The 56919-nt window shown below is 74.1% G+C and carries 48 protein-coding genes (2 of these 48 running past the window's edge); 28 read left to right on the forward strand and 20 right to left on the reverse strand.

Annotated features, from left to right (window positions below; all coding sequences use genetic code 11):
- Window positions 1-82, forward strand: partial view of a hypothetical protein gene (locus ACH4PY_RS04080; protein ID WP_398175624.1) — the final stretch only. It extends 1715 nt beyond the left edge of the window; only the last 82 of its 1797 coding nucleotides appear in the window; the start codon falls outside the window, past its left edge; its stop codon occupies window positions 80-82.
- Between the two features lie 7 nt (window positions 83-89).
- Here the strand turns inward: ACH4PY_RS04080 and ACH4PY_RS04085 are convergent, their stop codons facing one another.
- Window positions 90-743: a helix-turn-helix domain-containing protein gene (locus ACH4PY_RS04085; RefSeq protein WP_398175626.1), complete on the reverse strand. Its 654-nt coding sequence runs from the start codon at window positions 741-743 to the stop codon at window positions 90-92.
- A 78-nt stretch (window positions 744-821) separates the two neighbouring features.
- Between ACH4PY_RS04085 and ACH4PY_RS04090 the strand changes: the two genes are divergently transcribed.
- Entirely contained in the window at window positions 822-1772 is a 951-nt protein-coding gene (locus ACH4PY_RS04090; protein ID WP_398175628.1) for a class I SAM-dependent methyltransferase, read from the forward strand.
- Between the two features lie 82 nt (window positions 1773-1854).
- Here ACH4PY_RS04090 and ACH4PY_RS04095 read toward each other — a convergent pair whose 3' ends face one another.
- Window positions 1855-3258: an MFS transporter gene (locus ACH4PY_RS04095; RefSeq protein ID WP_398175630.1), complete on the reverse strand. Its 1404-nt coding sequence runs from the start codon at window positions 3256-3258 to the stop codon at window positions 1855-1857.
- 202 nt (window positions 3259-3460) lie between these two features.
- Complete coding sequence (locus tag ACH4PY_RS04100; protein WP_398175632.1) at window positions 3461-3931, reverse strand: helix-turn-helix domain-containing protein; 471 nt, start codon at window positions 3929-3931, stop codon at window positions 3461-3463.
- 230 nt (window positions 3932-4161) lie between these two features.
- On the opposite strand from ACH4PY_RS04100, the gene ACH4PY_RS04105 reads away from it, so the two are divergent.
- Complete coding sequence (locus ACH4PY_RS04105) at window positions 4162-4617, forward strand: DoxX family protein (protein WP_398175634.1); 456 nt, start codon at window positions 4162-4164, stop codon at window positions 4615-4617.
- 57 nt (window positions 4618-4674) lie between these two features.
- On the opposite strand, the gene ACH4PY_RS04110 is transcribed toward ACH4PY_RS04105, so the two are convergent.
- The 4 genes from ACH4PY_RS04110 to ACH4PY_RS04125 all read right to left on the reverse strand — a co-directional run bounded on the left by ACH4PY_RS04110 (window position 4675) and on the right by ACH4PY_RS04125 (window position 9444).
- Window positions 4675-6198 (reverse strand): MFS transporter, encoded by a 1524-nt coding sequence (locus ACH4PY_RS04110; protein WP_398175636.1) that lies wholly within the window; start codon window positions 6196-6198, stop codon window positions 4675-4677.
- Between the two features lie 173 nt (window positions 6199-6371).
- Window positions 6372-7016, reverse strand: coding sequence for a TetR/AcrR family transcriptional regulator (locus ACH4PY_RS04115; RefSeq protein ID WP_398175638.1), 645 nt, complete (start codon window positions 7014-7016; stop codon window positions 6372-6374).
- A gap of 154 nt (window positions 7017-7170) precedes the next feature.
- Window positions 7171-7803 (reverse strand): GNAT family N-acetyltransferase, encoded by a 633-nt coding sequence (locus ACH4PY_RS04120; protein ID WP_398175640.1) that lies wholly within the window; start codon window positions 7801-7803, stop codon window positions 7171-7173.
- A 117-nt stretch (window positions 7804-7920) separates the two neighbouring features.
- On the reverse strand, window positions 7921-9444 hold the full coding sequence (locus ACH4PY_RS04125) for an MFS transporter (protein WP_398175642.1): 1524 nt from the start codon (window positions 9442-9444) through the stop codon (window positions 7921-7923).
- A gap of 126 nt (window positions 9445-9570) precedes the next feature.
- Here ACH4PY_RS04125 and ACH4PY_RS04130 point away from each other — a divergent pair, with 126 nt between their 5' ends.
- Window positions 9571-10248 (forward strand): TetR/AcrR family transcriptional regulator, encoded by a 678-nt coding sequence (locus ACH4PY_RS04130; RefSeq protein WP_398175644.1) that lies wholly within the window; start codon window positions 9571-9573, stop codon window positions 10246-10248.
- Window positions 10249-10344: 96 nt separating this feature from the next.
- Here ACH4PY_RS04130 and ACH4PY_RS04135 read toward each other — a convergent pair whose 3' ends face one another.
- The 3 genes from ACH4PY_RS04135 to ACH4PY_RS04145 all read right to left on the reverse strand — a co-directional run bounded on the left by ACH4PY_RS04135 (window position 10345) and on the right by ACH4PY_RS04145 (window position 15855).
- Window positions 10345-13959 carry a choice-of-anchor D domain-containing protein gene (locus ACH4PY_RS04135; RefSeq protein WP_398175646.1) on the reverse strand — a complete coding sequence of 1205 codons (3615 nt, stop codon included), beginning with the start codon at window positions 13957-13959 and terminating at the stop codon, window positions 10345-10347.
- Between the two features lie 214 nt (window positions 13960-14173).
- Entirely contained in the window at window positions 14174-14920 is a 747-nt protein-coding gene (locus tag ACH4PY_RS04140) for a hypothetical protein (RefSeq protein ID WP_398175648.1), read from the reverse strand.
- A 104-nt stretch (window positions 14921-15024) separates the two neighbouring features.
- Complete coding sequence (locus ACH4PY_RS04145) at window positions 15025-15855, reverse strand: ATP-binding protein (protein WP_398175650.1); 831 nt, start codon at window positions 15853-15855, stop codon at window positions 15025-15027.
- A gap of 255 nt (window positions 15856-16110) precedes the next feature.
- Between ACH4PY_RS04145 and ACH4PY_RS04150 the strand changes: the two genes are divergently transcribed.
- Window positions 16111-16974: a helix-turn-helix domain-containing protein gene (locus tag ACH4PY_RS04150; protein ID WP_398175652.1), complete on the forward strand. Its 864-nt coding sequence runs from the start codon at window positions 16111-16113 to the stop codon at window positions 16972-16974.
- A gap of 4 nt (window positions 16975-16978) precedes the next feature.
- Entirely contained in the window at window positions 16979-17203 is a 225-nt protein-coding gene (locus ACH4PY_RS04155; protein ID WP_398175654.1) for a DUF397 domain-containing protein, read from the forward strand.
- 67 nt (window positions 17204-17270) lie between these two features.
- Here the strand turns inward: ACH4PY_RS04155 and ACH4PY_RS04160 are convergent, their stop codons facing one another.
- Window positions 17271-17735 carry a MarR family winged helix-turn-helix transcriptional regulator gene (locus ACH4PY_RS04160; protein ID WP_398175656.1) on the reverse strand — a complete coding sequence of 155 codons (465 nt, stop codon included), beginning with the start codon at window positions 17733-17735 and terminating at the stop codon, window positions 17271-17273.
- Between the two features lie 107 nt (window positions 17736-17842).
- Here ACH4PY_RS04160 and ACH4PY_RS04165 point away from each other — a divergent pair, with 107 nt between their 5' ends.
- Window positions 17843-18709: a haloalkane dehalogenase gene (locus ACH4PY_RS04165; RefSeq protein WP_398175658.1), complete on the forward strand. Its 867-nt coding sequence runs from the start codon at window positions 17843-17845 to the stop codon at window positions 18707-18709.
- Window positions 18710-18845: 136 nt separating this feature from the next.
- Window positions 18846-19196 (forward strand): hypothetical protein, encoded by a 351-nt coding sequence (locus ACH4PY_RS04170; RefSeq protein ID WP_398175660.1) that lies wholly within the window; start codon window positions 18846-18848, stop codon window positions 19194-19196.
- 40 nt (window positions 19197-19236) lie between these two features.
- Here the strand turns inward: ACH4PY_RS04170 and ACH4PY_RS04175 are convergent, their stop codons facing one another.
- Window positions 19237-19707, reverse strand: coding sequence for a hemerythrin domain-containing protein (locus tag ACH4PY_RS04175; RefSeq protein ID WP_398175662.1), 471 nt, complete (start codon window positions 19705-19707; stop codon window positions 19237-19239).
- Between the two features lie 200 nt (window positions 19708-19907).
- Between ACH4PY_RS04175 and ACH4PY_RS04180 the strand changes: the two genes are divergently transcribed.
- From ACH4PY_RS04180 to ACH4PY_RS04195, 4 genes are all read left to right on the forward strand, one after another.
- On the forward strand, window positions 19908-22043 hold the full coding sequence (locus ACH4PY_RS04180) for a hypothetical protein (RefSeq protein WP_398175664.1): 2136 nt from the start codon (window positions 19908-19910) through the stop codon (window positions 22041-22043).
- A 41-nt stretch (window positions 22044-22084) separates the two neighbouring features.
- Window positions 22085-22648 carry a TetR/AcrR family transcriptional regulator gene (locus ACH4PY_RS04185; RefSeq protein WP_398175666.1) on the forward strand — a complete coding sequence of 188 codons (564 nt, stop codon included), beginning with the start codon at window positions 22085-22087 and terminating at the stop codon, window positions 22646-22648.
- 271 nt (window positions 22649-22919) lie between these two features.
- Window positions 22920-23861 (forward strand): alpha/beta hydrolase, encoded by a 942-nt coding sequence (locus ACH4PY_RS04190; RefSeq protein ID WP_398175668.1) that lies wholly within the window; start codon window positions 22920-22922, stop codon window positions 23859-23861.
- Window positions 23862-23871: 10 nt separating this feature from the next.
- Window positions 23872-24204 carry an MmcQ/YjbR family DNA-binding protein gene (locus tag ACH4PY_RS04195; protein WP_398175670.1) on the forward strand — a complete coding sequence of 111 codons (333 nt, stop codon included), beginning with the start codon at window positions 23872-23874 and terminating at the stop codon, window positions 24202-24204.
- Here the strand turns inward: ACH4PY_RS04195 and ACH4PY_RS04200 are convergent.
- Both ACH4PY_RS04200 and ACH4PY_RS04205 read right to left on the reverse strand, forming a co-directional pair.
- The gene (locus ACH4PY_RS04200) at window positions 24201-24866 is read right to left on the reverse strand and encodes a response regulator (RefSeq protein ID WP_398175672.1); all 666 of its coding nucleotides are present in this window, start codon (window positions 24864-24866) and stop codon (window positions 24201-24203) included. The two genes, ACH4PY_RS04195 and ACH4PY_RS04200, sit on opposite strands and share 4 nt — an antisense overlap.
- Window positions 24839-26119, reverse strand: coding sequence for a sensor histidine kinase (locus tag ACH4PY_RS04205; protein ID WP_398175674.1), 1281 nt, complete (start codon window positions 26117-26119; stop codon window positions 24839-24841). Before ACH4PY_RS04205 ends, ACH4PY_RS04200 begins: the two co-directional genes overlap by 28 nt.
- A 134-nt stretch (window positions 26120-26253) precedes the next feature.
- Between ACH4PY_RS04205 and ACH4PY_RS04210 the strand changes: the two genes are divergently transcribed.
- From ACH4PY_RS04210 to ACH4PY_RS04220, 3 genes are all read left to right on the forward strand, one after another.
- Complete coding sequence (locus ACH4PY_RS04210) at window positions 26254-26940, forward strand: ABC transporter ATP-binding protein (protein WP_398175676.1); 687 nt, start codon at window positions 26254-26256, stop codon at window positions 26938-26940.
- 482 nt (window positions 26941-27422) lie between these two features.
- The gene (locus ACH4PY_RS04215) at window positions 27423-28577 is read left to right on the forward strand and encodes an FtsX-like permease family protein (protein ID WP_398175678.1); all 1155 of its coding nucleotides are present in this window, start codon (window positions 27423-27425) and stop codon (window positions 28575-28577) included.
- Window positions 28556-29815, forward strand: coding sequence for an FtsX-like permease family protein (locus tag ACH4PY_RS04220; protein WP_398175680.1), 1260 nt, complete (start codon window positions 28556-28558; stop codon window positions 29813-29815). The genes ACH4PY_RS04215 and ACH4PY_RS04220 overlap by 22 nt, the downstream gene beginning before the upstream one ends.
- 128 nt (window positions 29816-29943) lie before the next feature.
- Here ACH4PY_RS04220 and ACH4PY_RS04225 read toward each other — a convergent pair whose 3' ends face one another.
- Window positions 29944-31143 carry an Ig-like domain-containing protein gene (locus ACH4PY_RS04225; protein WP_398176082.1) on the reverse strand — a complete coding sequence of 400 codons (1200 nt, stop codon included), beginning with the start codon at window positions 31141-31143 and terminating at the stop codon, window positions 29944-29946.
- A 621-nt stretch (window positions 31144-31764) separates the two neighbouring features.
- On the opposite strand from ACH4PY_RS04225, the gene ACH4PY_RS04230 reads away from it, so the two are divergent.
- On the forward strand, window positions 31765-33606 hold the full coding sequence (locus ACH4PY_RS04230) for a discoidin domain-containing protein (protein ID WP_398175682.1): 1842 nt from the start codon (window positions 31765-31767) through the stop codon (window positions 33604-33606).
- Window positions 33607-33715: 109 nt separating this feature from the next.
- On the opposite strand, the gene ACH4PY_RS04235 is transcribed toward ACH4PY_RS04230, so the two are convergent.
- A complete protein-coding gene (locus ACH4PY_RS04235; RefSeq protein ID WP_398175684.1) occupies window positions 33716-35353 on the reverse strand; it encodes a TROVE domain-containing protein in 1638 nt (545 codons plus the stop codon).
- Between the two features lie 273 nt (window positions 35354-35626).
- Between ACH4PY_RS04235 and ACH4PY_RS04240 the strand changes: the two genes are divergently transcribed.
- The 7 genes from ACH4PY_RS04240 to ACH4PY_RS04270 all read left to right on the forward strand — a co-directional run bounded on the left by ACH4PY_RS04240 (window position 35627) and on the right by ACH4PY_RS04270 (window position 44692).
- Window positions 35627-36568, forward strand: coding sequence for a DUF5996 family protein (locus ACH4PY_RS04240; protein WP_398175686.1), 942 nt, complete (start codon window positions 35627-35629; stop codon window positions 36566-36568).
- Between the two features lie 201 nt (window positions 36569-36769).
- Window positions 36770-38707: a molecular chaperone HtpG gene (gene htpG, locus ACH4PY_RS04245; RefSeq protein ID WP_398175688.1), complete on the forward strand. Its 1938-nt coding sequence runs from the start codon at window positions 36770-36772 to the stop codon at window positions 38705-38707.
- 206 nt (window positions 38708-38913) lie between these two features.
- Window positions 38914-40320, forward strand: a complete 1407-nt coding sequence (locus ACH4PY_RS04250; RefSeq protein WP_398176084.1) for a dipeptidase — start codon at window positions 38914-38916, stop codon at window positions 40318-40320.
- Between the two features lie 30 nt (window positions 40321-40350).
- Window positions 40351-41736, forward strand: coding sequence for a threonine/serine exporter ThrE family protein (locus ACH4PY_RS04255; RefSeq protein WP_398175690.1), 1386 nt, complete (start codon window positions 40351-40353; stop codon window positions 41734-41736).
- A 98-nt stretch (window positions 41737-41834) separates the two neighbouring features.
- Window positions 41835-43061: a low temperature requirement protein A gene (locus ACH4PY_RS04260; protein WP_398176086.1), complete on the forward strand. Its 1227-nt coding sequence runs from the start codon at window positions 41835-41837 to the stop codon at window positions 43059-43061.
- 138 nt (window positions 43062-43199) lie between these two features.
- Window positions 43200-43640, forward strand: a complete 441-nt coding sequence (locus ACH4PY_RS04265; protein WP_398175692.1) for a peptidase inhibitor family I36 protein — start codon at window positions 43200-43202, stop codon at window positions 43638-43640.
- Between the two features lie 8 nt (window positions 43641-43648).
- Window positions 43649-44692, forward strand: a complete 1044-nt coding sequence (locus ACH4PY_RS04270) for a hypothetical protein (RefSeq protein WP_398175694.1) — start codon at window positions 43649-43651, stop codon at window positions 44690-44692.
- Between the two features lie 26 nt (window positions 44693-44718).
- On the opposite strand, the gene ACH4PY_RS04275 is transcribed toward ACH4PY_RS04270, so the two are convergent.
- The gene (locus ACH4PY_RS04275; RefSeq protein ID WP_398175696.1) at window positions 44719-45732 is read right to left on the reverse strand and encodes a hypothetical protein; all 1014 of its coding nucleotides are present in this window, start codon (window positions 45730-45732) and stop codon (window positions 44719-44721) included.
- Between the two features lie 197 nt (window positions 45733-45929).
- Window positions 45930-47117, reverse strand: coding sequence for a damage-control phosphatase ARMT1 family protein (locus ACH4PY_RS04280; RefSeq protein ID WP_398175698.1), 1188 nt, complete (start codon window positions 47115-47117; stop codon window positions 45930-45932).
- 243 nt (window positions 47118-47360) lie between these two features.
- Between ACH4PY_RS04280 and ACH4PY_RS04285 the strand changes: the two genes are divergently transcribed.
- On the forward strand, window positions 47361-47909 hold the full coding sequence (locus ACH4PY_RS04285) for an EF-hand domain-containing protein (protein ID WP_398175700.1): 549 nt from the start codon (window positions 47361-47363) through the stop codon (window positions 47907-47909).
- An 85-nt stretch (window positions 47910-47994) separates the two neighbouring features.
- Here the strand turns inward: ACH4PY_RS04285 and ACH4PY_RS04290 are convergent, their stop codons facing one another.
- Entirely contained in the window at window positions 47995-48357 is a 363-nt protein-coding gene (locus ACH4PY_RS04290) for a VOC family protein (RefSeq protein ID WP_398175702.1), read from the reverse strand.
- A 220-nt stretch (window positions 48358-48577) separates the two neighbouring features.
- Here ACH4PY_RS04290 and ACH4PY_RS04295 point away from each other — a divergent pair, with 220 nt between their 5' ends.
- The gene (locus ACH4PY_RS04295; RefSeq protein ID WP_398175704.1) at window positions 48578-49447 is read left to right on the forward strand and encodes a helix-turn-helix domain-containing protein; all 870 of its coding nucleotides are present in this window, start codon (window positions 48578-48580) and stop codon (window positions 49445-49447) included.
- Between the two features lie 169 nt (window positions 49448-49616).
- Entirely contained in the window at window positions 49617-51011 is a 1395-nt protein-coding gene (locus tag ACH4PY_RS04300) for a hypothetical protein (protein WP_398175706.1), read from the forward strand.
- Between the two features lie 77 nt (window positions 51012-51088).
- Here ACH4PY_RS04300 and ACH4PY_RS04305 read toward each other — a convergent pair whose 3' ends face one another.
- Window positions 51089-51940, reverse strand: a complete 852-nt coding sequence (locus tag ACH4PY_RS04305) for a TrmH family RNA methyltransferase (RefSeq protein WP_398175708.1) — start codon at window positions 51938-51940, stop codon at window positions 51089-51091.
- 36 nt (window positions 51941-51976) lie between these two features.
- Between ACH4PY_RS04305 and ACH4PY_RS04310 the strand changes: the two genes are divergently transcribed.
- Complete coding sequence (locus ACH4PY_RS04310; protein ID WP_398175710.1) at window positions 51977-52552, forward strand: GNAT family N-acetyltransferase; 576 nt, start codon at window positions 51977-51979, stop codon at window positions 52550-52552.
- Window positions 52553-52635: 83 nt separating this feature from the next.
- On the forward strand, window positions 52636-56919 hold the 5' portion of the coding sequence (locus tag ACH4PY_RS04315) for a CHAT domain-containing protein (RefSeq protein WP_398175712.1). The gene runs 1095 nt beyond the window's last position; 4284 of the gene's 5379 nt are visible here — the first part of the coding sequence; its start codon is at window positions 52636-52638; the stop codon falls past the right edge of the window.

The raw sequence follows: 56919 nt of genomic DNA on the forward strand, positions 1-56919 counted from the left end.
CTGCGGCAACGACCCGTGGACGACCTGGAAGCCCAACGACTACCCGTCGCTCGCCTACACGATGTGCTACCGCAAGCGCTGACGGCCGATCACGTGCTTTCCGGCGGTGGCTGGTTGGGGCGGGCACGGACGTGCATGCGCTCGCCCTGGCGGCCGAAGAGGCTCAGCACCTCCACCGGACGCCCGTCCGCTCCGCTGAACCAGTGCGGCACGCGGGTGTCGAACTCCGCGACCTCGCCCGGCCCGAGGACCAGGTCGTGGTCGGCCAGCACCAGCCGCAGCCGCCCGTGCAGCACGTACAGCCACTCGTAGCCCTCGTGCGTGCGCAGGTCCGGCTCGCCGGGGCGGGCCGGGACGAGCATCTTGTACGCCTGGAGCGGACCCGGCGTGCTCGACAGCGGGACGACCGTGCCACCGCCCGGCAGCGACCGCGGGGTCAGCCGCACCCGCGGGTCGCCCACCTCCGGGGCCCCCACCAGGTCGTCGAGCGGTACGCGGTAGGCGGCGGCCAGCGGCAGCAGCAGCTCCAGGCTCGGGCGGCGCAGACCGGACTCCAGCCGGGACAGGGTGCTCTTGGAGATGCCGGTCGCCTCCGACAGCGCGGCCAGCGTGAGACCGCGCCGGGCCCGCAGCCGCTTCAGCCGCGGGCCGACCTCGTCGAGCACGGCACGGTGGGAGGGCGGCTCGCCCGGCACGTGGTCGTGCGCGGGCTCAAGTGCGGGCTCGGGCTCGGGTATCGGCATACGGGCATTCCACCGCGCCGTCCCGGAAACGGCAACATTAATTGCCGCCCGGCACGCCGTGGGTGCACGCTGCCCCGCATGAGCCCTCACACCGACACCGCCCTCGGCCACGGCGCCGGTCACCCCCACGGCAGCCACGGCCACGGTCATGGACACGGACACGACACCGAGATCGACTGGGAGGCGATGTCCGACCACCTGGTCGCCGCGGGCGAGCTGCAGCTCCCGGTCCTGCGCGACGTCGCCGCCCGCCTGCACGCCCTGATCGACGGTACCGGCGACGGGCACGCGGTGCGCCGGGTGCTCGACGTCGGGAGCGGCCCCGGCGTCATGGCCTGCGTCTTCGCGGAGGAGTTCGCGGACGCGCAGGCCGTCGCCGTCGACGGTTCGCAGCCGCTGCTCGACCGAGCCCTCACCCGCGCCGCGGGCCTCGGCCTGGAGGGGCGGATCGGCGTGCGCGCCGCCGAGCTGAACGGCGGCCTGCCCGCCGACCTCGGCCCCGCCGACCTGGTGTGGAGCAGCAAGGCCGTGCACCACCTCGGCGACCAGCAGGGCGCCCTCGACGCGCTCGCGGCCGTGCTGCGCCCCGGCGGGGTGCTCGCTGTCGCGGAGGGCGGCCTGCCGCTGCGGTTCCTGCCGCGCGACATCGGCCGCGGCACCCCGGGCCTCACCGCGCGGCTGGACGCCGTGCAGGAGGAGTGGTTCGACGTGATGCGCGCCGAGCTGCCCGGCAGCAAGCCCGTCGTCGAGGACTGGCCCGGCATGCTGCGGACGGCCGGGCTCACCGACGTCACGAGCTTCACGTGCCTGCTGGACCTGCCTGCGCCGCTCACCCCCGCCGGGCGCGACTACCTGCTCGAACACCTCACCCGTATCCGGGACAAGGTCGGCGGCGAGCTGCTGCCGGAGTCCGACCGCGAGACCCTCGCCGTCCTGACCGACCCCGACTCCCCGGAGAGCATCCTGCACCGCCCGGACGCGTACCTGCTCATGGGCGTCACCGTCCACGCGGGCCGCCGCCCGAGCTGACCCGGGCCCGCGCGGTACGGGGGCCGGGGCCGCGCGGCACGGGGGCCGGCGCCGTCCGGCACCGGCCCCCGTGCGTCCTGCGTCAGTGCACGTCGGCGCCCTGCCGGGGGAGCAGCGGGACGGTCGCCGCGCAGGCCGCGGCGACCGCGAGGCTCAGTCCTAGGCAGGGCAGCACCCCGCCCGAGCCGCCCGCGCGTGTCGCGAGGTAGAGCGTCGAGACCCCGGCGGAGCCGCCCGCGGTGACGAGCTGCTGCACCGCGTTCAGCACGCCGACGGCGCTGCCCGCCTCACGCGGCTCCACGTCGCCGAGGGCCACCGCGAAGACCGCGCCGAAGCAGCAGCCCATGCCGAGCCCGGCCACCAGCAGCGGTCCGCCGAGCCACCCCGCGGGCAGCGGGTCCGGTCCGGCGGCGACGAGTACGCCCATCGCGGCGACCCCGGCGGCGAAGAGCGCGACGCCCGCCGTGACGACCGCCCGCCCCTGCGTCGCGATGCGCCCGCGGACGGTGAACGAGGCCGCGATGATGCCCACCGACATCGGCGCCGTGACCAGCGCGGCCCGCAACGGGCCCAGGCCGAGCTGCTGTTGCAGGTACAGCGCGACGACGTAGGCGGTGCCGGCGACGGTCGCGAAGAACAACGCCCCGAAGGTCAGGCCCGCGACGAAGCCGCGGTTCGAGAACAGGCCGCGCTCCAGCAGCGGTCGGTCCGTCCGCGACTGCTGCCGCACGAGCAGGGCGAGCACCGCCGTTCCCGCCCCGGCCGCCGACAGCGCGCGCGGCCCCCAGCCGCCCGCGCCCCCGTCCACCAGCCCGGCGAGCAGCAGCCCGAGCCCCGCCATGAGCGCGGCGGCCGCCCCGGCCCGGATGCGTACGGCCGGGTCGCCCGCGATCCGCGGCAGGCACGCGGCGCTCGCGGCCAGCAGCAGCACACCGAGCACGACGTTGACGAGGAAGACCGAGCGCCAGCCGAGCCCGTACGGGTCGGCGCCGATGAGCAGGCCCGCGATCACCGGTCCGCTGATCGAGGACGCGGCCAGCAGCGGCCCGAACAGCCCGAAGACGACCCGCATCGACTCCCGCGGCACCACCCGCATCAGCAGCGTGAAGCCCTGCGGGAGGAGCAGGCCGCCGCACGCGCCCTGCGCGGCCCGTGCGGCGACCAGGGCGAACGGGCTGCCGGCGAGCGCGGCACCGAGCGAGCCCAGCGTGAAGCCCGCGAGTCCGACGAGGAAGACCCGGCGGCAGCCGTAGCGGTCGCCGAGCCGCGCGCCGACGATCATCACGGAGCCGAGGACGAGGGTGTAGCCCGCTCCCAGCCACGGCGCGAGCGACGCCGACGCGCCGAGGTCGCGGACGATCGCGGGGGCGGCGAGGTTGGTGACGGTGGTACTGAGGAGGTCGAGCACATCGGCTGCGACGACGAGCAGGAAGACGGTCCAGGCGCGGGCGCCGAGGCGCCGGCTCTCCCGGGATTTTTGTGGCACGGCGAAGCACGCTCTCTGCTGAGAGTCGAGACGGACCGTGTTTTCCCTGGTCCGCCGTGCCGGCCGGAAGTCCCGGCACGCCCGCCGAGCGGGCGCCGCACCTTACCCGCCCGACGCTAGCACGCGCCCGTGACGGCCCGCCGCCGCTTTTCCCGCGCGGCCGCGCACCGCCGCCGTACGGCAGCCGTGGGGCGGCGGTGCGTCAGCCGCGGGGCGCCATGTACGAGGTCACGCGGTCGGCGAGGACCGCGTACTCGCCCTTCGTCAGGCCGGTGCGGGCCTGCCGCAGGACGGCCTCGACCAGGTTCCAGCGCTCGTCCACCCGGCTGGGCCCGGTGTCCCCGAGCGCCTCCGCCGCGGCCAGCTCGGCCGCGGCCTCCGCCGCCTCCTCCTGCTCGACCTCGCGCAGCGCCCGCGCCGCGTCGTCCCGCCCGGCGCCGGAGAGCTGTTCGGCGGTGACCCCGACCGCCCGTGCCATGCGCGCCAGCGTCTTGTCGGGGCTGCGCACGGCGACATGCGTGCGCTGCACCAACTGGTAACCGGACACGAGCTGGCGCCAGCGCGCCTCGCTCATCCGGGCCCGGCGTGCGGCCTCCCGCTGCGAGATCTTCATCTCCAACTGGGCCTGCTTGATCAGCAGACCCTCGGGCGGCGCGGCCAATGGCTCAGTCATGGGCCGAGCTTCGCACCACTACGCACACCCCGTCCACCGGATCGCCCGAAAGAGTGGCCCCCTCGCCGGGCGGGCGTGATGGCCGGAAACGGAGGGGTCCGCGGGGCGGATGGGAGCGATTTCGTTTTGTGGTGAACAAATCCGCCGTCCGGCCCGTATGTCGAGCTGCCGGGGCGGCGCCCAGCGCCGTACCGGCACCGCTTGCTCCCCCCACACCTAAGGAGCACACCTTGGATCTCGACAAGCGGATCGACACCGCACGCCCCTATGTCTTATCCCTCTACCGCATCGTCGTCGGGCTGCTCTTCGCCTGCCACGGCGCGTCCACCGTGCTCGGCATGTTCGGCGGCCCGGAGGGCGGGCAGCCGAACGCGGGCGCCTGGCCGTCCTGGTGGGCCGGCCTCATCCAGCTGGTCACCGGCATCCTCGTCTGCGCGGGTTCCGGTGACCGGACGACCCGCGCCGCGGCCGTCCTCGGCTCCGGCGCGATGGCCTACGCGTACTTCACCGTGCACCAGAAGCGCGCCCTGTGGCCGATCGAGAACGGCGGCGAGGCGGCCGCGATGTTCTGCTGGAGCCTGCTGCTCATCGCGGTGGCGGGCCCCGGCGCCTGGCAACTCGCCCGCGCCCGCCTGCCCCACCGCTCCCCCGCCCCCGACCCCGACCGAGCCCCGGAGGCCGCCTGACCCGAAACGGAACCGCCCCCGCAGCAAGGCGCTGCGGGGGCGGTTCCATGGCTGGGGTCAGTGGACGACCATCGGGAGCTGGTCGGCCTTCGCGCTGTCGTCGGACGGGGTGTCCGCGCTGGAGGCGATGCGGACGGCGGACGGGCGGGGGGCCCGGACCACGGTCAGGGCGATCAGGGCCGCGGTGGCCTCGATCGCGAAGGCCCACCAGATGGCGTGGGTGTAGCCGTGGACCAGGGCGTGGGACTGCGTGAGCTTCGCGGCCGCCGGGGTCGCCGCGTGGTGGGCGGCGAGGTAGGTGGTGGTCGCGGAGGCGGCGATCGTGTTCAGCAGCGCGGTGCCGATCGCGCCGCCGACCTGCTGCGAGGTGTTGACCATCGCCGACGCCACACCCGCGTCACGCGGCTCGACGCCCGAGGTGGCCAGCGACATCGCCGGCATGAAGGCCGTACCCATGCCCAGGCCGAGCAGCACCAGGCCCGGCAGGATCACGCCCGGGTAGGAGGAGCCGACGCCGAGCCGGGTCAGGAACAGCATCGCGACCGCGGCGGTGGCGAAACCGGGGGCCATCAGGGCGCGGGCGGGGAGCCGGTTGACGAGCCGGGCGCCGATCTGGGTGGAGCCGATCACGAAGGCGGTGACCATCGGCAGGAAGGCGAAGCCGGTACGGACGGCCGAGTAGCCCTGGACGACCTGGAGGTAGTAGGTGAGGAAGAGGAAGACGCCGAACATCCCGATGATGGCCAGCGCGAGCGAGGCGTAGACGCCGCCGCGGTTGCGGTTGCCGACGACGCGCAGCGGCAGCAGCGGGAAGCGCACCCGGGACTCGACGGCGACGAAGGACCCGAGCAGCACCACCGCGCCGACCAGCAGCGCGATCGTGGAGGCCGCCGCCCAGCCCGCGCTCTCCGCGCGGGTGAAGCCGTAGACCAGGGAGACCAGGCCGAGGGTGGACAGCAGCACGCCGGGCAGGTCGAGCGGCGAGCGGTTGCGGCCGCCGGCCGGCTCACGGATCACGAAGTAGGCGCCGAGCGCGGCGATCACCGCGAAGGGGACGTTGACGAAGAAGGTCCAGCGCCAGTCGAGGTATTCGGTCAGCACACCGCCGAGCAGCAGGCCGACAGCGCCGCCGCCGCCCGCGATGGCGCCGAAGATGCCGAAGGCCTTGGCGCGCTCCTTGACGTCGGTGAAGGTCGTCGCGAGCAGCGACAGCGCGGCGGGCGCGAGCAGCGCGCCGAAGACGCCCTGCGCGGCGCGCGAGGTGAGCAGCATCGCCTCGTTGGTCGCGGCGCCGCCGATCGCGGAGGCCAGCGCGAAGCCGGTCAGGCCGGTGACGAAGGCGCGCTTGCGTCCCCACAGGTCGGCGATGCGGCCGCCGAAGAGCAGCAGCCCGCCGAAGGCGAGCGCGTACGCGGTGATGACCCACTGCTTGTTCGCGTCGGATATGCCGAGGTCGTGCTGGGCGCTCGGCAGGGCGATGTTCACGATGGTCGAGTCGAGCACGACCATCAGCTGGGCGAGGGAGATGAAGACGAGCGCTTTCCAGCGCCGCGGATCGGCCTGGACGGCTGTTTCGGGCATGAGGGTATCCACTTCGGTACGCGTGCGGTGTGTGCCCGCGGTGTCCGCGCCGCTCGGGCGGTGGGCCGCGGGTGAAAAAGGCAAGGAAGGGCTGGGCGCTCGGCGTCGGGCGTCGCGTCAGGGGGTCGGCCGGTGGCCGGGCGCTCCGTCGCGCCCGCTGGGGGTGGTGCGGGTCACTGCTGGTTCGTGAGGCCGTCCAGGAAGAGCTGGAGGTGGCGGTGGACGTCGTCGCCCGGGCAGTCGATTCCGGGCAGGGGGCGGGTGAGGCGGGACAGGACGACCATCAGGTCGGTACGGGTGACGTCGGCGCGCAGCGCGCCGCCGCTCCTGGCCCGTGCCATGAGTTCGTCGAGGGCCGACTCCAACCGCGCCTTCTGGGCGGTCAGTTCGGGGGAGGGGGCGTCGGCGCGGCCGACCAGCAGCCCGCACAGCGCGCCGACGTTCTCGTCGACGGCGGCGTGCGCGAAGCGGCCGAGGGCCGCGTACGCGGCCTCGCCGCCGGCCGCGGAGGCCGTCTCCGCCGCCGCGCTGTCCGCGGTGCGGGTCACGACGCTCAGCAGCACGGCGTGCGCGAGCGCGTGGCGGTCGGCGAAGTGCCGGTAGAGGGTCGCGTTGCCGATCCCCGCGCGCCGGGCGATCTCGTCGAGCGGCGCCTCGGGCCCGTACTCGACGAACGCGTCCCGCGCGGCGGCGACGATCCGCTCCCGGTTGCGTACCGCGTCGGCCCGCGGCCGGTGCGGCTTGCTCCCCCCGGCGGCCTCCTCGGTGCGGGCGGGACGACCCGCGGTGTCCCCGTTCGGTTCTGCCACGGTGGTCACGCCGGTCACCTCCTTCCACGTCCGTCTCGGCGAACCGGGGAAGTGCTCCCCGGATTTTCATTCACGTGCATGTAACGGGGAGGCAGTCCCCGGATATTTCCCACCGTGAAAGTGACCTGCGTCACGCCACCGCATCGCGGCCTGCCTGCCTGCCTCAGCGGACGTGCAGGGACTCCGCCCCGACCGGGTGGAAGCCCGCGGCGCGGAAGCTGCGGACGGCGCGGGCGTTGCCGGGCGCCTGCTGGGCCCACACGGGGGCGGGGGTCAGATGGCGGGCGGCGGTCGCGAGGGCGGCGCCCAGCCCGCGCCCGCGCGCGTCCGGGTCCACCTCGACCGCGGCCTCCCAGCGCCCGGCCACCCCGCGGCCGAGGACGAGCACGCCGCCGTCCGCCGCCCAGACGCGTACGCCGTCGCGGTGCTCCAGCGCGCGGGCCACCCGCGGGTGCGCCGGGTCGTCGATCTCGGTGAGCCGGACCGGCGGCGGGCCGGGCAGCGGGGACGCGACGGTGAGCAGGTCGATCGTGTCGGTACGGCGGCCGGTGCGGTCGAGCAGCGCGGTCAGGAAGCGCGGGTGCAGCGCGGCGGCCAGCGGGTCGCACGCGGTGGCGGCGAGCCGCGCCCGCACCCACGCGGGATCCTCGTCGGTGAAGACGACCGCGTGCGCGGTGAAGGCGATGACCCCGGCGTCGCGCTCGGCGTGCTGCGGTACGACCGTCGTCCCGCCGTCGGCCGCCGGGAACGTCCCGCGGGCCGCGTCGTCCAGGATGTCGCGCAGCGTCCGTCCCATGGGGGAGGAGCGTAACGAACCGGGGGAGGCGGGTGCGGGGTGTGTGCCGCGGGCCGGGCCGCCCCCTCCTGACCGGCCCGGCCCACGGCTGCTCACCCCCCCGCTCCGGGGCCGGGCCTACTCCAGGCCCAGTTCCTCCTCGCTGCGGAAGCGGCGCGGCAGCGCGGGGATCGCCGCGGCCGCGAGGACGAGGACGGCGAGGGCGGTCGCGGCCGCCCAGGTGAAGGCGGGGACGTAGCCGTGGGCGGCCGCGCGGTGCAGGAAGACGGAGCCGACCGAGACGACGCCGAGCACACCGCCCAGCTGCTCGACGGACTCCAGCACCCCCGACGCCGAGCCCGCCTGCGCGGGGGCGACGTGCTGGAGGGTGATGGCGAAGAGCGGGCCCATGATCGTGCCGAGGCCCACGCCCGTGGCCAGCAGCGGCGGTGCGAGCTGCCAGGCGTGCGTGCCCCCGGCGTAGTGGTGCAGCACCCACGCCAGCCCGGCCGTCCCGGCGGCGAGCGGCACGCAGCCCGCCGTCACGACGTGCCGGCCGAGGCGCGGGACGAGCGGCTCGGCCAGCGCCGCGACGCCCACCACCATGCCTGCGACCAGCGGCAGCGTGGTGAGGGCGGCTTCGAGGGGGCGCAGGCCGAGGCCGTCCTGGAGGGTGAGCGTCACGCACATCATCAGCCCGCCCATCACGGCCTCCACGAGCAGGCTCAGCAGCAGCCCGGAGCGGAAGGAGCGGTGCCGGAAGAGCGCGGGGTCCATGAGCGTCGTGCCGGGTGCGCGCCGCCCGCGCCCGCGCTGGTCGGCGACGAGCAGCGCCAGGACGGGTAGGGAGGCGGCGAGCGACAGCCGGCACCACAGCGGCCAGCCCAGCTCCGGTCCCTGGACCAGGGGCAGGACGAGCAGTCCGGTCCCGGTGACGGCGAGCGCGGTGCCGCGCACGTCGTGCCGTACGGGGGCCGGGGCGCCGCCGCGCGGGAGCAGGGCGGCGCCCGCGGCGAGGGCGGCGAGCGAGACGGGGACGTTGAGCAGGAAGACGGGCCGCCAGTCCGCGCCGGGCAGGTCGAGCCGCAGCAGCGCGCCGCCGACGAGCGGGCCGAACGCGGCCGCGAGACCGGCGAGGGCTCCGAACAGGCCCATCACGCGGGCCCGTTCACCGGGTGCGTACAGGAGCTGGAGCAGCGAGGTGGCCTGCGGCACCATCAGCGCCGCGGCCGCGCCCTGGGCCGTCCGGGCGCCGATGAGCACCCCGGCGCCGGGGGCGAACGCGCAGGCCAGCGAGGCGGCGAGGAAGAGGGCGGTGCCGGCGAGGAAGGCCCGCCGGTAGCCCAGGAGGTCGCCGAGCCGTCCGCCCGCGACGAGCAGCACGGCGAGCGGCAGCGTGTAGCCGGTGACGACCCACTGCACCCCGGCGCTGCCGAGCCCGAAGCCGGACTGGAGGGAGGGCAGCGCGACGTTCACTGCGGAGGTGTCCACCAGGTCCATGGCGACGGCGAGCATGACGACGGCGACGGCGGCGGTCCGCCCGCGCCGGGCCGTGACCTGCGGGGACGCCCGTCCGCCGGGCGGATCGGACGCGGACGCGGGTACGGCTTCGGAGCCGGATACGGCCTCGGGCCCGGACCCGGATGCGGCCTGACGTGGCAAAGGAACCCCCTCCTCCTGGGTGCGCACGGGACCGAGTCGACGAGACTGAACGGTCTCGTCTCGGCGCGGCGCTCCGTTAAACTAGACGGAACAGTTCCGTCTCGCAAGGGGGGTACGATACGGACCATGCCCACACCCGCGTCCGAAGCGTCCGCACCCGAACCCGCCTCCCTGGTTCCCAGCGGCGCGCGGCCGCGGCGCCGCAGCGAGGCGAAGCGCGCGGCGATCCTGAGGGCCGCGCTCACCGTCTTCCTGCGCGAGGGCTACGCCGGGGCGAGCGTCGACGTGATCGCGGCGACCGCGGGGGTCGGCAAGCAGACCGTCTACGGGCACTTCGGCGACAAGGAGGCGCTCTTCCTCGCCGCGGCCGAGGCGGCGGGCGGCCTGCTCGGCGACACCCCGGACGCCTGGCGCAGCCCGCTGCCCGCGACGGGCGACCCGCACGCGGACCTCACGGCGGCGGGCGTGCGCGTCCTGCGGGCGGTGCTCGCGCCCGAGGCGGCGGCCCTGCACCGTATGACGATCGCCGAACTCGCCCGGCACCCGCGGCTCCAGGAGCTGTGGCGGGCCAACGCCCCCCGCCGCACGGTCGACGACCTCACCGCGTACCTCGCCGACCGGGACCGCGACGGCGATCTCGACGTGCCCGAACCGGCCGTCGCCGCACAGCAGTTCGTGCTGCTGCTGGCCACCGAGGGCCGGGTCGCCACGCTGCACGGCACCCTGCCGCTGCCGGAGGAGGAGTACGGGCGCATCGCCGCGCGGACCGCGGATCTCGTCGTGCGCGCCCACCGCCGCGGCTGAGGCGCGCCACGCGGAAGACGCGAAAAGAGGGGAGAACGCACGGTGCCGCCGGGTCCCATGCACCCGGCGGCACCGTGCGTCATGCAGGCTGGACGGTCAGGCGTTCCAGACCTGCAGCTCGGACAGCTGGGCCGCGGGCCAGCCGTCGTTGGCGGTGACCGTGACCCGCACGTAGCGCGCGGTCGCGGCCGGGAAGGTGATCGTGACGGTGTTGTTGGCGCCCGGGGTGAACGCGTAGGACGCGGACGCCTTGAGCGTGCTGAAGCTGGAACCGTCGGTGCTGCCGGTCACGGACAGCGTCTCGTTGCGCGCGCCCCACCCGGCGGGAAGCTGGAGCACGACCTTGCTGACGCTCGCCGCCGAGCCGAGATCGACCTGCGCCCACTGCGGGAAGGCGTTGTTGGCGCTCTCCCAGTAGCTGGCCTGGTTGCCGTCGGTCAGGTTGGACGACGGGTAGACGTCGGTGTGGCTGGACTCGCTGGTGGGTCGGCCGATCGCCAGGTTGGTGTTGGCCGAGCCCGTACCGGTGCCGGAAAGGGCCACGGTGGTGGGGCTGTTGGTTGCGCTGCTGGTGACGGTGAGGGTGCCGGAGCGGGCGCCGGACGCGGTCGGGGCGAACTTCACCGCGACCGTGCAGCTGGCGTTCGCCGCGAGCGACGAGCCGCAGGTGTTGGTCTGCGAGAAGTCGCCGGAGACCGCGACCGAGGAGATGGCGGCCGCCGCGGAACCGGTGTTGGTCAGCGTCACGTTCTGCGCGGCACTGGTGGTGCCGGGAGCTTGCGTGGCGAAGGTGAGGGAGGACGGGTTGGCCGCGAGCGACGCCGACGTCGGGCTGGTGCCGCCGCCGCTCGGGAAGACCTGGAGCGCCGACAACTGGGCGGCGTTCCAGCCGGAGTTGGCCGTGACGTTGATCCGGACGTAGCGCGCGGTGGCCGCCGGGAAGGTGATGTCCACCGTGTTGTTGTTCGCGCTCGGGTCGAACGTGCGCGCCGCGGAGGCCGACAGCGTGCTGAAGCTCGAACCGTCGGTGGAGCCCTGCACGGACAGCGTCTCGCTGCGGGTCGCCCACGCGGTGGACGGCGGCAGCTTCAGCGTGACCTTGCCGATGCTCGTGGCCTGGCCGAGGTCGACCTGCACCCACTGCGGGAAGGCGCCGTTGGCGCTCTCCCAGTAGGTGGAGGCGTCCGCGTCGGTGACGTTGCCCGCCGCGAAGGTGCCGTTGACGGAGCTGGCGGTGGCCGGGCGGCCGGCCGCGATGTCGGTGCTGCTGTCGATGCCCGCGCCGCTCAGCGCCACCGTGGTGGGGCTGTTGTTGGCGTTGCCGGTGAGCGTGAGCGTGCCGTTGCGGGTGCCGCCCGTGGTGGGCTTGAAGGCGACCGTCACGGTGCAGGACGCGCCCACCGCGAGCGAGGAGCAGGTGTTGGTCTGGGTGAAGTCACCGGTCGCCGCGACCGAGGAGACGGTCGCCGCGGTGGTGCCGGAGTTGGTGACCGTCACCGTCTGGGAGGCCGCGGTGGAGCCGACGACCGTGGCCGGGAAGGACAGGCTCGCCGGGTTGGTGTTCAGCACCGGGCCGGGCGCGGTGCCGGTGCCCGACAGCGCCACCGTGCTGGTGTTGCCGCCCGCGGTCACCGTGAGGGTGCCGCTGCGCGTCCCCGTCGCCGTCGGCTTGAAGGTGACGCTGACGGTGCACGAGCCGTTCGCCGGGACGGAGCTGCCGCACGTGTTGGTCTGCGCGAAGTCGCCGGAGGCGGACAGCGCGCTGACGGAGGCCGCCGAGCCGGTCGGGTTGGAGACGGTCACGGTCTGCGCGGCCGAGGTCGAACCCGTCGCCACCGAGCCGAAGTTGAGGGCGCCCGGGGACGCCGTCACACCGGTCACCGGGTAGGGCGGGAAGTTCGGCGCGGGGAAGCCGCCGCAGAAGGGGGTGCCGGAGATGCCGGAGTTGCCGCCGCCGTCGGTGACGGCGAAGTTGCCGCCCTCGCACGAGTAGACGGGGCTGGACGCGCCCACGCCGGTCGCGGTGACGTTGGTGAACTTCGCGGCGCCGCCGGTCTGCTCCTGGAGCGCGAAGGTGCCGGTGCCGGCGATGGTGACGTTGCTGAGGTTCACCCCGGAGACGGTGCCCTCGACCCACTGCACGGCCTCGTACGGGCTCTGCTGGATCAGCGCGTTGCTGACGTTGATCGGCCCGGTGATGGCGCCCTGCGAGCCGTCGAACCACAGCGCGCCGACGCCGAACTGCCAGTTCGGGTCGAGGCTGCCGGCCCGCACGATCGTGTTGTTGGTGATGTTGGTGGTGCCGACCGGTGTGGAGGTGAAGCGCTGGCCGACGTGGATGCCGCCGCCCTGCGCCAGACCGGTGTCCTGCACCAGGTTGCCGCTCACCGTGTTGTCGTGACCGCCGTAGATCGCGATGCCGTTGGCGAGGATCTGCGTCGAGACGGTGTTGTTGGAGATCGTGTCGTTGGCGTCGGCGCCGAGCGCGGAGTCCGCCCAGGTGGCGATGCCGTCGTCACCGGTGTTGCGGATGTCGCTGTTGGTGACCGTCGAATTGGTCACGCCGCCGTGGAAGTTGACGCCGTCCGCGGTGGTGTCCCGGATCCGCATGGCGCTGAAGGTCAGCTTGTCCATCGGCCCGTCCATCCAGGCGCCGACCTTCATGTGGTCGATCCACACCCGGTCGACGGTGGAGTTGCTGAGCGCGCCGCCGATGCCGTTGACCTGGTCGCCGTCGTTGCGCTCCTGGACGTCGCCGAAGATCGCGAAGTCCTTGAGGTGGACGTTGGCGCTCGGGTTGGGCTGGTAGCCGCCGTAGAAGCCGGGCGCGGCGCCCGTCACCGTCGAATACCACATGCCCGCGCCGGCCACCGTCACGTTGTTGACGATGATGTGCCCGGGGATCTTGAAGGTGCCCGGCGGGATCCACACCGTGCCGCCCGAACCGGCCGCCGCGATGGCCGCGTTGAAGGCCGCGGTGGAGTCCGCGGCGCCCGTCGCGTCCGCGCCCTTGCTCGTCACCGACACCGAGCCGGACGGCTGCGCGAGCGCGGCGCCGACCTGCTCGAAGTCCGCGAAGTCGATCGTCGTCGCGGTGCCGCCGGAGGGCACCTGGAGGGTGAAGGTGGTACCCGCCTGGTACGTCTGCGGCAGCAGCCGGTGGACCTCGTCGTAGAAGTGGTGCGGGTTGCTGCCCGGCGAGTTGGTGAACGGGTAGCTGCCGTAGTACCAGCTGTAGGCGTTGGTGAGCGTGAAGTCCGGCTGCGCGGCACCGTTGATCGCGAAGGAGAGCGGCGCGGTGTAGACGGAGCCGCCCGAGGTGTCCGGGATGCTGTAGCGGAAGTCGATCGAGTTGGTCGCGACCGGCGTGGTGAAGGTGACGTACTTGCCGCTGCCCGAGAGCGTCACGGCCTTGCGGTACGAGGCCTCGTCCGCGAGCTGGCCCGCGGCCCAACTGGGTCCGATCACCGTGCCGTTGGTGGCGGAACTCTCCGCCTGGACCTCGACGTAGGGCAGGCTCGCACCGCTGCCGCCGGTGGCGCCGGCGGCGTAGGCGGACGCGCTGCCGAGGGCGAGCAGCCCGCCGCTGGTCAGCAGTGCGGTGCTGCCGGCGACCGCGACCGCCCGGCGCAGCCGCGGGCCGCCCGCACTGCCGCCGCCCGGCGGGCCCTGCCTTCTGCGACGTGGGGGGAGGGGGGACATGCGGAACATCAGGTGCTCCTTTCGGGCACAGATCCCGATCTGCACCGGTGGGGGATGGAGCGTCGACGCAAGGGGCACCGTAATGTCGCGGATACCGCGCCGCAATATCCGTGCTCAGCATTGATAGAAAGTAACTTTCTTGCGCAAGATTCTGCGCTGACTCGGACGAGGGCGGGACGGCCCCACGGCGGGGCTCCGGAAGGGAGGATTCCGCCGCTACGGGTCAATGAGCGGACTTCTGCTGGCCTTTCATGACGTTGCGCATCGCTCCGACGAGCGCGGGCTCGAACTGCCCGACGTCCGAGGCGGCCGTCCGCGGCCCGCCGTGCAGCGCGCCGCGCGTGTCCTCCGAGACCGCCCCGCCCGCGTACCCGGTGAGCGTCAGGGTGAACACCGCGCCGCCGTGCAGGACCTGTATCTCCTCGCTGGCGTCCAGCGCCTGCGCCACCGCCTCGTCGCCGAGTCCGGGCACCCGGTGCACGTCCCTTCCGGGCGCGAGCGTCTGCGGGTCGACGCCCGCCAGATCCTCGAACTCCCCGCGCGGATCGGTGCGCTTGTGCAGATCGACGGTGACCGCGAGCTGGAAGAGATCCACACCCCCGGAGCCGTCCGGCGCGTACAGCTCCATCGTGCAGCGCGCGGTGTCCACCGCCTTGCCCAGATGCGCGTCCGTGGGCGTGACGACCGCGCTCTCCGTCGCCCCCAGCGCCGTGAGCAGCGGCTGCATCGTCCCGCCCGTGCAGGGGCTCTCCCCGAGCGCGTAACCGTGCAGATCCGGCCGCCCGTCGTGCCGCGCCTGCCACACCCGTATCCCCACCCCCCACAGCGCGGACGCCACCAGCGCCCCGCACACCCCCCACACCCACACCCGCCGCCCCGCCGCCCCCGACCGCGGCGCGTCCTCCCCACCCCCGATGACCTCGGCCGGCTCGCCCTCCACCCCGCCCGTCAGCTCCGGTTCCGATATCACGCCCGCTCCCTCCCCACCCCCTGCGGAGTCCTCGCCACGACCGTACGCCGCGATTCCGCTTCCGCCCAGGTCACATCGCGTCGTCCTCCGCGCGGCCCACCCACTCACGGCGCCCAGGGCCCCCACAGGTCATCGACGTCGAAACTGTGCGCGCCGGGATGCCCGTCGAACTCGCAGCAGGGCTCGCTGCCGCGCGCGCACCCACTGACCACCTCGCAGTCGGCCCGGACCTCGACCGCCGCCGGGATGCCGTTGCGGAACCAACTCGTCCAGACCGAACCGGTGTCGACGCCGTCGATGTGCATCACGAACGCGTGGTGCTCGTCGCCGGTGTGCGCTTGGAGGGAGCAGCGCAGGTCCGTCTCGATGCCCGCCTCCGCGACGGCGTTCGCGGTGGCGAGAAATACCGCGCGCGGGACGAGATGCCGGGGGAGCCGCGCCCGCTCCCCGCACACCGGCAGGCGGCTTCCGGACCCGGGGCGCACATCTGCGGCCATGAGCTCTGCCCACACCTCGGTGCCGTTTGCGGCCTCGCCCTGGACCGGGCCGTGTCCCCACCGGACTGACAGCAGCTCGACGAGCCCGAGCCCGCGCCCGGACTCCTCGCATCCGCCGGGAAGTTCCGCGGCGGGGAGCGGCGCGTACGGGGTCCGGTCCGCCACCGTGAGGGTGAGGACGTCCCCGCACAGGTTGACGCACAGCCGTACGGGCCCGGTCGTTCCGTGCCGGTAGGCGTTGGTCACGAGCTCGCTGGTGACCAGCTCCGCCCGCTCGGCGACCGCGGCCGGTACGGGCAGGGCGGCGAGCGTCTCGTTCACGTACCGTCGCGCCCTGCCCGGGGCGGAGGGGTGCCGGTCGAACTCGGCACTGGTGGACGCGGGGGTGTCGCCTTTGGTGGGCGTGCTGTGGAACGGGTGCGCGGCGGGCGGATGCATGGGCCCGGCCTCCTTCGCGGATCGGCGCGCAACGGCCCGATGATCACCAGGCGGCGACCGGGCGGTTACACCACGTATCGGATGCGCCTAGAGTGGGTCGTCGCGCATTCCCAGCGCAAGTGCGTCGCGATAAATATGTTTTTGCGGCGCACGCGGGACGACCTATGGACGGAGAACCCGGTGAGTGCGGCAGATGCGGACGGTGCGGCAGACTTGGGTGCGGCAGGCACGCGACCGAAAAGGGGGAGGCGCCGCATGACCCAGGCGCGTGGCGGTCCCACGGTGAACCGCCGGAACCTCGGCGCCGAACTCCGCAGACTCCGGGTCACCGCCGGGCTGAAGGGCGAGCAGGTCGCGGCCCACCTCGGTTGCTCGGCGACCCGCGTCAGCCGTATCGAGTCGGGTCATCGCGGAGCGGCCGCCAAGCCGGACGAGGTGCGCGCGATGTGCGAGCTGTACGGCCTGGGCGACGAGCGCAAGGTGGAGCTGCTGCTCGACATGCTGAGCAACAGCCAGAAGATCGGCTGGTGGGAGGCGTACGACGACGTCCTGCCGCCCGGCTACGAGGTTTTTGTCGGCCTGGAGACGGACGCCCTGGTCAAGCGGGCATGGGAACCACTGCTGGTGCACGGCCTGCTCCAGACCGCGGACTACGCCCGCGCCATCCTGCACGGCTGGGCCAGTCATCGGCCGGGCGACATCGAGGCTCTGGTGGAGGTGCGCGCCAAGCGTCAGGACGTCCTCTTCCGGGACGGCAGCCCGCTCGAACTGTGGTGCATTCTGGACGAAGGGGCTGTCCGCCGCCCCATCGGCAGCGGGCCGATCATGAAAGACCAGCTCAACCACCTGATCGAGCTGGCCGAACTGCCGAACATCAACATCCTGGTGGTTCCCCGCGACAGGGGCGCGCATCCGGGCCTCGGCGGCTCCTTCTCGATCATGGAGTTCGAGAATGACGGCGACGGTCCGATCGTCTACGTGGAGTCGCTTGCCGGAAACCTCCATCTGGAGAAGAAGCCGGAGGTGCGCCGCTTCACTGGGATGTTCCAGTTGCTGGGGGCCATGGCCCTCGCGCCTGATGAATCAACGGCGCTGCTCAAGAGCGTCGCAAAGGAGTAATGAGATGACCAGCCCGCGCCCGACAACGGACCTCACGCACGCGCAGTGGTTCAAGGCATCTGCTTCCGGCGGCAACGGCGACTGCCTGGAGGCGGCGTTCCTCCCCGGCGGGCTCGTTGCTGTCCGCGACAGCGAAGACCTCGACAATCCTCCCTTCGTCGTCCGCGCGAGCGTGTGGACCGCGTTCCTCGACGGCGCCAGGAAAGGCGAGTTCGACCTCCCCGCCTGACGGAGTAGGTGCGCGTACTACGGGCCGGCTGCCCCAGTGGGGTGGCCGGCCCGACGCGTTCGCGGGTTCACATCGCGTCGTCGTGGTGGGCGACCAGGAGGGCGAGCAGGCGGGTCAGTTCGGTGCGTTCGGCGGGGGTCAGGGGGGCGAGGACGTCGTCCTGGAGGTCGGTCAGCAGGGTGTCGATGCGGGCGAGGCGGCGGCGGCCGCGCGGGGTGATCGTGATGACGTTGCGGCGCCGGTCGGACGGGTCGGGGGCGCGGGCCACGTACTCCTCGGCGGCGAGTTCGTTGATCGCGGCGACCATGTCGGAGCGGTGGATGCCCGAGCGGTCGCTGAGCTGCGCCTGGCTCGCGGGGCCGTACTCGTGGAGGGCGGCGAGCACCGCGTAGTGCCACTTGTGCGCGCCGATCGCCGCGAGCCCGTCGGCGACCCGCCGGTCGCTCCACATCCCGGCGAGGCCGAGCAGCCGGCTGGGCAGCGCCCGCAGCCGGGTGGGGGTGCGGCGGTCGTCAGGGGTGGCCTCGGTCATGGGAGGAAGTGTACGCCGTTGCGTTAGGCGGACTAACGATGTACGTTCGTTCGTGTCATAAACGTTCGTCGCACCAACGGTTCGCTCCGACCCCGGGAAGGCGCCACATGCCCACCGTCACCGTCCTCGACTCGACCCTGCACTACGCGGAGTCCGACCCCACCGCGCCCGGCACCCCCTACGTACTGCTGCACGGCAACCCCGGCAACGCGCACTCCTGGCGCAAGGTCGTCCCCGGCCTCGCCGGGCACCGCGTCCTCACCCCCGACCTCATCGGCATGGGCGGCTCCGGCAAGCCCGACATCCCGTACTCCCTCGCCGACCACGCCCGCTACCTCGACGCCTGGTTCGACGCGCTCGGCCTGGAGAAGGTCGTACTGGTCGGCCACGACTGGGGCGGCGTCCTCGCCTTCGACTGGGCCGCCCGGCACCCCGAACGCGTCGCGGGTATCGCCTTCTTCGAGACCTTCCCGCGCCCCCTCACGAGCGCGGACCTCACCCCGCAGGCCGTCGAGCGCACCCGCACGCTGCGCACCCCGGGCGTCGGCGAGGCCATGGTCGCGGGCGACAACCAGCTCGTCCGCACCGCGCTCACCCGCGGCGTCCTGACCCCCCTCACCGAGCCCGAGCTCGACCTCTTCCTCGCCCCCTACCCGAGCGAGGCCGACCGGCGCCCCCTGCTGGCCTGGGCCCGGCAGATGCCCATCGACGGCGAGCCCGCGGACACCGTCGCCCGCATCGCCGCGTACGGCCCCTGGCTCGCCTCCTCCCACGACGTCCCCAAGCTGCTGCTGACCTTCACCGGCTCCCCGACTCTCGCGGTCACCGAGCGGACGGCGGCCTGGTGCGCGGCCAACATCGCCGCCCTGACCACGGTCCCGTGCGGCGAGGCGGGCCATCACGCGGCGGAGGACCGCCCGGCGGAGATCGCGTCGGCGGTCACGGCGTGGGCGGCGAAGGAGGGTCTGGGCTGAGGGCCGCGCGTGCGGCGGACGGGCCGGATCCCGGTACGCGTCCGCGGCGCGGCGCCCGAAGGGAACGTTTCGCCAACGGGTGCGGCTTCTATGGTGTGTGCGCTGATATCCACCGTTCCACCACAGAAGGTGTCGCATGTCGATTCGTATGCGCCAGGCGGTCGCCGCCGCTGCCGCCTCCCTCGCCCTGGCCGTCGCGCTGCCGACGTCCGCGGCGCACGCCGCCCAGGGCGAATTCCGCTACACGTACGACGACTTCGGCAACCGTGCCGCGGGCGTGCTGCTCGACCCCGACAGCCGCGTCTGCCTCACGCTGCCCGAGGTGGCCGATCCCCACACCACCGAACCGGCCTTCGCCCCGCAGAACTTCACCGGCAGCACCGTCACGATGTTCACCGGCCCGGACTGCGACGGCGACTACTACAGCCTGCGCCCGGGCGGCCGCGCGAGCGACCGGCTCAAGCTCCGCTCGGTCGTCTTCAGCTGAAACCGGCGCTGCGCCGCGGGGCGTCGGCCCCGCGGCCCCGTCACAGGGGACCCAGCACCTCGGCGGGGTCGGCCGTCAGGTCGAGTGCCTCCAGCACCGTGAGCAACTGCCGCTCCTCGTAACGGAAGTGGCTCTCCATGATCGCGGCGACGCCGTCGAGGTGGCGGGACAGCTCAGCCGGTGGGGCAGAACGGTTCGCGGCGGCACGGAGGCTGCCGAGCAGTTGGGCGATCACCGTGTGGTCCTGTTCCAACGCGCGCAGCACCGGGCGGAGTTCGGGATGCGCCGCCGCCACGGCCGGGAAGAGCGTGCGGTCCTCGCCCCGGTGGTGGCCGTCGAGGGCGGCGCAGAATCCATGGCAGTACAGCAGCAGTTCCCGGGTGGCCGCCTCGCCGGGAGTGCCGTCGGCGAGCGACGCACGGGTCACCGCCAGCGCCTCCCGCAACCGGCTGTGCACACCGCGCAGTTCGCGGCTCCAGGCGACGAGCCTGGTCGTCTCGCGCTCAGTCACGCGCGAGCGAAGGGTGCGACGAGAGCACCGTCGGGCTCCTTCGGTCCGGCGCCTCCATGCCTGGCACGGTCTGCCACCGGCACGCGACGCTCCCAGCACCGTACTGCGCCGGCCGCACCGGCTCTGCAAGGGAAGGCCGGTGCGCGGGGGCGCCGAGAAAATGGCGGGTGGCGGCGGCCGGGCCCCGGCACGATGGGGACATGCCCGCCACGCCGCCCTCCGCCGCCGAGACCTACGACGTCCGCGTGGCGTTCGACCACGCCGTCACGCGGGCCGCGCAGCGCGGGCCCGACGCGGGGACGCGGCTCGCGGACGCCGTACGGGGGCTGGAGGCGGCCGGGCTCGTCGAGCACGGGCTGCGGGCCTTCGCCGGCACACCGCGGGCCGTGCTCTTCCTCGACCGCGCACTGCGCAGCGGCCCCGCCCCGGGCGGCGGCGCGTACGGCAGGGAGCACAACCCCCTCGCGTACGACGCCGGTCCGCTCACGATCGCCCTCGCCTCCTGCGACCGGAACGGCCGCACGCGGGAAGCGGCCGTCCGCCGCATCGTGGCGCGGCTCGCCGAACCGCAGGTGCCGCCCGCACTCGCGGTCTTCCTGGCCCTGCGCACCGCCGACTGGGCCGGCCCGGTGCGGGACCGGGCACGCGGCGCGCTCGCCGTGCTGCTGCACGCCGATCCGCAGCGCTACGTGCCGCTCCTCGTGCCCCTCGCCGAACTGCTGGCCCGGCGCGAACGCGGGGACTTCGTCCGGCAGCAGGCCGTATCCGCGCTGACCGCCGCGCACGGGGCCGCGGCACTGGACGGGCTGGTGTCCGCACCGGATCCGCGGGTGCGCGCGTTCGCCGTGCGCACCGCCGTCGCCACGGGACGGCTGCCGCTCCAGCGGCTGACCGCGCTCGCGACGGAGGACCCCGAGCGGCGCTGCCGCGTGCCCGCCGCGCACGCCGCCGCCCGCGAGGCGGTCTGGTCCGAACGCCTCGACGTGCTGCGCCGGTTGACCGCCACCGTCGACCGGGACGTCCGCGCCCTCGCCCTCACCGGCATGGTCCGCGCGGGCCACCCGGAGGAGGCCGCGCACCACCTCGCCGACCCCTCGTCGCTGGTCCGCGCCACGGCCCGCGACGCCGCCCGCCGTACGGGTACGGACGCGCCGGCGTGGTACCGCGCCGCGGTCGCCGAACTGGCGGCGGAGGTGCCCGCGCAGGCCCGCCCGCCGGGGGAGGACCCGCCGGGCTCGCGCGCCAGCGGTACCGCCGCCGCGGGCGCCATCGCCGGGCTCGCCGAGTGCGGGCGCAAGGAGGACGCCGACCGGCTCGCGGCACTGCTCGCGCACCCCCAGCACCGGGTGCGGGCCGCGGCCCTGCGCGGTCTGCGGACGATGGACGCCGTGCCCGTCGTCAACGTCGTGCCCCTGCTGCACGACCGCTACGCCTCGGTGGTCCGCGAGGCCGCTGCCGCGCTCGCCACCCGTACCGGCCAACTCCCGCCCGGGCTCGGGGAGTCGCTGCTCGCCGACACCTCGCGGGTGGCCGTCCGCCGGGCCGGGCTGCGGCTGCTCGACGAACGCGACCCGGTACGGCAGTTGACCGCGCTGCTGCGGGCCGCCGCGGGCGCCGACCGCGGGGTCGCCCGCAGCGCCGCCGACGCCGCGGTGCGGGTCGTCCAGCAGGCCCAGCCGCCGGCCTGGCACCGGCGCGGCGGGCCGTACGTCCCACTGGAGCCCACACCCGAACAGACCGCCGAACTGCTGGAACTGGCGGAGTCCGCCACCCGGCTGCACCACGGGCAGCGCCAGATCCTGCACGAACTCCTCGCGCCCACGGCCCCCTTGACCGAACTCCTGCGCGTCCGGCACGGCCTGCCCGACGGCGTGCGCAGCCCGCTGCTCCTCGTCGAGGCCACCTTCCGCGCGCCGGACGCGGCGGACGTCGTCGCCCGCATCCGCGAGGTCCTGCTGGCCGTCCTCCCGCACACCGCCGGGCCGCCCACCCGGTGGCCCGCGGACGACGCCTGGCCGGAGCTGCTCCCCGGCTGGTTCACCGACCGCTGCGCTCCCCCCGCGGACAAGAGCACGGCCGAGCAGCGGCGTGCGTGGTGGCGCGTGCTCGGCCGCGAACAGCGCGCGGCGGACGCCACCGCGCCCTGGCGGCTGCTGGACTGGCTCCACTTCTTCGACCCGCGCGGCGGTGCCGAAGCCCGCGGCTGGCGTTGGTGGGACGTCCCGCGGCACGGCGGCCGCGTGCGCTTCACCATCGACGGTCACCCGTACGGCGGGGGCGACGCGCTGCGGTGGCTGATCACGGCGGCGGGCGGCCACGACATCGACCTGCCCTGACGCCCGGGGCCCCGCCCGGACCGGACGCCTACACTGCCGACGTGCCGAAACTGTGGAACGAGACGATCGAGGCGCACCGCAGCGCGGTCCGGGACGCGACGCTCGACACCACGGCCACGCTGGTCGCCGAGCGCGGCGTCACCGGCGTGACGATGTCGCTGATCGCCGAGCGCACCGGGATCGGCCGGGCCACGCTCTACAAGTACTTCCCGGACGTCGAGGCGATCCTCGCCGCCTGGCACGAACGCCAGGCCGCCGCCCACCTCGCGCAGCTCACCGCGGCGGGCGGCGTCGCGCCGGACGCCGCCACCCGGCTCGCCGCCGTCCTGGAGGCCTACGCGCACATCCAGTACGAGCACCCGCCGCACGACCCCTCCGCCGCCCTGCACCGCGCCGGGCGCACCACCGGGGCCGAGCAACAGCTCGCCGACTTCCTCACGGGCCTCGTCGCCGAGGCGGCCCTCTCGGGCGAGGTGCGCGACGACATCCCGGCGGATGAGCTGGCCCGCTACTGCCTGGCCGCCGCCACCGCGGCCCGCGCCCTCCCGACGAAGGCCGCCGTCCACCGCCTGGTACGGGCCGTGCTGGCGGGGCTGCGCGCGTGAGGGCGCGCTACGGGGCGAAAGCGCACGCCGCCGCCACGTCCGTACGGGGCCGGCGCGCCGCGACCCGGTACGACGCGAGGGCGCACGCCGACGTGCCCGGCCCCGGGCGCGCCGCACGTGACCCGGCCCGTCCCGCCGTACCCGGGTGCGACGTACGCGACCCGGGCGGTCCCGCCGTACCCGGGCGCGCTGCCCGCGACCCGGCCCGTCCCCCCGCCCCCGGGTGCGACGTACGCGACCCGGGCCGTACGACCGAGGAGCGCTGAACGCGTTGCTGCCCCCCGACTTCCACGAGCAGCTCCGCCGCAGGGCCCGCGACCGTGCCGCGACCCGTCCGCGCGGGCCCGAACTGCCCGCCGTCCGCGACCTGGTGGGGCCGGGCGGGCTGCGGCTGCGGCTCTACCGCTGCACGGAGGAGACGGCGGGGACGGCGGAGGCGCCGGGCGCGGCGGGCGCGGCCCCCGACACCACCGCCCCCGGGGCCGGTTCGGCGCCGGACGCCAACGCCCCCACCCGCGACGGCGTCCCGCTGCTCGTCTACCTCCACGGCGGCGGCTTCGTCTTCTGCGACCTCGACACCCACGACCGCACGTGCCGCCGCATCGCCCGCGCCTGCGCGGTGGACGTGCTCGCCGTCGACTACCGGCTCGCGCCCGAACACCCGCACCCCGCCGCGCTCGACGACGCGCTCGCCGTGCTGCGCTGGGCGCGGCCCACCGCCGTGGCGGGGGACAGCGCGGGCGGTTTCCTCGCGGCCGCCGCGTGCCTGGCGCTGCGGGACGAGGGCGGGCCGCTGCCCGGCCTCCAGGCGCTGGTGTGCCCGAACACCGACCTGACCCTGGCCCTGCCCTCGGTCACCGAGAAGGGCACCGGCCACGGGCTGGACACCGACGCACTCGCGTACTTCGCGTCCGCGTACGTCCCCGACCCGGCTGGCCGGGCCGCCGCGAGCCCGCTGCACGCCGTCGACGTCTCCGGGCTGCCGCCCGCCCTGATCGTGACCGCCGAGCACGACGCGCTGCGCGACGAGGGCGACGCGTACGCCCGACGCCTCACCGCCGCGGGCGTGTCCGTACGCCACCGGTGCGAACAGGGCCTGGAGCACGGCTTCATCCAGGGCATGGACCTGGTCGACCCGGCCGCCGCCGCGGCCCACGACCGCTTCTTCGCGGACCTGCGCGCGCTCGTCCCGCGCCACCGGCCCGCCGGTTAGCATGCGGAGAATGCTCGGTCCCGAAGACGTCCGCCGTATCGCGCTCTCCTTCCCGCTCGCCTCCGAGAAGGAGCTGTGGAACATCCCGACCTTCCACGTGGCGGGGCGGATGTTCGTCACCGTGCCGGACGACGGGACGTCGTTCGCGGTGCGTTGCCCGCGCGCCGAACGCGCGGAGCTGATCGCCTCCGAGCCGCGCAAGTTCTGGGTGCCGGCGCACGAGGCGCACTCCTCGTGGGTACGGGCCCGGCTCGCCGCCCTCGACGACCGCGCCGAACTGCACGACATCCTGCTCGACTCCTGGCGCCAGGCGGCCCCACCGGACGCCGAGCCGCCGGTCTAGGCCCGCAGGAAGGCGAGTACCGCGAGCACCCTGCGATGGGTGTCGTCCGTCACCGGCAGGTCCAGCTTCGTCAGGATGCTGCCGATGTGCTTGCCCACCGCTGCCTCGGAGACGACGAGTTCGCGTGCGACGGCCCGGTTGGAGTGGCCCTGCGCGACGAGAGCGAGGACTTCTCGCTCGCGCGGGGTGAGGCGTTCCAGCGGATCGCGCCGCCGTCGCAGCAACTGCCGTACGACCTCGGGGTCGACGACCGTGCCGCCCGCCGCGACGTCCTCGACGGCCGCCACGAACTCCTCGACCTGGCCGATCCGGTCCTTGAGTAGGTAGCCGACGCCGCCGCCGTCACCGGAGTCCAGCAGATCGACGGCGTAGGCGCGTTGGACGTACTGGCTGAGCACCAGCACGGGCAGGCCCGGGTGCTGGGCGCGCAGCGCGACCGCCGCGCGCAGGCCCTCGTCCTGGAAGCCGGGCGGCATCCGCACGTCCGTGAGCACGATGTCGGGGCGGTGCGCGGCGACCGCCCCGACGAGCGCGGGGGCGTCGCCGACGGCCGCCGCCACCCGGTGGCCGAACCGGGTGAGCAGGCCCGTCAGGCCGTCCCGCAGCAGAACGCTGTCCTCGGCGACGACGACGGTCAGTCCGCCGGTCGGGACGGTCGGCACGGGATCTCCACTCGCAGTCGGGTCGGACCGCCGGGCGGGCTGGTCAGAGCCAGTGTGCCGGACACCACCGCGACCCGGTCGGCGAGCCCCGCCAGCCCGCTGCCGCGCTCCGGGTCGGCGCCGCCGCGCCCGTCGTCGTCCACCCGGAGGGTGAGCTGGCCGCGCGCCCAGCCGCCGGTGAGTTCCGCGCGGCCCGCGCCACTGTGGCGGGCGACGTTCGCGAGCGCCTCGCACACCGCGTAGTACGCCGACGCCTCGACCGCGGGCGGCAGCCGTACGTCCAGATCGAGCGCCACGTCCACGGGCACGGGGGAGCGGTCGGCGGCGTCCGTGAGAGCCGCCGCCAGACCGTAGTCGGCGAGCACCCGCGGGTGGATGCCGTGGATCAGCTCCCGCAACTCCGCCAGCGCGGCGCCCGCCTGCTCGTGGGCCTGCGCCAACTGCTCGGCCAGTGGCCCCGGCGGCGCGTCCAGCCGCGCGAGGCCCAGCGTCATCGTCAGGGCGACCAGCCGCTGCTGGGCCCCGTCGTGCAGATCGCGCTCGATCCGCCGCCGTTCCGCCTCGAAGGCGTCCACCAACCGCACCCGGGAGCGGGTCAGTTCGGAGATACGGGTCCCCGCGTCCGCCGGTACGAGCAGCGCGCGGGCCGCCGCCGCCCGCACCCCCGCCGCCGCACCCAGCACGTAGCCGCCCGCCGCCAGGCCCAGCACACCGAGCAGCGCCACCCCCACGGCGGGCGGCCAGCCCTCCACCGTCCACGACTTGAGCACCTTCGTCGACGTGCCCCCGTTGACCGCCAGCATCACCGGCGCCGCCAGCAGCGCACCCGGCACGAGCACCGCGCCGGTCAGCACGAGCGCGTCCAGCGGCCACAGCACCAGCGCGAACAGCGCGGCGTACCCGAGTTCGCGCCACGTCGCGCCCTCCCGCGCCCGCGCCAGCGCCCAACTCCCCGGCCCCGAAGCGGGCGGCGCCCGGTGCGGCGACGGCGCCGGACGCGCGTCCACCAGCCGCAGTCGGCGCCGCTCCACCGCCCCCACCGGGATCCCCGCGAACGCCGCGAGCACCAGCACCGGCAGGCCCACCAGCACGAGCGACAACGCTCCGCCGACAGCCAGCAGCAGCGCCAGCGCCACCAGCGTCAGCGCCCCCGCGGGCACCCCCGCCGCCACGTACGCCGCCGCCCGCCACGGCCACGCCGACACCAGGAAACGCCCCCTGGCCAGGGCCTGCCACACAGTACGGTCACGCATGCCGCCCACCGTAGGAGCGCGCCCCCGCACCCCGCGACCGGGCAGGCCCCACCGCTGCGGTAGTGCCAGGCATACCCCCAAATCTCACCCCAGCCGTGATGTCCGCACGCCCCGCACCGAGTTGGCTTTGCGGCATGAACGACGACGTCCTCACCCTCCACGAGGTCACCCGCACCTACCCGGCCGCCGCCGGCGGTACGGTGACGGCCCTCGACAAGGTGTCCCTGCGCTTCGCCCGCGGCACCTTCACCGCCGTCACCGGCCCCTCCGGCTCCGGCAAGACCACCCTCCTGCACTGCGCCGCCGGCCTCGAACGCCCCACCACCGGACGCGTCGTGCTCGACGGCACCGATCTCACGCGGCTCCGCGACGCCCGCCTCACGCGGCTGCGCCGCGAACACATCGGCTTCGTCTTCCAGGCCTACAACCTGCTCCCCGGACTCACCGCCGCCCAGAACGTGGCCCTCCCCCTCCGCCTCGCGGGCCGCCGCCCCGCCCCCGGCGCCGTCCACGACGCCCTCACCGCCGTCGGTCTCGCCGACCGCGCCCACCACCACCCCGCCCACCTCTCCGGCGGCCAGCAACAACGCGTCGCCCTCGCCCGCGCGTTCGTCACCCGCCCCGCCGTCCTCTTCGCCGACGAACCCACGGCCGCGCTCGACGCGCCCGCCGCGGAACACGTCCTCACCCTCCTCCGCGACATCGCCCTGGCGGGCCGCACGGTAGTGATGATCACCCACTCCCCGACGACCGCGGCCCCTTACGTGACCCACACGATCGCCTTGGCGGCGGGCCGAATCTCACCCGCCACCTCGCCCTGACTACCCGCCGCCCCGGGGGTGCCTGTTGCGGTAGGCGTCGCGATCGTCCGCCGGTGGTGGGCTTGTCGCGCAGTTCCCCGCGCCCCTGAAAACGAGAACCCTCACCCTCACCCCCACCGGCTGTCAGCCGCTAGTCCGGCCTGGAGGGGGACGGTGCGGGGTGCCCCCGCAGGAATGCGCTGGGAGTAGCTCACCGACTCGGTACGAGGGCGAAGGCGCATTCCGAGGAGGTGCCCCGTGGCGGCCCCCGACCCACCCACCGGCGCGCCGCGAAAGGGGCGCGAGGAACGGCGCGACAAGCCACCCACCCACCGCAAGGTCGCACAACGCACCGCACCACGCTCCCCGAAGCGAAGGGGCGCGTGGGGGTACCTCCCAGGCGAAGCTCTGGGGGAGAACGGAGCGAGCACCCCCCACCGAACCGGCAGACGAACAACTCAGCCCCCGCGCGGCAAGCGCGAGACCCAGAACGGCACCCCCTCATGACCTCGCCCCGAACCCGCTGGGCCACCCTCGTGGCCCTCCTCACCGCCGCCACCCTCATCTGCGCCCTCCTCCAAGCCCTCGCCACCGCCCTCACCGGCCCCCCGACCACCACCCCCCACCGATTCGCCCACGCGAAAACCGTGGTCACGGGTGACGCGACCCTCCACGTCCCCACCCCCCACGGCACCCGCACCGTCCCCCTCCCCGAACCCCGCCCCCTGCCCCCCGCCCTTCTCCGCGCGCTCGCGGACATCGGCCCCGTGACCGAGGACCGTTCCTTCGCCGTACGCACAGCGACAGGCCCCACCACCGGCCACCCGTGGTCGGTCGCCCCGCTCGGCGGCTACCGCCTCACCCGGGGCCGGGCCCCGCACGCCCCGGACGAGGTGGCGTCGAGCGGGAGATGGGCCGAGCCCGGAGCCACCCTCCGCACCGCCCTCGGCACGTTGCACGTCGTCGGCACGGTCGAAGCCCCCCACCCCTTCGAGCGCGCCCTGTTCTTCACGGACGCCCGCGCCGCCCAACTCGCCCCGCTCATCCGCCAGGTGGCCGTGGACGCCGACCCGGCGGCGGTCCGCCGCGCGGTCGAGGCGAGCGCGCCCGGCGCGACCGTGCTCACCGGCGGAGCCAGACGCGCCGCCGACCCGGACGCGGCAGCGGACCGTACCGCCCTGACCGGCGTGGAGGTCGTCCTCGGCACGGCCACCGGCGTCACGGGCTTCGTCGTGGTCTTCGCCGTGTCGTCCGTGACGGCCCTCGCGGTGGCGGCGCGCCGCCGGGAGTTCGGCCTGCTGCGGCTCGCGGGCGCGACGGCGGGCCGGTTGCGCCGCCGCGTCCTCACCGAGCAGCTGCTGCTCGCGATCCCGGCCGCCGCGGCGGGCTGCGCGCTCGGCGGGGCGTACGGCGCGGGCGTGCTGGCCCGCTGGATGGCCGGCAGCGGACTCGCCCCGGCGTGGTTCACGGCGGACGGCGGCCACCTGTGGCCGTACCCCGTCGCGGCGGCCACCACGGTCGCCGCCGCCCTCGTCGGCAGCGCGGCCGCGTCCTGGCGTGCGGGCCGCACCGCCCCGGCGGAGGCGCTGCGGGAGGCAGACGCGCAGGTCCGCGCCCTGACCCGGGCCGCGCCCTCGTGGGGGGCGCGCTGCTGCTGACGGCCCTCGGCCTGGCCGCGTACTCCCTGGCCACCGACCCCGGCGACCTGCTGCACCGCAAGTCGTACGTGTCGCGTCCGATGCTGCTGGTGGCCGCGGCGGCGGCCCTGTCGCCCGCGCTGGTACGGCCGTTGCTGCGGCTGCTGGGCGCGCGCGGCCGGCTCGTACGGGCGCAGGCGGCCGCGGCGGCCCGCCGTACGGCCGCGGTGGCGGCGCCCGTCGTGGCGGTGGTCGCCCTCGCGGGCGCGCTGCCCGGCGCGGTGGCGACGGTGAACGCCGCGAAGTCCGCGGAGATCGCCCGTGCCACGACCGCCGATCTCGTCCTCACGGCGGCGGGCGGGCTGGCCCCCGCCGAACTGTCCCGCGTCCGCACGACCCCCGGCGTGCGGACGGCCTCCGCCGTGACCAGCACGCAGATCACCACCCTCGAAGACGGCGTCGCGCTGATCCGCTCGCAGGGCTGGGCCGTGGACCCGGCGACGCTGCCGGGGACCGTACGGCTGCCGGACGTCGCGGGCAGCCTCGCCGGTCTCGACGACGGCTCGATCGTCGTCACCACCGAGTGGCAGCGGCACACGGTCGGCGAGACCGTGACCGTATGGCTCGCCGACGGCACCAGGCGGCGGCTGCGGATCGCCGCGGTCCTGGCGCAGGGCACGGGCGACAACGGCGTCTACGTCACCGCGCACAACGCCCCGCCGGGCGCGGCCCCCGCCCTGGTCCGTATCCGCCTGGCCCCGGGCGCGTCCCCGGCGGCGGTCTCGGCGCAGCTGCGCCACGCGGTGCCCGGCGCGGACGTCCGTACCGGCCCGGCGTGGGTCCGTGCGACGGCCCCGCACAGCACCGCGACCACCCGCCTCGGCCTGGCGCTGACCCTGGGCATCGCCCTGCTCTACGCCGTCCTCGCCCTCGCGACCGCCCAGGCGGTGTCCACCGCGGCCCGCGCCCGCGAGCTGACCCTGCTGCGCCGCTCGGGCGCGACCCGCCTCCAGCTCCTCCGTCTGACCGCGGCCGAGTCCCTCCTCCCCGTCGCGGTCGGCGCCGCCCTCGGCCTCCTCACCGCAGGCCTCCACCTCGCGACCCTCCACGCGGCCCTGGCCCGCCTCGCCACCCCCGCCCCCCTGACCCTCCCCTGGCAGGAGCTGACCCTCGCGACCACGGCCTGCGCGACAGCCGCGATCACAGCGACCACGGCCCCGGTCCTCCGCCACCTGTTGCGCACCCGCCCGCGCCCGTAGCCCCCACGTACGAAACCCCGCAGGCCCCGCTCCCGCGCGGTGGGCGCGGGGGCGGGGCCTGCGGGGCTGCGGCAGGGGAGGCCGGGAAGGGCCTCAGGGGTGGGTCAGGGGTGGGGCCAGGGGATGGCTCAGTGCTCGACCCAGTCCGTCCAGGACATGTTCCAGCCGTTGATGCCGTTGCTCGGCTGGATCGTCTTGTCCGGGGAGTTGACGACCGTCACGACGTCGCCGATCAGCGAGTTGTTGTAGAACCACGCGGCCGGGGTGCTCGGGTCGTTGCCGCCCTTGACGTCGTGCAGGCCGACGCAGCCGTGGCTGGTGTTCTCGTGGCCGAAGGTCGAGACCGGGCGCCAGTAGTTGCCGTGCGCGAAGGTGCCGGAGTCGGAGAGCCGCATGCCGTGCGGGACGTCCTTGATGTGGTAGGCGTTGCCCAGACCCACGGTCTGCGAGTCCATGTCCACCACCTTGGACTTCTCCTCGATCACCATCTTGCCGTTGTAGGTGGTGTGCTGCGCGTCGCCGAGGCTCGCGGGCAGGGTGCGCAGCACCTTGTTGCCGCGGTAGACGGTCAGCGTCTTCGCCTTGTTGTCGGCGACGGAGGTCTGCGAGCGGCCGATGGTGAAGCTGACGTCCTTGTACTGCTTGCCGTAGGTCGTCTTGGACATCTTCACGCCGTCCAGCTTCAGGTGCAGCGTGACCTTGGTGCCGGGCGCCCAGTAGGCCTCCGGGCGGAAGTCGAGGCGCTGCGAGCTGAACCAGTGGCCCTCGACCGGTACGTTCGGCTCGGCGGTGACGGTGATCGCGTGCCGCACGTCGGCCTGGTTGGTGACCGCCTTGCTGAAGCGGATCGACACCTCCATGCCGACGCCGTACGTGGCGTTCGAGGCGACGTTGAAGATGCCGTAGTTGGCGGCCGAGTCACCGGGGCTCAGGGTGGTGAAGGCCGACTGCGTGGTGGCCTGCTTGCCCTTGGCGTCGGTCGCGGTCGCGGCGACGGAGTACTGCGTGCCGGTGCGCAGGTTGCCCTTCGGCGTCCAGGTGGCGCCGTCGGCGGAGATCGTGCCGTCGACCGCGGTGCCGTCCTTCGACGTCACCGTGACCTTGGTGAGCTTGCCCTGGGCCGCCGCGACCTTGAGCCCGCCGGCCGTGTCGACGCCGGTCGCGCCGTTCGCCGGCGTCACGGTGAGCTTGGCCTGCGAGGCGTTGTCCGAGGACTGGCCCTGGGCGGAGGAGCCGCCCTTGCCGTCCGAGCCGTCGGAGTGCGCGTCCGCGTTGCCGCCGCAGGCCGCCGCGCCGAGCAGCACCGCGCCGACCGCGAGGGCCGTCATGCCGCGCCGGACGCGCTGTCCGCGGGTGCCGAATATCCGTGAAGTGCCCGATATCGCCCGGGTTGTCCAGCCGTCAGGCGCGGCTGCCTCCGCCCCGGTGGCGGTGTCTGCCGCCGTCTTCTCCGTCATCACTGTCGTGTCTCCCCATTTCCGCAAAGGTCGCACTCTAGGAGACCGCATTCCCGGCCCGTGGTTGCGGCTGTTGCATGACTGATACGTCACGTTCCTGTGTGCGACCTGACCTGGGCGGTTCCTGCCCCGCCCGGACTGCCTTCCCGACTCTCCCCATCGCCGCCGGGTCCGAAGCGCCGACTGCCGGGTGAGCCGGCGCACGTACGGCTGACGGCGCCCGCTCCTGACGTACTGAACCGGCCACCCTGCCCGTCCGGTTGCCCCGTTCCGCCGGGGTCAATCGACGGGGTCGGTCGTCGGGTCCCATCGTAAGGACGTTCGGGGCGGCGGGTTCGTTCCGTAAACGTTGCCGGTTGTCTTGACACGCCGGATGCGGGACGGGACTCTCCTGAGAGCGCTCTCAGCACTCCCAACCCGGCGGCGCGGCCCCCACGTTGCGCTGCCGCCCCCCACAGGAGAAGGAGTACGTTCCGCATGTCGACGACAGGCATGAGAGACATCTCAGGCATTCGGGGCAGAACAACCGAACCCCCGCAGCGGCTCTTCCGCCGCCTCGGCGTGGGGCTGCTCGCGGCGGCCGCGATGGCGGCGGTCACCTTCGCGGGATCCGGCCCGGCCTCGGCGGCGCCGACCGCCGTGCAGCCCGCCGCCGCGAAGCCCGCGGCCCAGCAGGCCGCGGCCGCCGCCCCCGCGGCGGTGCCCGCCGCTCCGGCCGGTTTCACGACCACCTGGAGCGACGACTTCAACGGCGCCGCCAACACCGGACTGAACACCGACACCTGGCGTTACGACGCGGGCGCGGGCTGGACGTTCGGCACCGGTGAGATCGAGACGATGACCAACAGCACGTCCAACGTCTACACCGACGGCAACGGCCACCTGGTGCTGCGCGCCCTGCACGACGGCAGCGACCCGGCCACCGGCTGGACGTCCGGCCGCGTCGAGACGCAGGCGGACGGCTTCGGGGCGCCCCCCGGCGGTGTCGTCCGGATGCAGGCGTCCATCCAGCAGCCGAACGTCTCGACCGCGAACGGCGCGGGCTACTGGCCCGCGTTCTGGATGCTCGGCGCGCCGCTGCGCGTCGGGGTGACCTGGCCGGGCTCCGGCGAGGTCGACATCATGGAGGACATCAACGGCCGCAGCTCCGTCTTCGGCACCCTGCACTGCGGTGTCGGCTCGGGCGGCCCCTGCAACGAGACCACCGGCCTCGGCAGCGGCGAGCGCGCCTGCTCCGGCTGCCAGACCGGCTACCACACCTACGCCGTGGAGATCGACCGCTCGACCTCTCCCGAGCAGATCCGCTACTACCTCGACGGCGCGAACTACTTCACGGTCAACTCCAGCCAGGTGGACGCCGCGACCTGGGCCAACGCCGTCGACCACAGCTTCTACATCATCTTCGACCTGGCGATCGGCGGCGGCTTCCCCGCGGCCTTCGGCGGCGGCCCCAACGCCGCCACGGTCTCCGGCGGCCAGATGAACGTCGACTACGTGGCCGTCTACAACAAGACGCCCGACCACGGCACGAACATCGCCAAGGGCAAGCCGACCACGTCGTCGTCGAACGAGAGCGCGCAGTTCCCGGCGTCCAACGCCACCGACGGCGACATCACCACCCGCTGGTCGAGCGGCTTCTCCGACCCGCAGTGGCTCCAGGTCGACCTCGGCCAGAACTACAACCTCAACCACGCGACCCTGACCTGGGAGGCGGCGGCGTCGTCCGCCTACCAGTTGCAGACGTCCACCAACGGCAGCACCTGGACCACGGTCTACAGCAACAACAACTCCCCGGCCGACATCCAGGACACCAGCCTGAACGCGACCGCCAGATACGTCCGGGTCTACTCCACCGCCAGAGCCTCGCAGTACGGCAACTCGCTGTACGAACTGGCCCTGTTCGGCACCCCGACGTCCGGCGGCGGCGACCCGGGCGGCCCCGGCCAGGCCACCCTCCTCTCGCAGGGGAAGACCGCGACCGCGTCGTCCAGCGAGAATGCCAGCTTCACCGCCCCGATGGCCGTGGACGGCAACACCGGCACCCGCTGGTCGAGCGGCTTCACCGACCCGCAGTGGCTCCAGGTCGACCTCGGCGCGAGCCACACCATCAGCCAGGTCGTGCTCAACTGGGAGACGGCGGCGGGCAAGTCGTTCCAGATCCAGACGTCCAACGACGGCACCAACTGGACGAGTGTCTACAGCACCACGGCCGGCACCGGCGGCACCCAGACGCTGAACGTCAGCGGCACCGGCCGCTACGTCCGGATGTACGGGACCGCCCGCACCACCCAATACGGCTACTCGCTCTGGGAGTTCCAGGTCTACGGCACCTGAGCCCCCCGCCCCCACCGCACGACGGACGCCATTCCGGCCGCTCCGGTACGCCTCCCCGCGTACCGGAGCGGCCGCCGTACTTCCCCGTCCGCGCAGGGCCGTTCGGGCCTCAGGACCAGGGCCAGCGGGCGTCCCGGCCGGACTCCAGCAGCGTGATCATCCCGTACGCGTGGTCGGTCAGGCCGCCGAAGGAGTGCCGGCGGCCGCGGCCGGACTCGGTGGCGCCGGGGGCGTAACCGGCCATGTTCCACATGTAGACGGGGACGTCGGCGGGGACGAGCGCGTCGATCTCGGTGGTCGGCATGCCGCCGCGCAGATCCCCGTTGGAGGGGAACCAGCCCATCCGGGTCTGCTCGTCGGTCACCACCACGATCCGGTCGTGGCCGTCGAAGTGCTCGCGCACCGCCGACGGGATGTCCGTCCCGTCGTGCCGGCCGAAGGACTCCACCAGCCGCAGCACGCTGCCGCCCTTCGGCACCGGCAGCTCCCGGTTGGCGATCCCGAACTCCACGAGCGTCGGCGCCTGCGACCGCACCGCGAGCGCCGCGCCGAACACCGCCGCCTGCTCGGCGAGCGGGATGTCCGACCGGTTCGGCGTCGAGAACGGGTAGCCGGGGAACATCGACGGCGAGCGGTCCACCAGGATCAGCGAACGCCCCCGCAGTGCGGGCACGTTGGCGAGCGACAGCGTCAACGCCCGCTCCAGCGCCGCCGCCCAGCGCAGCGACGCGGTGTGCTTGTACGCGGCCCAGAAGCGGTAGGGCAGCATGCGCGAGCGCGCCACCTCCGCCGGGTCCGACAGCCGCCGGACGACCTCCCCGGCCGCCGCGTCACCCACCCCGGCCTCGTCGAAATTGCGCAGGTTGCGTACCAGGGCGAACAGCCCCATGCCGGGGATCACCGCCTCCCAGGCCGCCGCGTCCATCGGCCCCTGCAACCAGCCCGCGAGCGCCTCCCACGACATGCCCGCCGCCGCGAGCCGCTCGCTGCCCGCCGGGCCCGAGCGCACCAACGCACGCCGCCGAGCCACGGGTTCGGCCAGCAGTTCCCGCCGCGCGCGTATCGTCGTGAGGCTCTCGGGCACCTCGGTGCCGCGCCCGTGCCGCCGGTCCAGGGCGTGCCGGAAGAGGTCGCCCTGCCAGGGTGCGGAGGGGCGCGGGTGCGTCAGCTCCAGGACGTCGCCGAAGCGGTAGGCGGCGCCGTCCGCGTCGTGGCGCAGCAGCGCCCGCTCGGTGTAGAGCCGCCGCACCGCGTCGGCGATCCCGCGCTTGACCGGCTGCGGCACCCGCCGCCCGTACCGCGAGATCCAGTACGCCAGCAACTCGCCCGGCTCGTCCGCGCGTTGCAGCACGCTCGCGACGACCGCCCGGTTGCCCGCGGCGCCCTCCGCCGGGACGGCGTCCGCCCCCGCCGCCAGCCGCGCGTGCGCGAACTCGGCCGCGCCCACGAGCGCGGCGGTCCGCATGTGGGCCTCCTGCCGCAGCCAGCCCAGCAGCCCCGCCGTCCACACCGGGTCGGTGACGGCCGACTCCCGCACCAGCCGGGCGTACCGCTCGTCCCGCGCGTCGGCCTGCTCGTAGTACGTCTCCAGCCCGACGTAGTTGCCCACCGCGAGCAGGAACAGCTCCGACCGCGCGTCCCGCACATAGCCGGACGCGCCCTCGTACGTCGCGACCCGCTGTCCGGTCGTGCGGACCGGCGAGGTCACTGCGGCCGCGGCGGTGCGGCGGGTGTTGAAGCGCGCCATGGAGAAGGCCTCCCGAGATCGAGTCGGCGACGGTTTCTGGATCACAGGGACCCATTCGCCCCATGGGGGCAAATTCGACAAGGAAGTAACCGCAACCTGCGCACCGGGAGGCCGCTCCCGACGCTACCGCGCCGCCCGGTGGCGCGGCACCCGATTTCGCCGCCCCGTGCGAGGCGCGTGCGCTCACCCGTGCGGCCCTGCCCGGTGGCGGGCGCGCGGGACGCGGGCGAGGCTGGGCGGGACGGCCTGCGGGCCCGGACGGAGGAGGGTGACGTGGAGTTGTTCCCGGCGCTCGCGCTGGACGAGTGGCGTGACACCAAGGAGACGCTGCACCGTTTCGTGCAGATCGTGGGCAAGATCCGCCTCGCCGGCAGCCCGCGCCGCAACCACTGGTGGAACGTGCCCTTCCACGTCACCGGGCGCGGCATCACGACCCGCCCCATGGGCCCGGTCCACGGCGGCAACACCTTCTGCATCGACTTCGACTTCGTCGCGCACCGCCTGCTCGTGCGCACCCTCGCGGGCCGCGAGCAGTCCTTTCCGCTCGCCGGTCGGTCGGTCGCCGACTTCTACCGGGACACCCTCCAGGCCCTCGTCGCGCTGGACATCGACGCCTCGCCCGAGCACGCGTACCCCTACGACCTGCCGGACGCCCGGCGGCCCTTCGCCGAGGACCACGAGCACCGCGCGTACGACGCCGAGGCGGTCGGGCGCTACTGGCGCATCCTGAGCCAGGTCAACCTCGTGCTGGAGACCTTCTCCGCGGGTTACTCGGGGAAGACCAGCCCCGTCCACCACTTCTGGCACACCTTCGACATCGCGGTGACGCGCTTCTCCGAGCGCGAGATCGGCCAGCCCGCGTCGGCGGACCCGGTCACGCGGGAGGCGTACTCGCGGGAGGTGATCAGCGCCGGGTTCTGGTTCGGCGACGACACCGTGCCCGCCCCGGCCTTCTACTCCTACACCGCGCCCGAGCCGCCGGGACTGGCCGCGCGCCCGCTGGAACCGGCCGAGGCGACCTGGTCGGAGGCACGCGGCAGCCATATCGCGCTGCTGATGTACGACGACGCGCGCGCGACGCCCGACCCGTGGGCGACGGTGCTGGCCTTCTACGACAGCGCGTACCACGCGGGCGCCGAGCTGGCGGGCTGGGAGCGGCGCCCGGAGTGCCGCGAGTGCCCCGGCGGGGTGACGGACCCGCGCCTGGCGGCGTGACGGACCCGGGCCCGGCGGCGTGACGGACCCGGGCCCGGCGGGCTGACCTGCGCCCGGCGGGCTGACCTGCGGGTCCGGCACGATGGCCGGAAGTTGTCCACAGGCTGGGGACGGAGCGGCCCGCGTACTGCTCCGGTTGATCTATGGTTCTGGGAGTCAGCAACCCACCACCCATAGGTGACCGGAGAAGGGCCAGCCGCCATGTCTGCCGAGACGTTCGAGTTCCAGGTGGAAGCGCGCCAGCTTCTACAGATGATGATCCACTCGATCTACTCCAACAAGGACGTCTTCTTGCGGGAGCTGCTCTCCAACGCGTCCGACGCGCTGGACAAGCTGCGGCTTGAGGCGCTGCGCGACGACACGCTCGGGGCCGACGTGTCCGACCTGCACATCACCATCGAGACGGATCCGCAGGCGCGCACCCTCACCGTCCGCGACAACGGCATCGGCATGTCCCGCGAGGAGGTCGTGCAGCTCATCGGCACGATCGCCAAGTCCGGTACGGCGGCCTTCCTCAAGGAGATGCAGCAGTCCGGGGACGCCGCCTCGGGCGAGCGGCTCATCGGCCAGTTCGGCGTCGGCTTCTACTCCGCCTTCATGGTCGCCGACGACGTCACGCTGCTCACCCGCCGGGCGGGCGAGACGGACGGCACCCGCTGGTCGTCCGGCGGCGAGGGCACGTACACCGTGGAGGACGTCCCCGACGCGCCGCAGGGCACCTCGATCGTGCTGAAGCTCAAGCCCGAGGACACCGAGGACCAGCTGCACGACTACACCTCGCCGTGGAAGATCCGGGAGATCGTCAAGCGGTACTCGGACTTCATCACCTGGCCGATCCGGATGGCCGCGGAGCAGCCCGCCGCGGCCGGCGACGAGGACGGCGAGGGCGCGGAGGCGGAGAGCGCCGCCCCCGAGCCGCAGACGCTCAACTCGATGAAGGCGCTGTGGGCCCGCTCCCGCGACGAGGTCACCGACGCCGAGTACCACGAGCTGTACAAGCACATCAGCCACGACTGGATCGACCCGCTGGAGACCGTCCGCCTCCAGGCCGAGGGCACCTTCGAGTACCAGGCCCTGCTCTTCATCCCCTCGCACGCGCCGCAGGATCTGTTCATGCAGGGCTACCGGCGCGGGGTCCAGCTCTACGTCAAGCGCGTGTTCATCATGGACGACTGCGAGGCGCTGCTCCCGTCCTACCTGCGCTTCGTCAAGGGCGTCGTCGACGCGCAGGACCTGTCGCTCAACGTCTCCCGCGAGATCCTCCAGCAGGACCGGCAGATCCAGCTCATGCACCGCCGCCTGGCCAAGAAGGTGCTCTCGACGGTCAAGGAGATGATGACCGCCGAGCCGGAGCGCTACGCCACCTTCTGGCGGGAGTTCGGCCGCGTCCTCAAGGAGGGCCTGCTCGGCGACAACGGCGAGCGGGACGCGATCCTCGCCGCGTCCGTCTTCGCCACCACCCACGACAAGGACACGCCCACCACGCTGGCCGACTACGTGAGCCGCATGAAGGAGGGCCAGGAGCACATCTACTACCTGACGGGCGAGTCCCGCCAGGCGGTGGAGAACTCACCGCACATGGAGGCCTTCCGCGCCAAGGGCGTCGAGGTGCTGCTGCTGACCGACCCGGTCGACGAGGTGTGGGTCGACGTCGTGCCCGGCTTCGACGGCAAGCAGCTGCGCTCGGTCGCCAAGGGCGAGGTCGACCTCGGCGGCACCGAGGACGCCGAGAAGGCCGAGGGCGAACGGGAGAAGCAGCAGCAGGAGTACGCCGACCTGCTGGCGTGGATGACCGAGTCGCTGAGCGAGACGGTCAAGGAGGTCCGGCTGTCCTCCCGGCTGACGGTCTCGGCCGCCTGCATCGTCTCGGACGCGGACGCGATCACGCCCGCCCTGGAGAACATCTACCGGGCCATGGGCCAGGAGGTCCCGACGGTCAAGCGCATCCTGGAGGTCAACCCCGGGCACCCGCTCATCGCCGGCCTCAACAAGGCCCGCGCCGACCGCCCCGACGACCCCGCCCTCGGCGAGACGGCCGAACTCGTCCACTCCCTCGCCCTGCTGGCCGAGGGCGGCGAACTCACCGACCCGGCCCGCTTCGTCTCCCTCGTGACCGGCCGCCTGGAGGCGGGCCTCTAGGGCCTGCCCCGCCCGGCGCCGGAGCACCCCCGCGCCGGGCGCCCCTCCCCTCCGCAAGCGGGGCCAGGCTGCCGGGTCCCCGCGCGCCGCCCCGTCCGTCGTCCGTTCGGGTCAGCCCCGCATGCGGCGGGGGCGGGGCGGGCGAATGCTGACCGGAGGGGCCGCCGAGGTGGCCGCTCCGGTCCGGGGAGGTGCCCGTGTGCGCGATGGATGGTCCGGCCGACGTGCCGGAGCGCCGACCGGCGGAGCCGGCGGGGGCCGTCCCCGAGGGCCTCGCCGCCCGGATCGCCGCGCTCATGCCGCGCGCCAAGGCGGATCTCGCCGAGCTGGTCGCGATCCCCTCCGTCGCCGACCCCCGGCAGTATCCGCCCGAGGAGTGCCGCCGCGCCGCACAGTGGGTCGCCGACGCCCTCACCGAGGCGGGTCTGCACGACGTGCACCTCGCCGAGACCCCCGACGGCAGCTCGGCCGTCCTCGGCCACCGTCCGGGCCCGCCCGGCGCGCCCACCGTGCTGCTCTACTGCCACTACGACGTGCAGCCGCCGCTCGACGAGAAGGCCTGGCGCACCCCGCCCTTCGAGCTGACCGAGCGCGACGGCCGCTGGTACGGGCGCGGCGCGGCCGACTGCAAGGGCAACATCGTCATGCACCTCACCGCGCTGCGCGCCCTCGGCGACGACCTGCCGGTGAACGTGAAGTTCGTCGCCGAGGGCTCGGAGGAGCAGGGCACCGGCGGCCTGGAGCGGTACGTCGCCGCGAACCGCGAGCTGTTCACCGCCGACGCCCTGCTGGTGTGCGACACCGGCAACGCCGAGGTGGGCACGGGCACGGCCACCGTGTCGCTGCGCGGCCTGGTCAACGTGGTGGTGACGGTCGAGACGCTGGCCGGCGAGGTGCACTCGGGCATGTTCGGCGGACCGGCGCCCGACGCGCTGGCCGCGCTCGTCCACGTGCTCGCCACGCTGCGCGACCCGGAGACCGGCGGCACCCGGGTGCAGGGCCTGCCCGGCGACGGCCGCTGGAAGGGCGAGCCCTACGACGAGGTGCGGTTCCGCGAGGACGCGGGTGTGCTCGAAGGGGTTCCGCTCACCGGCTCGGGCAGCGTCGCCGACCGGCTGTGGGCCCGCCCCGCCGTCACCGTCCTGGGCATCGACTGCCCGCCCGTCGTCGGCTCGGCCGCCGCCGTGCCCGCCACCGCGCGGGCCCGTGTCTCGCTGCGCATCCCGCCGGGGCTCCAGGCGCATCTGGCCGAGCGCTCCCTCATGGACCACCTGGCGAACGCCGCGCCCTGGGGCGTCCGCGTCACCGTCGAACCGGAGGGGACCGGCGAGCCCTTCGCCGCGGTCACGGACGGGTCCGCGTACCGGGCGCTCGGCGAGGCGATGCGCAAGGTCTACGGCAAGCCGATGGCCTTCGTCGGGCAGGGCGGCTCCATCCCGCTGTGCAACGTGCTGGCCGACAGCTACCCGCGGTCGGAGATCGTCCTCATGGGCGTCGAGGAGCCGCTGTGCCTCATCCACGCGCCCAACGAGAGCGTCGACCCGTCCGAGATCCAGCACATGGCCGAGGTCGAGGCCCGTTTCCTGACCCTCTTCGGCGCCTCCCGCCGGTGAGGCGGTGAGGTGGTGAGGCGCGGTGAGCCCGTGAACCCTTCCGACCCGCAGCCGTCCCCGTCCCCGGCCCCGGCCCCGTCCCCGTCCCCGCAGGGCCGTACGCCCGAGGCCCCGGCGGACGCCCCGGGCACCTGGGCCGTCCCCACCGCCGGGCCGTCCGGCGCCACGCCCGCCCCGGCCGACCGGGCCGCGCACCGTGAGACGGTCGCCTTCCTCGCCGACCTCACCCGCCTCCTGCTCGACACCAGCGGCGAGGGCGCCGAGCAGGTCCACCGCTCCGTCGGCGCCGCGGCCCGCGGGCTCGGCGCGCACGCGGACCTGGTCGTGGTGCCGGACGGCGCCACCGTCACCGTCACCTCGCACGGCGAGCTGAGCACCGTGACCGTCCGCGGCTTCCCCGAGGCCTTCCGGATGGACCAGGTCATCGCCCTCAAACCGCTGCTCACGGACGTGTCCGCGGGCCGTCTGGAGACCGCCACGGCCGCCCGCACGCTCGCCGCGATCCGCGACGCGCCGCAGCCGTACCCGTGGTGGCTGCGACTGCTGGGCATCACGCTCTTCGCGGTCGGCTTCGCGCCGCTCATGCAGCCCACCTGGTACGAGATCTGGACGTCGGCGGTGCTCGGCGCGATCACCGCGACGCTCGCCGTCAGCGCCGGGCGCGCGCGGCGGCTCGCGGCGATCCTGCCGCTGGTCGCGGCCGCCACCGTCTCGCTTCTCACACTGGAGGCCTTCGCGCGCACCCCCGCGCACGGCGGCCCGGTGCTGCTGATGCTGCCCGCGCTCTTCTACTTCGTCCCCGGCGACTACCTGTCCGCCGCCACCGCCGAACTCGCCGCCGGATTCCTCACCACGGGCGCGATCCGGCTGGTCTACGCGGTGTTCCTGCTCGTCCAGCTCTTCCTCGGGGTGCTGCTCGGACTGGCCGTCACCGGCCGCTCGCGGCACGACCTGTTCGACGTCGCCGCCACCTCCGACCTGCCGCGCTGGGCGCTCTTCCTGGCCTGGATCGTCTTCACCGCCGGCACCGTGCTGGCCTTCGCCGTGCCCGTACGGCACCTGGGCATGCTGCTCCTGCTGGTGTACGCGACGGTGGGCGTCCAGACCGGTGCGACCAAGCTCGTCGGCGAGGTCGGCGGCACCTTCGCGGCCGCCGTGGTGCTGGGCGCGGCGGCCACCTGGCTCGGTGCCCGGCCGGGCCTGCCGCCCCGTCTGGTGCTGCTGCTGCCCGGCTTCTTCACCCTCACGGTCGGCTCGCTGGGCCTGCGCGGCCTGACCGCGCTCGCGGGCGGCTACCCCGTCGAGGGCTTCCGCGACCTGACGAAGCTGGTCACGATCGTCACGGCCATCGCCGTCGGCCTGCTGGTCGGCGCGGTCGCCGCTGAACGCCGGCCGGGAGCCGCCGCCACGGCATGATGCTGCGTATGAGCGAGTCGGAACACGGCACGGGCGGGGTCAGCGGCAGCGGGGGAGACGGCGGGGGAGACGGCGGGCTGGCGCACGGTCTCGTCCCGATGAGCGGGCGCGACCCCGAGGAGCACGGCCGCGTCTCCACGCCCCTGGAGCTGCTCTTCGACCTCACCTTCGTCGTCGCCGTCGGCACCGCGGCCGGGCAGTTCGCGGACATGGTCGCCGAGGGCGTCTACGGCAAGGGTGTCGTGGCCTTCGTCCTCGCGATGTTCGCGATCTCCGTGGCCTGGATCAGCTTCAGCTGGTTCTCCTCGGCCTTCGGCACCGACGACTGGCTCTACCGCGTCCTGACGATGCTCCAGATGATCGGGGTCGTCGTCTTCGCCCTCGGCCTGCCCGCGATGTTCCACTCCGTCAAGGAGGGCGGCCATCTGGAGCTGCGGGCGATGGTGATCGGCTACGTCGTGATGCGGGTGGCGATGGTCGCCCAGTGGTGGCGGGCCGCGCGCGCGGCGCCGGACTTCCACGACGTGGGCATGGCCAGCATCCGCTGGACGGTGGTCGTGCAGGCCGGCTGGGTGGTCGTCGGCTTCGTGACGATGCCGCAGGCGGCCGCCTTCACGCTCTTCGCCGTCCTGGCGGTCATGGAGCTGCTGCTGCCGGTGTTCGGCCAGGGCGGCGCGGGCGGCACGCCGTGGCATCCGCACCATGTCGCCGAGCGCTACAGCCTCTTCGCGATCATCACCCTGGGCGAGGGCGTCGTCGGCACCGTCGCCTCTTCGGGTGAACTCCTGGGCGGCCGGGACGGCACGATGTGGACGTGGAACGCCGTCGCGATCGTCATCGCGGGCGTCGGCCTGACCTTCGGTATGTGGTGGGTGTACTTCGCCGTGCCGTGGGGCGACATCCTCGTCCACCGCAGGTCGCGCGGCTATCTGTTCGGCTACGGCCACATGGCGGTCTTCCTCGGCATCGCGGGCGCGGGCGCGGGGCTGCACGTCGCGGGCCTGAGCCTGGAGGAGCACGCGCACATCGGCGACCTCGCCGTCGTGCTCGCCCTCGTGCTGCCCGTCGGCCTCTACCTGCTGACGGTCTATCTGCTGCACACCCTGCTGCTGTCCGCGCCCGACCCCTTCCACCTGCTGCTCATCGGCCTGACGCTGCTGGTCCTGCTGGCCGCGGCGCTGCTCGCCGCGGCCGGTGTCACCGTCCCGACGTGCCTGCTCGTCCTGACGCTGGCGCCGTTCATGACGGTGGTCGGCTACGAGACGGTGGGCCACCGGCACCAGCGGCGGATGCTCGCGGACATCGGGGCGGCACGGAATTCCTGACACATGAATGTCAGATGAATGTCAAATTTTATATCTCATCATCCCGGGCGGGTCGTGGTGAATACCCCGTGATATCGGGAGTACCTTTCTCGGCAGCGGAAGTCATCAGTCGATTTCCGTTATCCGAGAGGACGTTCGATGAGCAAGGCAAGGAAGGTTCTGGGCGGGGCCGCGGCGGTGCTGTCGGCGACCGCCCTGGCCACGGTCATGGGCATGGCCACGGCCACGGCGGCGGACCGCGACGGCGTCTGCAACGCCGGCGTCTCCGGGCAGGCGAGGACCGGCGAGTTCTGCCTGTACTACAACTCCAACCAGGCGGGGTCGCTTTTCGACAGCCGCTACGAAGACGGGAATATCAAGAACCTCGCCGGTTACACGTTCCTGACCAAGGGGCTCGCCGGATACGGCCAGTACGTCAAGAACAATGCGGCCTCGGCGTGGAACCGCAACGTCACCAAGTCCGTGTACGTGTACTACAACAGCAATTTCATGGGCGCCTCCGACTACGTCGGCACGCTCCAGAAGAAGCAGCTGGTGAACACGTACAACCAGAACGCGTCCTACCTCTGGACGCAGTAAGGCCCGCTGTGCCGATCCATCCCGCCCGGCCGAGCGCCGGGCTCACGGCGGCCGCGGCGTGTGCCGCGGCCGCCGTCGCCGTCACCCTCGCCGCGACCGCGGGCTGCACGTCCTCCGCCGGTGACCGCGACCCCGGCCGCCCCTCGGCGACCGGCAGCGCGGCGCACGCCCCGGCCGCGGACCCGGACTCGGACCCGGGCTCGAACCCGGACGCCGCCGCGCCGGACATCCCGCTCGCCGCCTACCTGCCCTCCGGGCGCCAGCTGCGCGACTACGCCACCGCCCGGCAGATCCTGGCCAACCGCTGCCTCGCCGGTCTCGGCTTCAGCCCCGACCCGCTGCCGCCCGCCTTCACCGCGGACGACGCCGACGTCACCTCGCTCACCGCCCGGCGCTACATGCTCACCGACCCCGCGACCGCCCGCGCCTACGGCTACCACACGTCGCTCACCCCGTCGTACGTCCGTGTCGACCGCCGCGACCGCGCCGCCCAGCAGGCCGAGCAGGCCCCGCGGCCCGACCACCGCAGCGCCGCCGACCGCGCGCTCGTCAGCCTCGGCCTCGACCCCGCGGGCACGCCGGTGCCGCACCCCCGCATCGACGGCCGCCCGGTGCCCGAGGGCGGCTGCACCGCCCAGGCCAACCGCGCCCTGACCGGCACCGACGACACCCTGACCCGCGCCGACCTGCCGAACAAGCTGCAGATCGACACCTGGCAGCAGTCCCTCGCCGACCCGGCCGTGCGCCGTGCCTTCGCCGACTGGTCGGCCTGCATGGCCGCCCGCGGCCACCACTACCCCGACCCGGTCGCCGTCGACAACGCCGCCGACTGGCAGTCCGCGAGCCCCTCCGCCCGCGAGCTGGCCACCGCGACCGCGGACGTGACGTGCAAGCGGCAGGCGCACGTCGTCGGCATCTGGAACACCGCCGACACCGCTCTCCAGAAGGCAGCCGTCACGCGCGACGCCGCCGCCCTCGACGCCGTCCGCGCCGCCCTCACCGCGACGATGGCGAAGGTGCGCGCGGTGCTCGACGCCCCCGGGGCGTCCTGAGGCGGCGGATCCCGCTACTGATCCCGCTACTGAGAACCGCCGCCGCCGTCGGTCGGCGTCGGTGTCGGCGTCGGGGCCGTCGGGGGCTGTGTCGTCGGCGCCGGGGAGGTCGGCGTCGCCGGGTCCGGGGTGGTGGGGGCGGTCGGGTCCGGCTGCGGGGTGGTGGCCGAGGGGTCGGGCCGGGGGGTGACATGGTCTTCGCCCCGGGCGGTGCCGGTGGGGTGCGGGGTGTCCGGCTGCTCCCGGTCGGTGGGGGCGGACGGGGTGTCGGTGCCGGACCCACCGCCGCCGCCGGAGTGGCCGGAGCCGTGGCCGCCGCCGGTGAAGGCGTTGCCGATGGTGGTGCCGCCGTGGCCGCTCAGGTTCTCGCCCGCGATGGCCTCGTAGCCGGTGATCCCGGCCATCGTGAGCCCGAACGCGAGCGCGACGGCGACCACGGGCCGCCGCCATCCCCGCCGCCGCCCGGCCCGGTAGGAGGTGGCGGCGCCGTAGCCGTCATAGGAGTCCGGGACGTCGGTGGCCTCGGGCGTACGGTCCTGGTCCTGGTCGGAGACGGGGGAGGCGGGGGAGACGGCCGTACGGTCCAGGTCCTCCCGGGGGAGCGTCGAGGTCGCCCGGTGCGCCCCGTCGCTCCAGGTCAGCGCCCGGCGGGCGGCGGGGCCCGCCTGGACGGCGGCCTCCTGGACGCGGCGGCCGGTGTGCCGGAAGACGTACTGCAGGACGGAGCCGCCGCACGTGCCCAGCGCGCTGACCACGCCCGCGCCCACGATCGTGCCGTAGACGCCGAGGTTCGAGGCGAGCTTGGCGGCGACGACCGCGGCCACCGCGCTGCCCGCCACCTGCGGCACGCTGAGGTCGAGTCCGCGCTTGCGCTCGGCGGGAACGGGCGCGGGCGCGGGCGCGTCCGGGGCGGCCGCGTCACCCGAGCCCCGCGTACCGTCGCCGTGCGCGTCCGTGTCCGCGCCCGCGCGCACCGGATGCGCGTCCCCGGACCACTCCGGGGCCGCCGGGTGCCGGTCCGCGCTCCTCGTCTCGCCCATGCCGGACTCCGCCCGTCCTTCCCCTCGCCCTTCGCGGGATGCGCCCGCCGCGGGATTCACGCTTCGCGGGATTCGCCGTTCGTGGGGAGGGACGAGCAGGCGGAAGCAGCAGTTCCGTTTGTCGGATTTTCGTGAGCTACGCCACCGTGGCCCGGTTCGTCCGATACGCGCCCGGTACGTCTCCGGTACGCGCCCGGTTACGCCCTGACCTGGATCAGCGCGTACGTCCCGCTCGTCCGCCACGCGGCGCCCGCCGCGTCGAGCGCGTCCGCCGTCCGCGCGGTCAGCCCGGTGACGACGTCGGACTTCAGCGTGCGCAGGGCCGCCACCGGCCCCGGGAAGCCCGCCGTGACCTCGGCGAAGGGTGTCGTCACGGGCCACAGCCGGTCCTCGACCAGGCGCCGGTAGTTCAGGTCGCCCTTCATGATCGTGAGCGTCGCGGCCGCGAAGTCCGCGCGCAGGTCGGCGGGCATGTCCGCGTACGGGAGCGGCGCGCAGGAGAACGGGTGCGTGCGCAGGCCGAGCCGCCCGTCCGCGATCGCGTCGCGCAGCCGCCGCCCCAGCTCCGCGCCGGGACCGGCGGCCGTCCGGTCCAGGCAGTCGAGCACGTCCCGCACGGTGGCGTCGGAGACGAAGTACGGATACGCCTTCAGGTGCAGCACGACGTCCGCGGCCCGCCCGGTGCCCAGCAGGTGGTCGGCCAGCACCAGGTCCGGCAGCAGCTCGGGCCCGGCGTTGTCGGCGAGGAGGCAGACCGTGCCGGGCGGCCCGCCGTCCAGCACCTCCCACAGCGCGGCGCTGTCGTCGGCGACCAGCCCCGGCACCGCCTCGCCCTCCCTGCCCTCCCCGCCCTTCCCCGAGGACATCCGGAAGCCCAGGTCGGCCCGGTTGCCCCACAGCGAGGACAGCAGGACGGCGGTGTCCCGTTCCGTTGCGGGCAGGTGCGGCAGCCGTTCCAGCGCCGCCAGCTCCTCGTCGACCTTCCCGGCGGCCAGCTCCTCCCGCTTGAACGGCGCGAAGGGATCGACGCCCTGCCACGGACCTGCGGCGAAGTAGCCCAGCGCGCCGAGGAGTCTGCGGTAGAAGTAGCTCTCGGCCCACAGGAACGGCACCTCGGCCCAGCGCCGTCCCACATGCCCTTCCCCCCACTCGCGCCAGATCGCCGCCCCCGGCCCCCCGTCCTCCAGCGGTCCGACGACCCCGCCCTCCGCGATCTCCGCCAGCAGCGCGTCGAGCGCACGCTGCTGCTCCGGCGGGTAGGGCGTGGCCCGGCGGACCCGCTCGACCAGTGCGGGATGCCGTTCGTGCAGCACCCCCCAGGCGAAGGACCCGGGAATCTCCCCGGTGACGACGGGAGCCCCGCCCTCCGGCGGCACGGACGTCATGTCTGCCTTCTCCCTCCACGGCGGCCCGTTCTCGTACGGGGCGCCCCCGCCGAGTTGATCAGCTCGCACCGGGATCGTCCACGTCCCACGCGGTGCCGGGCGTCCGGGGGCCGGGCGTGCCGCGCGTTCGCGCATATGTGCCCGTGGATGTGCGGGTACGCCCGCCCCTACCGTTTTGCGTGGGGCCCCGCGGGGCGCGGGGCCGGGTGCGGCGTCGGGTGCGGCGCCGGGAGGGAGGCGCTTGTGGCCAGCGTGTTTCAGGAACACAAGTTCAGGGGGATGTTCGCGGCGTTCGACGCGGACGGCGACGGCTATCTGCGGGAGGACGACTTCCGGGCGCTCGCGGACCGCTGGGGCGAACTGCCCGCGGTGGGACGGGACGCTGAACTGCGCGCCCGCGTCGAGAGCCTGCTCCTGGGCTGGTGGGGGCTGATCGCCGGGATCGCCGACGCGGACGGGGACGGCGCGGTCGACCTGCCCGAGATGCTCCAGGTCGTCGACCAGCTTCCCACGATGCTCGCCGAGGTCACGGCGACCGCCGACACCATCTTCGACGCGGTGGACGCCGACGGCGACGGCCGCATCACGCGCGAGGAGCACCACCGGCTCGTCGAGACGTGGAACGGCCGCCCCGAGAACCTGACGGGCGTCTTCGACCTCCTCGACCTCAACGGCGACGGCCACCTCAGCCGGTCCGAGTTCGCCGAGCTGTGGCGCCAGTTCTGGACCAGCGACACCCCCGCCGACCCCGGCACCCACCTCTGCGGCCTCATCCCGCCCCCACGCTCCTGACCCCCGGACCGGTACGGCGACGGGGGTGGCGGGCCCGTCACCCCCGTCGCCGTCACGTCCCCGGCCCGTCACCCCCGGGTTGCCGTCACTCGCCGGGCGCCAGGCAGAACGGGTGCCCCTCGGGGTCGGTGAGCACCACCCAGTCGTCCTCGCCCGGCTGGAAACCGGGCTTGCCCGCCCCCGCGGCGAGCAGTTCCTCGACGGTGCCGCCGACGTCGTGGACGGTGAGGTCGAGATGCGCGTGCGCCGGAGCGGACGGCCAGTCCGGCGCCCGGTGGCCCTCGACGCGCTGGAAGGCGATCTGCACAGGGCCGCCGTCGCCGAGCGTCGCGTACTCCGCGTCGCTGGAGGTGACGTCCCAGCCGGTCGCCTTGCGGTAGAAGGCGGCGAGGGCCGCCGGGTCGGCGCAGTCGACGACGATCGTGGTGGACAGTGTGCGGACGGACATGAGGTGACCCTTCGTCACGACGACAGGTGGGCGTGCCCCCCGCCACCGCCGCCGACCGGCGGGGCAGGCGCACGCGGACCAGCCTGCGGGCGCCCGCCGTCCACCGTCTTGGACATCCTTGCGGGGCGGCCCCGGGGGCGCCGGGCCGCGCGAGGGCCGTACGTCCTCGCGCGGCATCGCGGCGGCTCCCGTTGTCAGACCCCCGGGCTAGCGTTCCGGTGTGCGCTCGGCCACCACCCTCGCGAGCCGGCCCGACTTCAGCGTCACCGCTGTGTCCTGCCGGGACGACCACACGCGCTGGTCGGAGCCCGAGGTGCACGACGACTACCGGGTGGTGCTCGTACGCCGTGGCCGTTTCCGCCGCCGCGCGTCCGGCGCCGCCGCAGATCTGGACGCGACGACGGCGTACGTCGGCGTCCCCGGAGAGGAGGAGCACTTCGCCCACCCCGCGGGCGGCGACGACTGCACGTCCGTGAGCGTCACCCCGGCGCTGTGGCGCGCGATGGCCGGTGACGCGGCGCGCCCGCCCGCCGCGGGCGTGTACGTCGACGCGCGTCTCGACCTGGCCCACCGCCGTCTGCTGGCGAGCGCACGGGCCGGTGACGTCGACTTCGCGCTGACGGAGGAGCTGCTCGGCCTGCTCGCCACGACCGTCACCCGGGCGGTCACCTCCCCCGTACCCCCGCCCGGCGGCGACACCGCGCTCGTCGCCTCGGCCCGCGAGGCGATCACCGCGGCCCACCCCGCCGCCGACGGCCTGCTCCCGCTCGCGCAGCTGCTCGACGTCTCCCCGTACCGGCTGAGCCGCGCCTTCACCCGCGAGCTGGGCGTGTCCCTCACCCGCTACCGCAACCGGGTCCGGGTCGCCCGCGCCCTCGACCGCCTGGAGCAGGGCGAACCCAGCCTCGCCGTCCTCGCCGCCGACCTCGGTTTCGCCGACCAGTCCCACCTGACCCGCACCCTGCGCCACCACCTCGGCCGTACGCCCAGGTCGCTGCGCCGCCTGCTGGCCCCGGCCGAGGGCGGGGCCCCGGCGGAGGGCGCGGGAACAGCGGCTCACGGGCTCGTCAAAAGTGCGCAAAGGCGGTGATCGTTCGTGTCGGACCAGCCGGATTTGGCCGCGCCCGGCGCCTGGAACGCCGTGGCCCGGACGCCTTTCCTGTGCCTAGCCTGTCCCTCGCCCGCGCTCGGCGCGGTACGCCTGGCAGGCCCTCAGGGGGCCGGGGCGATGGGGACGTTCCAGTCCGTGGGGGAAAACCATGTCGTACACACGAAATCGCCGTGCCGTGGCCCTGGTGGCCACCGCCGGCGCCGCGGCGGGTCTCGCGCTCACCGGGGTCGCCCCGGCGCACGCCGACGACCAGCCGGTTATCACACTCCGGCAGACCGCACCGGTCGCCGTCTCCCCGGCCACACTCGCCGGGGTCTCGACGACCACCTCGCCCTACCTGTCGTTCACCACGACCGCGAGCAGCCTGAGCGCCAACGTCACGCTGACGGTCGACGTGACGCAGCTCTCCGCGATCGCGGACGTGACCTTCTCCGACAACTGCACGGTCGTCGAGCACGTCGCGAGCTGCTGGGAGATGTTCTTCTACGACAACCTCGACGGCGTCGGCTCGATCGGCGCCCTGACCCAGATGACGATCAAGGCGAAGGCCGGAGCCCCGGCCGGGGCGTCCGCCGACTACACCGTCAGCGGCACCGCGGACAACGCGGTCGTCGTGGGCGGCACGGGCACGGTGGACATCGGCGGACCCGCCTACGACCAGACCCAGCCGACCGACCTCACCGGTGTCGCGGTCGGCTCCGCCGTCACCGAGCCGGTGCGCTTCACCAACCGGGGCGACCGCCCCGCGGACGGCACGCAGGCACTGCTGTGGGCCTCGCCCGGCATCGGCTTCGCCCGGCACTTCGCCAACTGCCGCTACAGCGGCGAGGGCGACCCCCGGGAAGCGGCCCTGGCGCTGTGCGACATCCCCGGCGAAGTGCTGCCGGGCGAGAAGGCCGCGCTCGCACCCGCGGTGCGGCTCAACGTCGAGTCGACCGCCTACACCACCTACCTGGACTCGATGATCGCACCGGCCGGCGACCCCGGCATCGCTCAGTCCGTCGCCGGCCGCGCGTGGACGCAGGGCACCGGCGGGCAGCTGACGCTCAAGACCCTCACGCCCGGAACGCCCACCGACGCACCGGCCGGCACCGTGTCGCTGAGCCAGCGCGGTACGCACGGCGACTACCGCATCACCAGCATCCAGGCCGCCAACACCGCGGACTTCTCGGTGACCGGCGCCACCGCCACGGCCGCCGCGGGCGACGACGTGACGCTCGACCTCGCCATGACCAACAACGGCCCCGCGACCATCTTCGACCGCAGCGGCGACACGAGGATCGCGACCGTCCACCTCCCGCCCGGCACCACCCCGGTCAGCGCCTCGGCCAACTGCCACCCGCAGGGCGCCACGTCCTACTCCTGCTCGAACGGCGACATCGTCTCCCCGGCGGGCGAAGTCTCGCACTTCTCCCTCACCGTCCACGTCGACGAGGTGATCCCGGCCGCGCAGGGCTCGATCTCCATGAACTGGGGACCGTCCGGCCGCCCCGCCTACGACCCCGACCCGGCGGACGACACCGCCCCGATCACCCTGAACTGACCCCGACCCGCCCCCGGGAGCCCGCCTCCCGGGGGCGGCGCCGTCCCGTCCGCGGCCCCGGCGCCACGGTGACGGGGTCACCGTCCGGGCGCTGCCGCGACACCCCGCCCGGTCTCCGCGCCGCGCTGGCGGCGGGCCTCGTACAGGACGACGGAGGCGGCGTTCGCGGCGTTCAGCGAACTGGCCGAACCCGTCATGGGAATGCGGGCCACGTGGTCGCACAGGCCGCGCCACGCCGCGCTGAGCCCGGCCGTCTCGTTGCCGATGAGCAGCAGGACCGGTCCGGTCAGGTCGGTGTCCGCGATGTCGGCGTCCCCGTCCTCGTCCGTCCCGACGACGGCCACCGGCCGCCCCCGGGCGCGCTCGCCCTCAAGCCACCGCGTCACCTCGTGGTGCGACGGGCTGCGCACGACGGGCACGGCGAAGAAGGAACCGGTCGACGCCCGCACCGACTTGGGGTCGTACGGGTCGGCCGCGTGCCCGGTCACGATGAGCCCGTCGGCGCCGAAGGCGTCCGCCGAGCGGACGATGCTGCCGATGTTGCCCGGCTGCGTCGGACGGTCGAAGAGCAGCCCGAGGAAGCGGTCGTGGACCCTGATCCGGTCCAGGCTGTCCGGGGCCATCTCGACGACGGCCAGGATCTCCGCCGACCCGTCCGCCTTCTCGCTCAGCTCCGCGAGCAACTCCGGTGCCACGACGACCCGTTCGGTCCCGGTCCGGCGCAGCAGCTCCTCGGCCCACCGGGAGGGCGGCCGCCCCGCGTCGCAGAGCAGCGCCCGTACCGTCCAGCCGTGCTCGACGGCCAGCGAGATCGGCCGCACGCCCTGCACGAGGAACTCCCCGGCCCGCCCGCGCTTGGTGCGGTTGCCCAGCAGCGTCTGCAACTGCTGGAAGCGGGCGTTGCGCGTCATGATGCGCTGCACTGCCACCCCGTGTTCCCCCTCCACCGCGCCTAGGGTCACGGTATGACGATCACCGTACGCAGGTCCCGCCCGGAAGACCACGCCGCGATCCTCGCCCTGATGGACCAGGCCCGCGGCGACGGCCTCTCCCCCGAGGAGCGGGCCCGCCGCGGTTTCGTCCAGGGCACCATGACCCCCGACCTCCTCGCCCGCCTCCAGGACGGCCCCGGCATCTTCGTCGCCGAAGCCGACTCCACGGGCGACCTCGCGGGCTTCGCGATCACCAGCGAGCCCGGCGGACTCCCCCCGCACCACCCCGCCGCGGCGGCCGTCACCGCGGTCACCGAAGCCGCCGACCACGACCTGGGCCGCCTCTTCCTCTACGGCCCCGTCGCCGTCGCCCCCGCCCACCAGGGCCGCGGCATCCTGACCCGCCTCCTCACCACCCTCAGCCACACCCTGAAGGACACCTACGACCTGGCCGTCGCCTTCGTCGAATCCACCAACACCCGCTCCCTCGCGGTCCACCGCCACTACGCGATGACCGAGGCCGCCACCTTCACCCTCACCGACCGCACATACGTGGCCTTCACCTTCGCCCCGGCGACCTTCGCGAAGCCCGCCCCGACCGACGGGTGAGGGCGGCGGGCAGAACGCCCTCTCACGGGTGAAGTCTCCCGGCTTTCCGTATCTTTGTGCTGTAAACGGAAGAAGGGGGCGAGGTGGCCGAACTGCTGTACGAGGAGTTACTCGGCGCGCTGCGGCGACGCATCCGGCAGGCGGCGGACGGCGACACCACGCAGGTGTTCGACGCCTTCGCCGTTGACGACGCCCGGCAGCTCTCCGAGGTGGCCGGAGAAGCGGACCCGGTGGCGAGCGCGCTCCTCGCCCTCTTCCACTGGGCACGCCACTCGGCCGCCGGGGCGCCGCACCACGGCACCGACGTCCGCGCGGCAGTGGCGCGCGCCTCCGCGGTGCCGCCCGCGTCGCGCGACGCACTGCCGCCCGCGCTGCGCCTGCTGGCCGCCGTGGACCCGGAAGGCCGGGGGACGCCCGCCGAGTGGTTCGGCCACGTGATGCTCCGGACGAACACCGCCGTCACACCGGACGTGCTCGACGAACTCGTGGACGTCCTGCGGGTCGTCGAGCGGCTCGCCGAGGACGCCCTCGGAGCCGAAGCACAGGCCGTACTGGCGGACCTGCTCTTCCGGCGGGCGGAGAACACCGGGGCCGGAGCGGATCTCGACGCCGTGATCGCCATGGGCGACGCGGCGTCCGCCGCCCTGCCGAACGGCCATCCGCTGCGCTTCGGCGTCCTGGCCAACCAGGGGATCGCCCGCCGCGCGCGGTTCCAGCTCACCGGGGATCCGGCCGACCTCGAAGCCGCGATCACCTCCGGGCTCGCCGCTGCGGCGGAACGGCCCGGCTCGGCGGTCGCCCGGTCCGGGCTGGCCATCACGCTGCTCCTGCGGCTGCGGGTCACCGGTGACCCTGCGGATCTGACCGCCGCCGTCGAGCACGGCAAGGCCGCCCTGCCGCTGTACGCCGACGGCGACCCCGAGCGCAGCATCACCCTGGAGCACCTGGCCCGGTTGCTGCTCACCCGTGCCCGGCTGGCCGGGTCGGCCGAGGATCTCGCCGAGGCCGTCGATTCCGCGCGGGCCGCGACGGAGGTGCCGGATGCCGCGAACCAGGTCGCCGCCCGCGAGGTGCTCGCCGCAGCGCTGTACGAGCGGTTCCTCCGCAGTGCCGAACCGGCACACCTGCTCGACCTGGAGCAGGCGCTGCGGTGCCGGCCGGCCGGCACGGACGACGACGTGCTCCTCGAACGCCTGGCGATCGCCCTGGCGCACCGCTTCGATCTGACACAGGATCTCCGGCACCTCGACGAGTCCATCCTTATCCGGCGTGGCCTGGCCGACCGCGGTACCGGGAGCGCCCGCAGCCGGCACCTGCTCATCGCAGCAGTGTCGCTGCGTCTCCGTGCCGGCCTGACCGGATCTCTCACCGATCTGGCGGAAGGCGCCCGCTGCGCGGTGCTCTCGCTGGCGGCGCCGCCGCCCGCCGAGCGGCCGGAACTGGCGTCGCTGCACGGCAGACTGCGTGACGTCGCACGCACCGGGGACCCCGCGCTCCTGCTCGACCCGTGGCTGCCGGCCGAGGTCGCGCGGGTTGTCGACCTGGCCGAATCGCCGATGAACCTGGAGTCCCTGGCGTTGGGCGGGTGGCTGCTCTGGATGCGCGCGGGCCAGCAGGCCGATCCGCCGCAGGAGGAGGTGTCCCACGTCGTCCGGATGCTCCACCCCGTCTACAGGATGGTCGCGGACGCCGTTCCCGACGCCGTCGCGGAGGCCTGGGCCCAGGACCCCGGGGACGCTGGTGTGGAGGAACACGGGCACCACGTCGACGTCGGCCTGCAACTCCTTGCACGGTACCGGGAGGGCGGACGCACGGACGTCCTGGACGACGCGGTCGGCCACTTCCGGGCCTCCTTCCGCACCGCCCCGGACGACGAAGCACGGGCGGTCTCGTACAACAACCTGGCGCTTGCCCTGGCGGAGGGACCGGACCCCGACTGGGCGGAGGTGGTGGAAGCCGGCCGCCGCGCGGTCGAGCTCAGCGCCGACGAGGCGCACTACCGGCCGGGCCGGCTGATGCTGCTGTGCTCGGGGTTGCGCCGGGCCGGCCGGCACACGGAGGACCCCGGGCTCCTGAGGGAGGCGGTGCGTGTCGGCGAGCAGGGCGTCGCCGTGACCCCCGCCGACCACCCGAGCCGCGGCTTCTACCTGGCGACCCTGTACCAGGCGCAGGCAGCCGAGCACCAGCACGCCGGGGAGTTCAGCCGGCTGGCCGAGGTCGTCGACCGTCTCCCCGACGCGGTACGCCTGCTGTCCCCGGGCCGGGCACACCACGTCTCCGCACTCCTCATCCAGGCGAAGGCACTCTGCGCACTGGCGGAGGGGACACGGACCACGGGACCGCTGTACGCGGCGGAACGGGCACTGGGCGAGGCACTGGACAGCGCGCGGGGCATGGCCAGGGCGGCGGCGCTGAGCGTGCTCATCCGCACTCTCGGGCTGCTGTACGAGCTGACACAGCAGCCCGAGCACCTCGCGGCGGTGGTGCGGTCCGGCCGCGAGCTGGTCGTCTGCGCCGCCGCTTCGGATTCCGCGGAGTACAGAACGCGACACGCCGGCAACTGCGCCCTCCTGTACGCGGCATCGGGTGAGGCGGCCGTCCTCGACGAGGGGATCGCCCTGTTCCGGGAGGTCCGGGCGACGTCCGGCGACGCCGTCCTCGGTACCCCCGGGCTGCTGACAATGGCCGCGATGCTGCGCTGGAAGGCCGAGGACTCCGGCGACGCCGCCCCCGCCGCGGAGGCGGAACGGGTCTGCCGGCAAGCCGTCGCAGGGGCCTCGGAGAACGCCGATCTCCTGGCCGAGCACGCCGAGGTGCTGATCCTGCTGCACCGGATGACCGGCCACCTGCCCTCCCTGCGGTCCGGGATCGAGACAGGCCTCCGTGCGCTGGCGGCCACCGGCCCCGGTCATTCCGGGCGTGAGAAGCGCGGCCACAACGTGCTGGACGGCCTGCGGTCCCTGTACGAACTGACGGGCGAGGTCGAGGCGCGGGATCGCGGAGTGGCCCTCGCACGCGCCGAATTGCAGCGGCATCCGGCGCCGGACTCGAGTTGGCGGATCGCTCTCGGCGCTCTCCTGGCCCTCTGCCCCGACGGTCTGGAGGAGGCCGCGGAGCTGTTCGGCGGCTTCCTCGCAGCCGCTACGCCCGACCACACCGAGTGGGACAGGGCACGCTCCGGGCTCGGCCTGGTCCGTATGAGGCAGTACGAGCAGATCGGGGCGAAGGACTTCCTGCTGGAGGCGACCGAGGCCTTCCAGGGCGAAGGGGGAACGGCTTCCCCGGGCACCCTCAACTCGCGGGCGACGTCGCTGTACCTGCTCTCGCGTCGAACCGCCGACCCCGCCCTGTGGGACGCGGCCGTGGAAGCGGGCCGTGAACTGGTCGCGGCAACCCCGTCCGGAGCGGTCTACAGAAGCCTCTACCTGGGGAATCTCTCATCGTTTCTGTTCGGCCAGGCGACAGCCGCAGGTGATCACGCACTGCTGCGGGAGAGCGAGCGGGTCCAGCGTGCCGCCGTCGTCGCCTGCGGGCAGGACCTGGCCCATCGCGCGGACAGCCTTGTCGGCCTCGCGCAGATCCTGCTGACGGCCGACGGCGACAGCCGCCGTCTCACCGAGGCGGTCGCCGCCGCACGCACGGCGGTCGGCCTCAGCAGCGACGAGCATCCACATCGGCTGGCCCATCTCGTGGTGTTCGGCAGGGCGCTGATCCAGCGCGCCGCGGTGACCGGCGACCGCGACGCTCTGGCCGAGGCCCGCGACGCCCTGGCCGCAGCGGTGGTCCTGCCCACCGCCCCGACCGCCGGCCGTGTGACTGCCGGCATCCACTGGGCGACGACAGCCATGTTGCTCGGCGACGCGCGCGAGGCGGAGACGGCGTACCGACAGGCCGTGTCCTTGCTGGTGGAGCAGGTAGGACCGGGACTCGCCTGGGACGACCGGCAACACGGCATCGAGGGCGTCGAGTTGCTGCCGGGCGACGCGGCAGCCGCGGCGATCGCGGCCGGCCACGCGGAGGCAGCGGTGGCACTGCTGGAGCAGGGCAGGGGCGTCCTGCTGACCGAAGCCCTCCACAGCCGGCCCGACCTGGACACCCTGCGAGAACGTGCACCGCGGCTCGCCGCCCGGTTCGAGCGCGTGGCCGGGGAACTGCGCAGCCTCGATCTGCTGGTGACCGGAACGCCCGGCCGGGGTGCCACGTCGGCCCAGGTGACGCAACGGCGGGTGGACCTCGGCAAGGAGTGGCGTGAACTGTGCCTACAGCTCAGGCAGGTGCCGGGTTTCGAGAGCTTCCTCCTGCCGCCGCCGCTCTCCGACGTCCGCGAGGTCATTCGGGACGGTGCGGTGGTCATGGTGAACGTCAGC

The sequence above is a fragment of the Streptomyces sp. NPDC021224 genome (assembly GCF_044332905.1).
In the GTDB taxonomy this organism is placed as follows: domain Bacteria; phylum Actinomycetota; class Actinomycetes; order Streptomycetales; family Streptomycetaceae; genus Actinacidiphila.

Excerpts from the sequence above, each read along its gene's own strand:
- ACH4PY_RS04300 (WP_398175706.1), top strand. The coding sequence starts at position 49,617 with ATGTCGTACACACGAAATCGCCGTGCCGTGGCCCTGGTGGCCACCGCC.
- ACH4PY_RS04160 (WP_398175656.1), bottom strand. The coding sequence starts at position 17,735 with ATGACCGAGGCCACCCCTGACGACCGCCGCACCCCCACCCGGCTGCGG.
- ACH4PY_RS04120 (WP_398175640.1), bottom strand. The coding sequence starts at position 7,803 with ATGGGACGGACGCTGCGCGACATCCTGGACGACGCGGCCCGCGGGACG.
- ACH4PY_RS04280 (WP_398175698.1), bottom strand. The coding sequence starts at position 47,117 with ATGACGTCCGTGCCGCCGGAGGGCGGGGCTCCCGTCGTCACCGGGGAG.
- ACH4PY_RS04290 (WP_398175702.1), bottom strand. The coding sequence starts at position 48,357 with ATGTCCGTCCGCACACTGTCCACCACGATCGTCGTCGACTGCGCCGAC.
- ACH4PY_RS04260 (WP_398176086.1), top strand. The coding sequence starts at position 41,835 with ATGAGCGGGCGCGACCCCGAGGAGCACGGCCGCGTCTCCACGCCCCTG.
- ACH4PY_RS04110 (WP_398175636.1), bottom strand. The coding sequence starts at position 6,198 with ATGCCCGAAACAGCCGTCCAGGCCGATCCGCGGCGCTGGAAAGCGCTC.
- ACH4PY_RS04250 (WP_398176084.1), top strand. The coding sequence starts at position 38,914 with ATGGATGGTCCGGCCGACGTGCCGGAGCGCCGACCGGCGGAGCCGGCG.
- ACH4PY_RS04265 (WP_398175692.1), top strand. The coding sequence starts at position 43,200 with ATGAGCAAGGCAAGGAAGGTTCTGGGCGGGGCCGCGGCGGTGCTGTCG.
- ACH4PY_RS04210 (WP_398175676.1), top strand. The coding sequence starts at position 26,254 with ATGAACGACGACGTCCTCACCCTCCACGAGGTCACCCGCACCTACCCG.
- ACH4PY_RS04215 (WP_398175678.1), top strand. The coding sequence starts at position 27,423 with ATGACCTCGCCCCGAACCCGCTGGGCCACCCTCGTGGCCCTCCTCACC.
- ACH4PY_RS04145 (WP_398175650.1), bottom strand. The coding sequence starts at position 15,855 with ATGCATCCGCCCGCCGCGCACCCGTTCCACAGCACGCCCACCAAAGGC.
- ACH4PY_RS04165 (WP_398175658.1), top strand. The coding sequence starts at position 17,843 with ATGCCCACCGTCACCGTCCTCGACTCGACCCTGCACTACGCGGAGTCC.
- ACH4PY_RS04230 (WP_398175682.1), top strand. The coding sequence starts at position 31,765 with ATGAGAGACATCTCAGGCATTCGGGGCAGAACAACCGAACCCCCGCAG.
- ACH4PY_RS04180 (WP_398175664.1), top strand. The coding sequence starts at position 19,908 with ATGCCCGCCACGCCGCCCTCCGCCGCCGAGACCTACGACGTCCGCGTG.
- ACH4PY_RS04235 (WP_398175684.1), bottom strand. The coding sequence starts at position 35,353 with ATGGCGCGCTTCAACACCCGCCGCACCGCCGCGGCCGCAGTGACCTCG.
- ACH4PY_RS04100 (WP_398175632.1), bottom strand. The coding sequence starts at position 3,931 with ATGACTGAGCCATTGGCCGCGCCGCCCGAGGGTCTGCTGATCAAGCAG.
- ACH4PY_RS04150 (WP_398175652.1), top strand. The coding sequence starts at position 16,111 with ATGACCCAGGCGCGTGGCGGTCCCACGGTGAACCGCCGGAACCTCGGC.
- ACH4PY_RS04225 (WP_398176082.1), bottom strand. The coding sequence starts at position 31,143 with ATGACGGCCCTCGCGGTCGGCGCGGTGCTGCTCGGCGCGGCGGCCTGC.
- ACH4PY_RS04170 (WP_398175660.1), top strand. The coding sequence starts at position 18,846 with ATGTCGATTCGTATGCGCCAGGCGGTCGCCGCCGCTGCCGCCTCCCTC.
- ACH4PY_RS04130 (WP_398175644.1), top strand. The coding sequence starts at position 9,571 with ATGCCCACACCCGCGTCCGAAGCGTCCGCACCCGAACCCGCCTCCCTG.
- ACH4PY_RS04085 (WP_398175626.1), bottom strand. The coding sequence starts at position 743 with ATGCCGATACCCGAGCCCGAGCCCGCACTTGAGCCCGCGCACGACCAC.
- ACH4PY_RS04275 (WP_398175696.1), bottom strand. The coding sequence starts at position 45,732 with ATGGGCGAGACGAGGAGCGCGGACCGGCACCCGGCGGCCCCGGAGTGG.
- ACH4PY_RS04195 (WP_398175670.1), top strand. The coding sequence starts at position 23,872 with ATGCTCGGTCCCGAAGACGTCCGCCGTATCGCGCTCTCCTTCCCGCTC.
- ACH4PY_RS04135 (WP_398175646.1), bottom strand. The coding sequence starts at position 13,959 with ATGTTCCGCATGTCCCCCCTCCCCCCACGTCGCAGAAGGCAGGGCCCG.
- ACH4PY_RS04155 (WP_398175654.1), top strand. The coding sequence starts at position 16,979 with ATGACCAGCCCGCGCCCGACAACGGACCTCACGCACGCGCAGTGGTTC.
- ACH4PY_RS04205 (WP_398175674.1), bottom strand. The coding sequence starts at position 26,119 with ATGCGTGACCGTACTGTGTGGCAGGCCCTGGCCAGGGGGCGTTTCCTG.
- ACH4PY_RS04090 (WP_398175628.1), top strand. The coding sequence starts at position 822 with ATGAGCCCTCACACCGACACCGCCCTCGGCCACGGCGCCGGTCACCCC.
- htpG (WP_398175688.1), top strand. The coding sequence starts at position 36,770 with ATGTCTGCCGAGACGTTCGAGTTCCAGGTGGAAGCGCGCCAGCTTCTA.
- ACH4PY_RS04310 (WP_398175710.1), top strand. The coding sequence starts at position 51,977 with ATGACGATCACCGTACGCAGGTCCCGCCCGGAAGACCACGCCGCGATC.